Origin of the sequence: Methanosarcina horonobensis HB-1 = JCM 15518 (assembly GCF_000970285.1) — an archaeon.
GTDB classification, from domain to species: domain Archaea; phylum Halobacteriota; class Methanosarcinia; order Methanosarcinales; family Methanosarcinaceae; genus Methanosarcina; species Methanosarcina horonobensis.
On the sequence record NZ_CP009516.1, the window covers coordinates 4,898,027 to 4,955,697 of the forward strand.

44 protein-coding genes and 1 pseudogene (2 of these 45 running past the window's edge) are annotated in these 57,671 nt (G+C 42.2%); 22 read left to right on the forward strand and 23 right to left on the reverse strand.

What is annotated here, in order from left to right:
• A protein-coding gene (locus tag MSHOH_RS21335) for an acetylornithine transaminase (protein ID WP_048142760.1) crosses the window boundary here: on the forward strand, positions 1 to 807 show its 3' portion. The gene continues 381 nt to the left of window position 1, outside the view; only the last 807 of its 1,188 coding nucleotides appear in the window; the start codon falls outside the window, past its left edge; the stop codon is at positions 805 to 807.
• Complete coding sequence (gene hisC, locus MSHOH_RS21340; protein WP_048142762.1) at positions 788 to 1,888, forward strand: histidinol-phosphate transaminase; 1,101 nt, start codon at positions 788 to 790, stop codon at positions 1,886 to 1,888. Before MSHOH_RS21335 ends, hisC begins: the two co-directional genes overlap by 20 nt.
• 131 nt (positions 1,889 to 2,019) lie before the next feature.
• On the opposite strand, the gene MSHOH_RS21345 is transcribed toward hisC, so the two are convergent.
• The 4 genes from MSHOH_RS21345 to artA all read right to left on the reverse strand — a co-directional run bounded on the left by MSHOH_RS21345 (position 2,020) and on the right by artA (position 4,693).
• The gene (locus tag MSHOH_RS21345; RefSeq protein ID WP_048142764.1) at positions 2,020 to 2,376 is read right to left on the reverse strand and encodes a dihydroneopterin aldolase family protein; all 357 of its coding nucleotides are present in this window, start codon (positions 2,374 to 2,376) and stop codon (positions 2,020 to 2,022) included.
• A gap of 69 nt (positions 2,377 to 2,445) precedes the next feature.
• Positions 2,446 to 3,189 (reverse strand): archaetidylserine synthase, encoded by a 744-nt coding sequence (locus MSHOH_RS21350; protein ID WP_048142766.1) that lies wholly within the window; start codon positions 3,187 to 3,189, stop codon positions 2,446 to 2,448.
• A 2-nt stretch (positions 3,190 to 3,191) separates the two neighbouring features.
• On the reverse strand, positions 3,192 to 3,818 hold the full coding sequence (locus MSHOH_RS21355) for a phosphatidylserine decarboxylase (RefSeq protein WP_048142768.1): 627 nt from the start codon (positions 3,816 to 3,818) through the stop codon (positions 3,192 to 3,194).
• A 5-nt stretch (positions 3,819 to 3,823) separates the two neighbouring features.
• Complete coding sequence (gene artA, locus MSHOH_RS21360) at positions 3,824 to 4,693, reverse strand: archaeosortase A (protein WP_048142770.1); 870 nt, start codon at positions 4,691 to 4,693, stop codon at positions 3,824 to 3,826.
• An 847-nt stretch (positions 4,694 to 5,540) separates the two neighbouring features.
• Between artA and MSHOH_RS21365 the strand changes: the two genes are divergently transcribed.
• The 4 genes from MSHOH_RS21365 (at position 5,541) to priL (ending at position 8,447) form a co-directional block, all read left to right on the forward strand.
• Complete coding sequence (locus MSHOH_RS21365) at positions 5,541 to 5,975, forward strand: NUDIX domain-containing protein (protein ID WP_048142771.1); 435 nt, start codon at positions 5,541 to 5,543, stop codon at positions 5,973 to 5,975.
• Entirely contained in the window at positions 5,935 to 6,249 is a 315-nt protein-coding gene (locus tag MSHOH_RS21370; protein ID WP_048142773.1) for a transcription factor S, read from the forward strand. The genes MSHOH_RS21365 and MSHOH_RS21370 overlap by 41 nt, the downstream gene beginning before the upstream one ends.
• Positions 6,250 to 6,575: 326 nt before the next feature.
• A complete protein-coding gene (locus MSHOH_RS21375) occupies positions 6,576 to 7,313 on the forward strand; it encodes a DNA polymerase sliding clamp (RefSeq protein ID WP_048142775.1) in 738 nt (245 codons plus the stop codon).
• Between the two features lie 6 nt (positions 7,314 to 7,319).
• Positions 7,320 to 8,447 carry a DNA primase regulatory subunit PriL gene (gene priL / locus MSHOH_RS21380; RefSeq protein WP_048142777.1) on the forward strand — a complete coding sequence of 376 codons (1,128 nt, stop codon included), beginning with the start codon at positions 7,320 to 7,322 and terminating at the stop codon, positions 8,445 to 8,447.
• 81 nt (positions 8,448 to 8,528) lie between these two features.
• Here priL and MSHOH_RS21385 read toward each other — a convergent pair whose 3' ends face one another.
• Positions 8,529 to 8,993 (reverse strand): glyoxalase/bleomycin resistance/dioxygenase family protein, encoded by a 465-nt coding sequence (locus MSHOH_RS21385; RefSeq protein ID WP_048142779.1) that lies wholly within the window; start codon positions 8,991 to 8,993, stop codon positions 8,529 to 8,531.
• 288 nt (positions 8,994 to 9,281) lie between these two features.
• Between MSHOH_RS21385 and MSHOH_RS21390 the strand changes: the two are divergent.
• Positions 9,282 to 10,049: pseudogene (locus tag MSHOH_RS21390) on the forward strand (SDR family oxidoreductase).
• Between the two features lie 300 nt (positions 10,050 to 10,349).
• Here the strand turns inward: MSHOH_RS21390 and MSHOH_RS21395 are convergent.
• On the reverse strand, positions 10,350 to 11,669 hold the full coding sequence (locus MSHOH_RS21395; RefSeq protein ID WP_048142781.1) for a cobyrinate a,c-diamide synthase: 1,320 nt from the start codon (positions 11,667 to 11,669) through the stop codon (positions 10,350 to 10,352).
• Positions 11,670 to 12,116: 447 nt separating this feature from the next.
• On the opposite strand from MSHOH_RS21395, the gene moaA reads away from it, so the two are divergent.
• Together moaA and MSHOH_RS24895 are read left to right on the forward strand one after the other, a co-directional pair.
• Complete coding sequence (gene moaA, locus MSHOH_RS21400) at positions 12,117 to 13,166, forward strand: GTP 3',8-cyclase MoaA (RefSeq protein ID WP_048142783.1); 1,050 nt, start codon at positions 12,117 to 12,119, stop codon at positions 13,164 to 13,166.
• A gap of 68 nt (positions 13,167 to 13,234) precedes the next feature.
• Positions 13,235 to 13,396 (forward strand): hypothetical protein, encoded by a 162-nt coding sequence (locus MSHOH_RS24895; RefSeq protein WP_204245366.1) that lies wholly within the window; start codon positions 13,235 to 13,237, stop codon positions 13,394 to 13,396.
• A 116-nt stretch (positions 13,397 to 13,512) separates the two neighbouring features.
• Here MSHOH_RS24895 and surE read toward each other — a convergent pair whose 3' ends face one another.
• Positions 13,513 to 14,316, reverse strand: coding sequence for a 5'/3'-nucleotidase SurE (gene surE / locus MSHOH_RS21405; protein ID WP_048142785.1), 804 nt, complete (start codon positions 14,314 to 14,316; stop codon positions 13,513 to 13,515).
• Positions 14,317 to 14,705: 389 nt separating this feature from the next.
• On the opposite strand from surE, the gene MSHOH_RS21410 reads away from it, so the two are divergent.
• Positions 14,706 to 15,296 (forward strand): acetate uptake transporter, encoded by a 591-nt coding sequence (locus MSHOH_RS21410; RefSeq protein WP_048142787.1) that lies wholly within the window; start codon positions 14,706 to 14,708, stop codon positions 15,294 to 15,296.
• A 1,486-nt stretch (positions 15,297 to 16,782) separates the two neighbouring features.
• Here the strand turns inward: MSHOH_RS21410 and MSHOH_RS25465 are convergent.
• Entirely contained in the window at positions 16,783 to 16,920 is a 138-nt protein-coding gene (locus MSHOH_RS25465; RefSeq protein WP_239451101.1) for a nucleotidyltransferase family protein, read from the reverse strand.
• 234 nt (positions 16,921 to 17,154) lie between these two features.
• On the opposite strand from MSHOH_RS25465, the gene MSHOH_RS21425 reads away from it, so the two are divergent.
• Positions 17,155 to 17,955, forward strand: a complete 801-nt coding sequence (locus MSHOH_RS21425; protein WP_048142791.1) for a CPBP family intramembrane glutamic endopeptidase — start codon at positions 17,155 to 17,157, stop codon at positions 17,953 to 17,955.
• A 130-nt stretch (positions 17,956 to 18,085) separates the two neighbouring features.
• Here the strand turns inward: MSHOH_RS21425 and MSHOH_RS21430 are convergent, their stop codons facing one another.
• Positions 18,086 to 18,406: an HI0074 family nucleotidyltransferase substrate-binding subunit gene (locus tag MSHOH_RS21430; RefSeq protein WP_048142793.1), complete on the reverse strand. Its 321-nt coding sequence runs from the start codon at positions 18,404 to 18,406 to the stop codon at positions 18,086 to 18,088.
• A 420-nt stretch (positions 18,407 to 18,826) separates the two neighbouring features.
• Here MSHOH_RS21430 and glyS point away from each other — a divergent pair, with 420 nt between their 5' ends.
• Positions 18,827 to 20,668, forward strand: a complete 1,842-nt coding sequence (glyS, locus tag MSHOH_RS21435) for a glycine--tRNA ligase (protein ID WP_048142795.1) — start codon at positions 18,827 to 18,829, stop codon at positions 20,666 to 20,668.
• 233 nt (positions 20,669 to 20,901) lie between these two features.
• Complete coding sequence (locus tag MSHOH_RS21440) at positions 20,902 to 23,451, forward strand: DEAD/DEAH box helicase (RefSeq protein ID WP_048142797.1); 2,550 nt, start codon at positions 20,902 to 20,904, stop codon at positions 23,449 to 23,451.
• A gap of 275 nt (positions 23,452 to 23,726) precedes the next feature.
• On the opposite strand, the gene MSHOH_RS24150 is transcribed toward MSHOH_RS21440, so the two are convergent.
• Positions 23,727 to 23,909 carry a hypothetical protein gene (locus MSHOH_RS24150; protein WP_158024252.1) on the reverse strand — a complete coding sequence of 61 codons (183 nt, stop codon included), beginning with the start codon at positions 23,907 to 23,909 and terminating at the stop codon, positions 23,727 to 23,729.
• An 880-nt stretch (positions 23,910 to 24,789) separates the two neighbouring features.
• Positions 24,790 to 25,416, reverse strand: coding sequence for an Sjogren's syndrome/scleroderma autoantigen 1 family protein (locus MSHOH_RS21450; protein ID WP_048143768.1), 627 nt, complete (start codon positions 25,414 to 25,416; stop codon positions 24,790 to 24,792).
• A 246-nt stretch (positions 25,417 to 25,662) separates the two neighbouring features.
• Here MSHOH_RS21450 and MSHOH_RS21455 point away from each other — a divergent pair, with 246 nt between their 5' ends.
• From MSHOH_RS21455 to MSHOH_RS21470, 4 genes are all read left to right on the forward strand, one after another.
• A complete protein-coding gene (locus MSHOH_RS21455) occupies positions 25,663 to 25,935 on the forward strand; it encodes a UPF0147 family protein (protein ID WP_048064806.1) in 273 nt (90 codons plus the stop codon).
• A gap of 755 nt (positions 25,936 to 26,690) precedes the next feature.
• Entirely contained in the window at positions 26,691 to 27,323 is a 633-nt protein-coding gene (locus MSHOH_RS21460) for a translin family protein (protein WP_048142801.1), read from the forward strand.
• A 318-nt stretch (positions 27,324 to 27,641) separates the two neighbouring features.
• The gene (gene sepS / locus MSHOH_RS21465) at positions 27,642 to 29,261 is read left to right on the forward strand and encodes an O-phosphoserine--tRNA ligase (RefSeq protein ID WP_048142803.1); all 1,620 of its coding nucleotides are present in this window, start codon (positions 27,642 to 27,644) and stop codon (positions 29,259 to 29,261) included.
• Between the two features lie 124 nt (positions 29,262 to 29,385).
• Positions 29,386 to 30,117: a DUF169 domain-containing protein gene (locus tag MSHOH_RS21470; protein ID WP_239451103.1), complete on the forward strand. Its 732-nt coding sequence runs from the start codon at positions 29,386 to 29,388 to the stop codon at positions 30,115 to 30,117.
• A 92-nt stretch (positions 30,118 to 30,209) separates the two neighbouring features.
• Here MSHOH_RS21470 and MSHOH_RS21475 read toward each other — a convergent pair whose 3' ends face one another.
• Together MSHOH_RS21475 and dnaK are read right to left on the reverse strand one after the other, a co-directional pair.
• Positions 30,210 to 30,917, reverse strand: coding sequence for a DnaJ domain-containing protein (locus MSHOH_RS21475; protein WP_048142809.1), 708 nt, complete (start codon positions 30,915 to 30,917; stop codon positions 30,210 to 30,212).
• Positions 30,918 to 31,061: 144 nt separating this feature from the next.
• A complete protein-coding gene (gene dnaK / locus MSHOH_RS21480) occupies positions 31,062 to 32,540 on the reverse strand; it encodes a molecular chaperone DnaK (RefSeq protein WP_048143770.1) in 1,479 nt (492 codons plus the stop codon).
• A gap of 909 nt (positions 32,541 to 33,449) precedes the next feature.
• Here dnaK and thsA point away from each other — a divergent pair.
• A complete protein-coding gene (thsA, locus tag MSHOH_RS21485; protein ID WP_048142811.1) occupies positions 33,450 to 35,105 on the forward strand; it encodes a thermosome subunit alpha in 1,656 nt (551 codons plus the stop codon).
• A 341-nt stretch (positions 35,106 to 35,446) separates the two neighbouring features.
• On the opposite strand, the gene MSHOH_RS21490 is transcribed toward thsA, so the two are convergent.
• Complete coding sequence (locus MSHOH_RS21490) at positions 35,447 to 36,568, reverse strand: ORC1-type DNA replication protein (protein WP_048142813.1); 1,122 nt, start codon at positions 36,566 to 36,568, stop codon at positions 35,447 to 35,449.
• A 797-nt stretch (positions 36,569 to 37,365) separates the two neighbouring features.
• Here MSHOH_RS21490 and MSHOH_RS21495 point away from each other — a divergent pair.
• Positions 37,366 to 40,008, forward strand: a complete 2,643-nt coding sequence (locus tag MSHOH_RS21495; protein WP_048142815.1) for a CYTH and CHAD domain-containing protein — start codon at positions 37,366 to 37,368, stop codon at positions 40,006 to 40,008.
• Positions 40,009 to 40,132: 124 nt separating this feature from the next.
• Here MSHOH_RS21495 and MSHOH_RS21500 read toward each other — a convergent pair whose 3' ends face one another.
• The 8 genes from MSHOH_RS21500 to MSHOH_RS21535 form a co-directional block, all read right to left on the reverse strand.
• Positions 40,133 to 41,764, reverse strand: coding sequence for a Ppx/GppA phosphatase family protein (locus tag MSHOH_RS21500; RefSeq protein WP_048142817.1), 1,632 nt, complete (start codon positions 41,762 to 41,764; stop codon positions 40,133 to 40,135).
• Positions 41,765 to 42,111: 347 nt separating this feature from the next.
• Positions 42,112 to 44,301 (reverse strand): polyphosphate kinase 1, encoded by a 2,190-nt coding sequence (ppk1, locus tag MSHOH_RS21505; protein ID WP_052730990.1) that lies wholly within the window; start codon positions 44,299 to 44,301, stop codon positions 42,112 to 42,114.
• Between the two features lie 802 nt (positions 44,302 to 45,103).
• Positions 45,104 to 47,227, reverse strand: a complete 2,124-nt coding sequence (locus tag MSHOH_RS21510; protein WP_048142820.1) for a MutS-related protein — start codon at positions 47,225 to 47,227, stop codon at positions 45,104 to 45,106.
• A 152-nt stretch (positions 47,228 to 47,379) separates the two neighbouring features.
• Positions 47,380 to 48,348: a MarR family winged helix-turn-helix transcriptional regulator gene (locus MSHOH_RS21515; protein WP_048142822.1), complete on the reverse strand. Its 969-nt coding sequence runs from the start codon at positions 48,346 to 48,348 to the stop codon at positions 47,380 to 47,382.
• Positions 48,345 to 48,578, reverse strand: coding sequence for a hypothetical protein (locus MSHOH_RS21520; protein ID WP_158024253.1), 234 nt, complete (start codon positions 48,576 to 48,578; stop codon positions 48,345 to 48,347). Before MSHOH_RS21520 ends, MSHOH_RS21515 begins: the two co-directional genes overlap by 4 nt.
• Positions 48,579 to 48,693: 115 nt before the next feature.
• Positions 48,694 to 49,635 (reverse strand): alpha/beta hydrolase, encoded by a 942-nt coding sequence (locus tag MSHOH_RS21525; RefSeq protein ID WP_048142826.1) that lies wholly within the window; start codon positions 49,633 to 49,635, stop codon positions 48,694 to 48,696.
• A gap of 61 nt (positions 49,636 to 49,696) precedes the next feature.
• Positions 49,697 to 49,864 (reverse strand): preprotein translocase subunit Sec61beta, encoded by a 168-nt coding sequence (locus tag MSHOH_RS21530; protein ID WP_048142827.1) that lies wholly within the window; start codon positions 49,862 to 49,864, stop codon positions 49,697 to 49,699.
• Between the two features lie 410 nt (positions 49,865 to 50,274).
• Positions 50,275 to 51,294, reverse strand: a complete 1,020-nt coding sequence (locus tag MSHOH_RS21535; RefSeq protein ID WP_048143774.1) for an S-methyl-5-thioribose-1-phosphate isomerase — start codon at positions 51,292 to 51,294, stop codon at positions 50,275 to 50,277.
• Between the two features lie 645 nt (positions 51,295 to 51,939).
• On the opposite strand from MSHOH_RS21535, the gene MSHOH_RS21540 reads away from it, so the two are divergent.
• Positions 51,940 to 53,040: an inositol-3-phosphate synthase gene (locus tag MSHOH_RS21540; protein ID WP_048142829.1), complete on the forward strand. Its 1,101-nt coding sequence runs from the start codon at positions 51,940 to 51,942 to the stop codon at positions 53,038 to 53,040.
• Positions 53,041 to 53,291: 251 nt separating this feature from the next.
• On the opposite strand, the gene radB is transcribed toward MSHOH_RS21540, so the two are convergent.
• Positions 53,292 to 54,002, reverse strand: coding sequence for a DNA repair and recombination protein RadB (radB, locus tag MSHOH_RS21545; protein WP_158024299.1), 711 nt, complete (start codon positions 54,000 to 54,002; stop codon positions 53,292 to 53,294).
• 954 nt (positions 54,003 to 54,956) lie between these two features.
• Here radB and MSHOH_RS21550 point away from each other — a divergent pair.
• Together MSHOH_RS21550 and nrdD are read left to right on the forward strand one after the other, a co-directional pair.
• Positions 54,957 to 55,208, forward strand: coding sequence for a glutaredoxin family protein (locus MSHOH_RS21550; protein WP_048142833.1), 252 nt, complete (start codon positions 54,957 to 54,959; stop codon positions 55,206 to 55,208).
• A 90-nt stretch (positions 55,209 to 55,298) separates the two neighbouring features.
• Positions 55,299 to 57,671: the 5' portion of an anaerobic ribonucleoside-triphosphate reductase gene (nrdD, locus tag MSHOH_RS21555; RefSeq protein WP_048142836.1), read on the forward strand. The gene runs 12 nt beyond the window's last position; the window shows 2,373 of its 2,385 coding nt (coding positions 1-2,373); its start codon is at positions 55,299 to 55,301; its stop codon lies off the right edge, out of view.

Sequence of the window (57,671 nt, forward strand, 5' to 3'; positions counted from 1 at the left end):
GCCCGCGTGACTACCGGAAAAAGTGCATTTGTAGCAACTGAGCATTGCTTCCACGGTAGGACCATAGGGGCACTCAGCGTGACTCACAAAAGCATGTACAGGGACCCTTTTATGCCGCCTGTAAGTTCGGGAACCACCTTTGTCCCGTATTCCGATGCCGATGCTATAAGGGAGGCAATCTCCAAAGACACCGCAGCAGTAATCCTTGAACCGATTCAGGGAGAAGGTGGAGTCAATATCCCAGGTCCCGGATATTTAAAAGAAGTAAGGGAAATCTGCGACGAGACCGGAACCCTCCTTATCTTTGACGAAGTGCAGACAGGCTTCGGAAGGACAGGTACCTGGTTCTGTAAAGAGCAGTTCGGAGTTGAACCTGATATTATGAGCATGGCAAAAGCTATAGGAGGAGGATTCCCCATGGGTGCCATTGCAGCGCGCAGCGGGTTAAGCTTCGGGCGCGGGCAGCATGCCTCTACTTTCGGAGGCGGACCTCTTGCATGCGCGGCAGCTCTTGCTTCGATTCAGGCGATAAAAGAGGAAAAGCTTCTGGAGCGCTCAAAGGAAATGGGAGCTTATTTCATGAAAAAACTCTCAGGCATGACAAGGGACGACGTTGTTGAGGTCCGCGGGAAAGGGCTTATGATAGGAGTTGAAATCAAATACCCCTGCGGAAAGTTTGTAGATTTTGCAAGGGAACGCAGCGTACTTGTAAACTGCACCTCGGATTCGGTACTCCGCCTTGTCCCTCCGCTTGTAATTACGAAAGAACAGATAGATGCGGTAGTTGATGTTCTTGAGCAGGCGTGAACTGATAAAAAAGGAAATCTTTGATATTGCAGAGTACGTTCCCGGAAAGTCCATTGAAGAGATAGCCTCCACTTACGGGCTCGACCCGACATCGATTATCAAACTCGGTTCAAACGAAAACCCTCTGGGACCTTCCCCAAAAGCTGTCAGGGCTCTTGTAGAGGCAGCTCCCGGAGCAAATATCTACCCTTCAGCAGATGCACGCGAATTAAGAGAAGCTCTCTCGAAATACACAGGTTTTCCGATGTCGAACATTGTCGCCTCGGGACCCGGAATGGACGGGCTTCTTGACGGGCTTTGCAGGATAATTATTGAAAAAGGAGACGAGGTTATCGTCCCTACCCCTACCTTTTCCTATTATGAACTGCCTGCCAGAGCCTGCGGCGGAAAACCCGTATTTATCAGACGGAACCCGGACTTCTCAGTAAATCCTGAAAAAATCCTTGAAGCCGTATCTTCCAGGACAAAAATTATCTTCCTGTGCTCCCCCAATAACCCGTCAGGCAACATCCTTCCCGAAGCTGATCTGAGAAAAATCGTTGAAAATACCCATGCCCTTGTGTTTGTGGACGAAGCATATGTTGAGTTTGCGGACAGAAACCTTGCAGCACTTGTAAGGGAATATGACAACCTTGTAATTGGAAGGACTTTTTCGAAGGTATTCGGGCTTGCAGGATTGCGTCTGGGCTACGGGATAATGCCTGAATGGCTTGTAAAAGAGTACTCAAGAGCGGCCACCCCGTTCTCTGTAAGTCTTCCGGCTTTACGAGCAGGACTGGCTGCGCTTTCGGACACAGACCATCTGAATAAAAGTATAAATCTTGCAAGGGAAGGCAGAAAATACCTGAAAGACAAAATCCCATTTATGGTTTATCCTTCACAGGCAAACTTCGTACTTGTGGATGTCGCCCCTTTAAAAGCAAAAAAGATCACTGAGAGCCTTCTGAAGAAAGGAATAATCGTGCGCTCCTGTGATTCTTTCAGGGAAGCCGGAGATTCTTTTATCAGGGTAACGGTCGGTACTCCTGAGCAGAATGAGAAGGTTGTCAGGGCTTTTGAAATTTCGAAAAGCGAAGTTTAAAGCCCTGCTACCAAAACCTTGATCCTTTCCTTAAATTTAATTTTTTAAACATTCAAATTTTTTGAAAACCAGACTTTTTTAACTTATCCGATCCTAAATTTTCTCTTTTTTTCTCTTTTTTTCTCTCACTTTTATTCTATATTTTGAATTTTCATCAACGGATAATTCAATTCAGAATCGTATTCAATTGCGACCTTTACACGTGAAGAGCCGTATTTTACAGTGATTTTAACCTCAAGCATGGGTCCTTGAAGTTCTGTGTATCCGAACTCGCTGTTTAATTTACTTTTTAAAAGATCCCGGTCGATTTTCACTGAGATGTTTTCTACGAAGGGCTGAACCGAAATGCTTTCCTGAATAGCCTGCTCAAGGCTTGAAGCTGTTTTCAGGTTTATAGGGGAACCTGTAAATTGATGATATAGAGCTCCCAGTTTTATTCCTGCTTCGAAAAGTGCGTTATCCCTATCTGTTATTTTATTTTCGGTCAAATTAATCCTCTCCTTGCCAGTTCGATGTGACTGTATGCTGGGGTAATTTTTGAAGTAAATTTACTTTTTTTACTGTTTATCTTTCCTTCCTTCAGCTTTCAGCCCTTTCTTGCTGCCGTAATCTTTGCTGTTAGCAATGCTGATCAGAGGAATCTTCAAGAAAGGTGAAAAGAGGTAGCTCAGCATGAGGATAAAGGGCAGGAAAGAAAAGAACCGCATATACTGCACATCGATAAAGTAAAGAAGCATAGTTATCCCGAACACAGAAGCCACAAAAGCCAGAATTCTGATGTTCCTGATCTTGGGATAATTTACAGTGCTCACCATAAGTATAGAGAGGGCAAGAGTCAGAGCAAGCAGAACATCTACTATCACAAAGTTTTCCCCGAGCAAAAGGTATGTAACAAGCATTATGCAGCCTGCGGTAATAGGAAGCCCTTCAAATCCTGCCTTCGGGACAGATATAGTAGAATTGAAACGGGCGAGCCTGAGTACGCCACAGACAGCATAAAAGCCTGAAAATATTCCAACAATAGGCTCTTTTGCTCCGAATTCGAGGAATATGAGAAGAGCAGGAGCAACCCCAAAAGAGACTGCATCTGCCAGGGAGTCAAGTTGCTCCCCAAGTTCTCCCCCTTTAAATCGACGGGCAATGTATCCATCTGCCCCATCTGCAATTGCCGCAAGCAGAAGTAAGATTAGAGCAAAGCCAAAAGAGTCACTCTGGGCAGCTACTGCAATGGAGCCAATCCCGCAAATCAGGTTCAAAAGAGAGACCAGGTCCGGGAGTCTTAACATCTGAAATACGTTCATATTCAAAAGTTCCTGTCATTATTTATTGTTGCTATAATTGTCTTGCCTGCAAGCACTCTCTCCCCTTTTTGAACCTTAATGTCAAAATTATGAGGAATCGTTACATCAACTCTTGATCCAAAGCGGATCATACCAATACGCTGTCCCTGCTCTACAATATCATTCACACTTGAGTATGTGACAATCCTGCGGGCAATGGTGCCTGCAATCTGTGTGACCCTTACATCCCCGTACTTGCTGTGGATAATAAACTCATTTCTTTCATTCCTTTCCGAGTCCTTACAAAAAGCAGGAAGATAACCACCTTTTTTGTAGACTATCTCCCTGATTTTTCCGGAAATCGGAGCTCTGTTAACATGTACATTCTGGAGAAACATAAAAATACAAATTTTCCTGCCCCTGATATCGATAATCGTGCCATCGGCAGGAGAGATCATGTAATCATCAGAAACTTCTACTTTTCTTTCGGGGTCTCTGAAAAAAATAACCATAGCAAAAGTTAATGCCATCCCCATATGAGCCATATGATTAAGGAAGGTTAAACTATCCGTCGCCCAGGAAAGAATTGCAAACAGGGCGGTTACAGACGCAGCTGTAAAAAGCCAGGGTTCAGATCCTTTTGCAATCATTAATCTCAGTCCCCAGCAAATCTATGCAGAAGATATTTCAATTCTTCGGAGAGTATGACCCAGAGACCATCAATCATCGTCAGTAGCTCAGGCAGAATCTTGAGTACAGCATATGAAATTAAGAAGAGGGCTATTCCTGACCCTGCCTTTGCAATATAATTATGGGCAATAATGAAACTGTCCGCTCCAAACCACTGTTCCCCATAAGCTACAACCACAAAAATATCCCTTATAAGGTTGAGCACATAAATCACGGGCACGGATACAATGAAAGCCGGAACCAGACGGTTAAGAGGAGCTCTGACCGCACCTATCAGCCCCACAAAAAGAGCAATGCTTTCAATTGCGGTACAGCCCAGGATGATCTCGACCGTATATCCGTTAAGAGTTATCGTATTCCAGGATTTCATGTATGCAGGGACCCCGAAATACTGGAGAACCCAGGTAACCTGGGAGGTAACGTTCCCTATAATCCAGGTGTTCAGAGGAGAGAAATTTGCAAATGGGAAGTAAACAAGAGCTCCAAGCGCACTTGCACTTGTAAGCATTGAAGTTATGTCAAGGGAGTTTTCCTCAGTCTGAGCTGAGAATGTCGAGTGCATTATTTCTCTATTGTTTTTTAGAACTAGGAGACCCTCTTTATACTCGCGGAGCATGATATATGCCACAAGTAAGCAGAAAAAGGCAAATACAAGCGTAAGGACCACATTGGCATAATCCTGAGTCTCGATGTAGTGGAGAGGCTGGTATCCCCAGTGAATGGAAAACAGACCCCATCCTATTCCCCCTATAAGTTTACGAACTCTCGAAGTTCTGGGGATGACGGATGACGCAATCATTAACCCGACTGCGAGCCAGAGTACACTTTCTATCATTTTTCACGCACCTTTTTGCCCGGGATAAAGTTATTCAATATTCTATGTTTTCCAATGATATCGGAAAATCTCGAGCAAGTTCTGAAGTTTCCAGGAAGTAGAATATGAAGTTCCCTAAAATAATTTATAGATTTCCATAAAGTTCTACAAAGAACTTAAAGTTTTCACATCAATAAATATTAAGGAACTCAAAGGTTATGGATTTTACTTTTCTGATATATCGAATTTACAGTCATCTAATGAGTTGTTCCCAAATGATACATTGGGACACTGGTAGACATGTACCTGAAAGATAACACCAGAGAACGCATCTCCGGTAATATAGCGTGATGATATCGATAGATGATACCGAGTATGGGCTACGGCATGTGACCTAACTCTAGATATATAAATACCTGCCCGGACTTCTGCAGTCAGGCGTTTGGTAATGTTAAGAGCCCGCATGTTAAGGGCCTGTAGATAAATAACAGATTTCTATTATAGAAAAATAGCGGAATATAAAACATTTTTATTTACAGGAAAAACTATCTGGACTCAAAGTTCAAAAAATACGTGAAGAGCTTTTTGGTTATCTATAAAAGAGAAATCTTTAATAAAGGCTATTGTGTAAGTGACTCTTTTACTTGATGAGACTCGACTCATAGAACAGAAAACCTAGGAATAACTCAAAATAGAATTAAAAAGATTAAAAAAATTGAGAAGAATAATTGAAATATGATGACGAGTTTCTACAATATGTACAATACTAATATATTATTCTCCCTGGCACTTTGCCAGAAAAAGCTAATCAGGAACGAGGTTAGTAGAGGAAAAAATATCTCACGAAAAGTGAACTGCGAAGGCTTTTATGAAACATACTACCCCCAGCCTAACTGTTGACACTGTAATTCTCTTTAAAAACAAGCTTGTTCTGGTGAGGAGAAAAAACCCTCCCTTTGAAGGAAAATTTGCCCTTCCTGGCGGCTTCGTCGAAATCGGAGAAAGTACAGAAGAAGCAGCTTCCAGGGAAGCTTTTGAAGAAACAGGCCTTTCTGTAGAGATTATCAAACTTATCGGTGTCTATTCCGACCCTGAACGTGACCCCAGGAGGCACACAGTCTCCGTGTGCTACCTTGCTAAAGGAGAAGGATATTTAAAATCAGGTTCTGACGCTGATGCTGTTGAACTTTTTGAGTTTGATTCGATTCCTGATCTGGCTTTTGATCATAATAAAATGATAAACGATGCAAAAAGTGATATTAATGCAATTCTGTACCAAATGCAAAAGTATGATGTTTCCTAAAGACGGTAATTACCAGTGCAGAAAGTGTGGGAACATAATACCGATTGAAAATAATGCAAAGAATTTCGTCTCCAAAGCCAAAATTGACGATCACGAAGTAGTGGTACTCGAAGGTGAACAGACCTCAGGCCTGCCAACAACGAGTGTAAAGTGCCCTGAGTGTGGGAACAACACAGCAGCTTGGTGGCTCAGACAGCTCAGGTCTGCAGATGAGTCCGAAACGCGTTTCCTCAAGTGTACGAAATGCGGGTTCACCTGGAGAGAATACGACTAAATTCCACACTTTTTCCTTCCGGGCCCTTCTTAAAAACGTACTTCTGGAAATATAACTCAGAAGAATGTATTTCTGAATAACGGATTCTCAGGTCAGAATTTCTTTAGTATCTCAGGCAGAGCCTGAAGCTTCCTGATTTTCTGACCAAGATTTATATAGTTGCCCGGACTTTGAATCTAATAGTTTAGCTCGATTTCAGATGTGGTTACCTATTCCGATTCAAAAACTTTCCTCAAAAGGATAAATTGTTCCAAATTGTAAGGAAATTTATATATCCAGGGATAGATAAGGAGTTTAAGGCTTAATTTATTTGATGGAGAAGAATCATGTTCAAGGCAGCAATTAATGCAGAGCTTCTGAAAGACGCGATTGCCGCACTGGCTGTAATTGTAGATGAGGTCAGATTCAAAATTAAACCCGAAGGTATTTCAGTAAAGGCGGTTGATCCTGCCAACGTTGCTATGGGAATTTTTGAACTTGGATCATCGGCTTTTGACGAGTACAGCGCTGATGAGTGCGAAATAGGAATCGACCTGAATAAGATTACCGACCTTCTGGGAATTGCGGACAGGAGCGATACAGTCCGGATGCAGCTTGAAGAAGGAAGCAATAAACTCCTGATTGATGTAGGAGGGCTGTCCTATACACTTTCTCTTCTTGATCCTTCAACAATCCGTGCAGAACCCAGAGTTCCCCAGCTTGAACTGCCTGCCAAAGTTGTCATGAACGGTGCAGACCTCAGACGTGCCGTAAAAGCTGCAGAAAAAATAAGCGATCACATGCTTATGGGAGTTTCCGGCGATACTTTCTATATGGAAGCAAAGGGCGATACCGATCAGGTCCGGCTGGAAATGGGCAGAGACCAGTTAATAGACCTTAAAGCAGGTGAAGCTTGTTCCCTCTTCTCCCTGGACTACCTGACAGATATTGTCAAGCCAACAAACAAGGTAAGTGAGGTTACTCTCTCACTTGGAAGAGACTTCCCCATCCTGATTGACTTTGAAATTGCGAACGGCGCAGGAAGAATCTCTTACCTTCTGGCCCCGAGAATTGAGTCGGACTAAGGTGGCATGCAGGCAGAAAAACTTGCATATTACCCATTTACTTCAGAAGCATCTGCCCACGTTGGAAACCTGGGAATTTCCTTAGAAAGCCTGCTCAATTCGAGGGCTTACAGGGCTGCAAGAGCCAGGGGGATAGAAAGGGTAAAAGAGGCTCTGGAAGGAGAAATTAAAAAATCCCCTGTATCAGGGGAAGCCCAGGTGTTATCAGAACTCCTTTCCTATCCTTTTGCAAGAATGCTGGTTGCCTGCGTTGACGATCAGCTCTTCACCAGGCGCTATGCTCTGGCAGAAGCCAAGGCTGCTCATACTTTTTTAAGAAATGAAACCCCGAATTTTTTGCTCGAATTCGGAGAAGGTTTTGAAATTCTTGCAGATTTTCAGGACTCCTATTTCAGCATGCATTTCACGGACTATATCCGGTTTTCAAATTCCCTGAAAGACCCCTCCTGGAAACTGACAAACCGCCAGCTCAGGGCAGGCAAAATAAAAATCACAAAAGAAGAGTTTGCAAGGCTTCTTGAAGAAGCGGTCAGGGAAAGGATTGAACAGTCCTTCCCTATCCCGGAAATCCCTCCCGAAGTCTCCAGTTTCTGTTCTCCCTACGTTGCCGAGATAAAGGAGCAGTTCGAGGTCCAGAAAAAGAAATTCGGGTCTACGGACTTTGGAGCTGTTGAGCCCGAACTCTTCCCTCCCTGTATTGCCCATGCGCTTGCAAACGTACAGGGAGGGATGAACCTTGCCCATTCTATGCGTTTTGCGATGACTTCTTTCCTGCTCAATGTGGGCATGTCAGTGGATGAAATCCTGAACCTTTTCAATATTTCTCCTGATTTTGATGCAGAAAAAACTCTCTATCAGATAGAGCATATTGCAGGCGCTACAGGCAATACGTACAAACCCCCAGCCTGCGACACTATGAGGACTTACGGCAACTGCATAGGAAAAGACAGGCTCTGCGAGAAAATCAGCCACCCTCTTGGGTACTATGAGAAAAAAGTATTCATAAAAAATAAGGAGAGAGAACAGGCAGAGGGAAAAGAAAAGGAAAATGAAAAGAATGATGGAAAGGGAAAAGGAGATGAAAAGAATGATGGAAAGGAAAAGGGAGATGAAAGGGAAATAAAAGAGAAGTGAAAGAGAAGTAAAGAGAAATAACAAAAAAAATGATAGTAAAATTGTAGGGATGCCAGCCATTGGCTGTTCACAATTGGCCGCTCATGAAAACTGCCTGACAAATTCCTCTGGCATTAAAGTACGTTTTGAGGTTTCTTCAACCGATAGTCCTTCATTTAAGAGCCTTTTTACTACACTTTCCATGGGTTCTCCAACTTCAACGATATGCATATCAGGGTCGTAAAATCTGATAACCCGCTGTCCCCAGGGCTGTTCTTTTAATTTATGTACATATTCAATGGAATCCATACCTTTCAGCTTTTGAAGGAAGCTATCTAAATCTTCCTCTTCAAAATACAATTCAGAATTATTTGATTTTTGAATAATGTTATTCTTATTTACGCTTATTAGATCTGAAAAATGCGATTTTAGATGTATTGCAAAGCCGCCTTCAAATGATATGTTTTCGCCAAAATCATACTGTATTTTTTGATTAAGAACTTTTTCGTAAAAGTTCCTGGAAATTTCCATATTGTTGACAACAATAAGCGGACATATAAACTTCATTCTATTCCCTCCTTTTGTGGTGAGCACGATACTGGATATAATTCATTGTCCCAAATTATTGTTTATATAGCGATAATAAACCTTCCCGATTAATCCTTTGAGTGTTCGTTTCGGTATTATTATTTCTGTTCTTTACTTCTGTTCCTAAAAATTACTTTGGTATTTATTAATCTCAGCCTAGCAAGCTGAAAGTGTCAAATTCGATGAGTTATCATACAGTCCAACATACAAACATTTAAAATCACTGGATTACTACAAAATTTATGAAAAAATAAGGAGAAACAGGAAATGAAAAATCTGTTTGATTTAACGGAAAGAGTTGCTATTGTAACAGGTGCTTCTTCAGGTCTTGGAGTAGATTTTGCCAGAGCTCTGGCAAATCAGGGTGCAAATATTGCTTTAGTTGCACGTTGTGAGGAAAAATAAAAGGAAGTACAGAAGAGAATTGAAGAACTTGGAGTAACCTGCCGATATTACGTATGTGATGTGATGAAAACAGAACAGATTAAAAATGCTGTGGAGCAAACAGAAAAAGACTTCGGCAGAATTGATATCCTTGTAAACAATGCCGGTCTTGGACTTGTTGATGCTGCAGACAAAACAACTGATGAAATGTGGCGCACAATGATTGATACCAATCTGAACGGTGTCTATTTCTTTGCCCGCGAAGTCGGAAAAGTAATGTTAAAGCAAAAATACGGAAGAATCATTAACATCGGATCTATCCACTCAACAGTGTCAATGAAAAGACTGCCGGTTACAGCTTATTGCTCAACAAAGGGCGGAGTTTTAATGCTCACCAAGTCTCTGGCAACTGAGTGGGCAAAAGAAGGCATTACTGTCAACGCAATCGGACCCGGTTATTTTGCTCTCGGAATGGCAGAAGGAGTTGTCGCTGACCCGAAATTTGCAAAAATTATCGAATTTATGTGCCCCATGGGACGTGCAGGACAGTCTGGAGATCTGGATACAACAGTTGTTTACCTTGCATCCGATGCATCAAGATATATTACAGGCCAGATAATTACAGTTGACGGCGGCTGGACCGCACTTTAACGCAAATGTTGTTGTCTTTAAAGATCTGAATTTCAAGTATTTCAACCAATTAGAAGATTATGATGACACATCAGTAAAAGAGAGATTCGAAAACGGAACTTTATCTTTCTTATATCTGCTTCAACTGTTCTCCTGTTTTCAAAAAAGAAAGTTCGGCAGAGGTATGTTTCAATACAAAAACTAAAACTATGAAAACTAAAAAATTGCCTGTCTCACAGGCAATTGCCTAAGCTCTTAAATTTTTACCAAAATCCGAACCTTTACCTACCTGAGTTCTGAAACTTTATCGAAGCTTGAACTTTACCTTCTTTTGTATTCCCTGCATTTTCCCACGAACTTATCTACAGGGAAACTTGCAGGATGGGAGTGCATATACCCTGCAAGGGTGTTGTGCTCGATAAGACCGTCAAAACCATCCTGTATACCTTTTCCGCGAATCATTTCGTATGCAAACCTGGCATCACGGTCGCATTCAGTAAGGGAATAATGGAACTCATGACCCCTGATATTGCGGGAAGAGAAGTTTTTGTCAAGGGGACGGGCTTCGGTATACCCGAGAGCTTTCAACCGGTTAGTCATGCGCGTATTTGCAGGCACAACATCAGCCAGTTTATAGGTCCTGTCATCGACCTCGTAAGTTCCGCAGAGATAGAGAAGACCGCCGCATTCTGCGTAAATAGGCAGGCCGTCAGCCGCAAGCCCTTTCAATTTCCGGGTGGTCTCCGAGTTTTCAAGAACTTCTGCATAAAGCTCAGGGTAGCCGCCTCCAAGGTAAATTCCGTCCACATCAGGAACTTCTCCTTCCATTGGGCTGAAAAATACCACTTCTGCTCCGTTGTCTCCGAATGAATCAAACATATCCCGGTAGTAGAAACAGAAAGCAGGATCCCAGGCAACTCCTATCTTTAGATCCGTTCCCAGACTCTGGATTACTTCAGTTTCTGGAACCGAACAGGGCTCGGCAAGTTCAAGCACTGCATCAAGGTCAACGTTTTCTTCGATAAAGGCTGCCATTTCCGCAGTGTTGTAGTCCTTTTCATGCGCCATGTAGAGCCCCAGGTGCCTTGAAGGGACCTCAATTTCTTTCCTTCGGGGAATCGTGCCGACAACAGGAATATTGCCAGGGAGCGAATTCACTACAAGTTCTACATGGCGTGGGCTGCCTACCTGGTTCAGGATCACGCCTGCAACCCTGATTTCCGGATCGAACTCGGAATAGCCTTTCAGGAGGGCTGCGGCACTTCTGGACATGCCGTGGACATTGATTACCAGAATCACCGGAATGTCCAGAGTTTTTGCTACGTGTGCCGAACTTGCAATTTCCGTAGAATCAATTCCGTCAAAGAGACCCATTACCCCTTCAACAACAGCAATGTCAGCATCTGCAGAAGTACGGGCAACTGTCTGCCTGACACCTTCCGTACCCATCATATAGGTATCCAGATTTCTGGACGAACGCCCGCAGATGGCTGTATGGTGGGAAGGGTCAATGTAATCCGGTCCTACCTTGTAAGGCTGAACTTTAAGCTGCCTGTGCTTTAAGGCAGCCATGATACCCATGGAGACTGTGGTTTTTCCAACTCCACTGTGGGTTCCTGCGATAAGTATTCCTTTTGTCATTTGGTAACTATTGTATAGATTAATATATATCAATTCGGCTGTTAAGGAGAACAGCAACCGTTTACCGGAAAAACCAGTTGTTCACGTACACAGCGTATTTGCGCACATTTGTTCAGTGCTTATTCGCGTAAATTAGATGTGCAGTTTAAAATTAGATGTGATTTTAAAACAAGCCTAATTTTAAAAATCAGGATTGAATAAGTAAGCTTAAAGTAATTTAAAGGCAGAGAGAACAAAAAATCAAACTTTAAAACTTTTCTTTCTCGACTCTCCGAAATAATATGCGCTACCGATATATATTAGCTGCAATTAGGTATTATAGTAGATGAAACATATCGCTAGCAGATATTCTTTTTAGTCCTGACGCTTTTGATTATTCCAGATAACCGGGTCAGGACTCTACCAAAAAATATTATTACCTCCATAATATAAATACGCAGGGGAAATATGAAGGACAACAATTCAGGGAAAAGTTCCCTGCTTAGGGAAGAAAAAGAAGAAAAAATCCTGGTTGACCCTTACGGGCGAAAGGTAACCGGGCTTCGGATATCCATTACTGACAGGTGTAACCTTTCCTGCATGTACTGTCACAACGAGGGGGCAGACTGCTGTTCCTGTGGCCCAGTCGGGCACGAGATGAGCCCGGAACTGATCTGTGGAATTGTTCGGGAAGCAGCGAAATTCGGAGTGAGTAAGATAAAATTTTCCGGAGGAGAACCGCTTTTCAGGAAAGACTTTGAAGATATCCTTGCCTGTCTCCCACCTCTAAAAGAAGTTTCTGCAACTACAAACGGTATTATGCTCGAAAAGCGTGCAAAGACCCTTAAAGCTGCGGGGCTGGACAGGGTAAACGTGAGCCTGGATACTCTTAATTCCGAGAAGTACGGCAAGATTACAGGAGCTCCGCCGGGCACGCTTGAGAAAGTTATCAAAGGAATCGACAGTGCAGTTGAAGCCGGATTGACTCCCGTAAAGCTCAATATGGTGCTCCTGAAAGGCATAAACGACAACGAAATCGATGACATGATGGATTTCACCCGTCCTTATAAAGGAAAAGTCATCCTGCAGCTTATAGAGCTCATGAACATTGCTCCTGAGCTTTCAAAATATACCATTGACTCAAAAGCCCTTGAAAAAAGCCTTGAAGAAAGAGCTAGCGAGGTCAGAGTCAGGCACCTGCATCACAGAAAAAAGTACATTATCAATGGCGTGGAAGTGGAGTTTGTGCGGCCAATGGACAATTCTGAGTTCTGTGCTAACTGCAGCAGGCTCAGAATCACAGCCGATGGAAAGCTTAAGCCCTGCCTGCTTGTACACGATAACCTTGTTGATGCAAGAGAAGCAAAGACCCCCGAAGAGATCGAAAAACTTCTCAGGCTCGCAGTAAGTCGGAGGAGACCTTACTATACTCCAATTATAGGAATTGAAGAATTAGAAAAGAAAAGGAGGCAGGAAAAGTATATAAAAAGAAGTAAAAATAAAGCAACTGAGAAATAGAGTAGAAAAAGGTAAAAAAGGGAAATAATTGAAGTAAAAGAACCAAAAAATGCAACGAGGAGAAAAAAATGAAAATTGAACTTCTGGTAGACGGCAGGAAAATCCCGATGAATGAGTTTGTCCAGACAATAGTAGGAAACGTTATTAAGGCAATGGTTGAGACTCTTCACACAATTGATAGCGACTGGAAAGAAATTTCTATTCGTATAGAACAGGATGAAGCAAAGTAAGGAAAGAAAAAAGAAATTTAAGAGTTTTTTCTGAAATAAAAAAGAAAAACAGGTTTACCTGGTACAGATTCTATTCTCTTTTTTTAGTTAAAACACATAGATTAACTTTACTGTTTTCAAAGGTATTTTTCGATATCAGAAAACTCGATTCTTGCAGTTGAATCAAGGGAGATCGGAGTTATTGATACATGCCCCTTCTGCATAATAGCGTGCACGTCGGTCCCTTCTTCTTCTTCGCGGATAAGATCACCTGCAATCCAGTAATAAGGCCTGCCCCTGGGATCGCGACGTTCTTCAACGTCGGTTTTAAAGACCTTCCGGGCAAGGCGGGTTATTTCTACCGGGGTGTCCTCTTCGGCATGGTAAGGAATGTTGATATTCAGGAGATCCACATTTTCCGGCATGCCATGCCTCAGCACGTTTCGGGCAATTCTGTTAACTACTTTTATCCCTGCTTCGAAGCGCTCTCTATGATAATCCCTGGGGTCATCGAATTTCTGTCCCTCATCAAGCACCTGCATGGAAGCGGCAATTGCCGGAACTCCATAGCTTGCAGCTTCAAGGGCTCCTCCGATGGTCCCTGAGGTAGTGATCGTATCCGTGCTTATGTTTTCTCCAATATTAAATCCCGAGAGCACCAGGTCAGGCATTTCCTTGAGAATTGTGAAAATGCCAAGAATTACGGAGTCCGTGGGAGTGCCACCCACCGAATAAGCAGGTATGCCCCCTACATCAGTCTTTGTGATCCGGAGGGGCTCAAAGATAGAAATCGAACGCCCTACTCCACTCTGCTGGACAGCAGGAGCCGAAATTGTAACTTCCCCAAGATCCGAAACGCTGTCAAAGGCGGCTTTCAGGCCTGTAGAGTAAACACCGTCATCATTTGTAACAAGAATTTTTGGGACCATCAGCTTTCCCATAAGTTGCCGAATAATTTAAAATTTATGGAAAGGCTGCACTGATTTTAACCTTTGTATTGCAGGTAAATGTTTTCCAGATCCGATTTTCATTCAAAGATAATTATAGAAACAAAAATAATATATTATGGGCAATATATATTAATAAAAAAAATGTTTAACGGGGGTGAGAATAAATCCTGAAATCTCAAAATGAAAATGGGAAAAGGGTATTATCCCGTGTAATTTTGTTTTTCTTAATCATAGATTAAAGAATCTTTACCAGAATTTCCAATGTTACTGGTAATTGAAAATTTTATAACTGTAATAGTTATTATAAATCAACAAATCGGAAAGAGTGAAAGATTTCAGTTAAATGGCTAAAATCCGGAGAAATTCGGGGAGTGGTATTGATGGTAGAAGCACAGGAAGTAATAACACATGTACACGTAAGAGACAGGACTGCAAACCCTTCACCATTGGGATTTACCGGCCTCGGCCTTTCGGCAGTCCTCCTTAGCCTCAGCTATATAGGACTTTACCCTGTGGACTCAATGATTGTATCCATGGCAATTTTTCTTGGAGGTTTTGCTCAGGTCTTTGCAGGCATTATGGCATGGAAGAAGGGAAGTGTTTTCGGAGGCACGGCATTCTGTGCGTTCGGGCTTTTCTGGTTCTCCCTTGCAGGATTGATACTTATGCCTTCACTTGGGTGGATTGAAGGTCCTGAGCCTTTATCACTTGCAGCCTACCTCTTCCTCTGGGGAGTTTACACCTTCGTTATGCTGATAGCAACTCTGAAGCTGGGCAGTAAAGCTATAATGTTTGTATTTGTGACCCTTTTCCTGCTGTTTATGCTGCTGGCTGTTGTAAACGCCACAGGAAACACAGGCCTGCTCGTCATAGCTGGTTATGTAGGGCTTATCTTGGGTCTTTCAGCCCTATATACCGGCCTTGCTGAAGTGCTTAATGATGCATACGGAAGGACAGTCGTTCCTATCTGAGCCATAAAAGGAAAGGCAAAAAATAAAAGGAGAAATTAAGAAATAAAAGCATGAGTAGAAAAAAACCTGGAAATTAAACAAGAGATAACAGGAACATAAGATTAAATTTAGAAAAAAATACAACGGCAGAAATGCCGAAGCAAAGGATAAAACACAGGGCTGTTTGTTCAGCATATGCTGGGCCCTGGTTTTTTTGATCTGATAGTGCCTCCTTTTCTAGCTATTGACCGGTCATTTTGATTCCTATTCACTTTTTAACCTGAGGATTTTTGAAATAGGCGGGGTATTAAAGAAAGATGTTTGAGCCACCCTACGTGGATTATTCCAGCTTCAGGTGTTTTGAGTCCAGGATTGAAACAAAACCTCTTTTCCATGGGTAAAACTTACACAATTGTGAACGGAATCTGACAAGCCTGAGCACTGAAAAAGCATTTTGTTTTAACTTTTGGGGCCTCAGACTTGCAGTTTCCAATTACACACAGGTATAGTTAAGCTGTGTAAGTCCTGCGATACCAGAATCAGTAAGAGCCTGTCCGTTTAACTGACCATTGGTATTTCATCGGGCTTTCCTCAGCTCAGTCCGGAATAGTCTTTTTTCTGTAGAGGTTGTTTTCAATTCAAATTCGAAAGGAGGCAAACCTGCAGAATTTTATTATCTGCAGTTTTAAAGTGTGTTTTTAATTTTAAAGCATATGTTTAACTGTGTATTCATACAGGTGATAAACACTTAAAGAAAACATTATCACCTTCATTGTTAGAAACTCCAGACTATGAAGCCATTCCCCGATCTCCATAATCGTTTCCGGTTGTAAACTTTTCTTTTCTAATACGGTTTTTATAATTTCATGTAAACTCTTTGCTAACATTTTATCGTAACCCCACTGATAATGTATTCTATCAGACGTTAACTCAAAGCATTCCCTGTTTGAAAATGCCCTGTGCGAGATATTTTTTTATCCAACGTAGTCTCAAAGGAGCCTTCTGTTTGAAGACGTCCTGCATAGCATACACTATCCGACGTAGTCTTGAAGAGGCATCTCCATATTGAAAATGCCATATTTTACCCCACCGACTCTAGCTTTAGAAGCTTGTCATATTAAAACTTGTTGAGCCTGTATAAGAGAATTTTATATGAGTACATGAATAATTTACAGGCCCTTCAATTAACTTTTTGACCATGAAGCAAAAAAAGGAAGCTGAATTTTGATGGCAAAGGAACGAAGCATACTAAAATAGAACAGAGCTTAAAAACCCAGGATCGAGAAAAGAAGCCAGTATCGGATGTTTATTTCTAACCTGAATTTGTCATGCAAATAAGACCTGAGCGCAGATCTCTCAGGCATACACAACTTCCTTCATAATAATGTCCTTCAGTTGTGGCTTGAGAGCTTTTTCAGTAACGAGGTCAATTTCCTGACCGAATAAGTCTTCCAGATAGAATTTAAATCCATGTAATTGTCAAAGGTTTTCTGTCCTTCCTCAAACACTACGAGTACGTCGAGGTCACTACACTATCTTCTTTTTCTTCTCCTCTCGCAAAAGATCCGAAAAGGCCGATTTTTTTGACCCCAAATTTTTGGCGGATAAGTTTCTCGTTCTCCTTCAAAGTCGAGATAGCATCCATAATCAGTACTCTGCTTCAATCTTTAAAATATTTGTCTCGAAAAGGCCGCAGGGTATAACAACAAGAAGAATTGAAAAACAGGGCAATATCAGTAGCTGTCCCAAACCTGTCTTTTCCCCGCGCCTCAGCATGACGCGAGCGCAAAGATTCGGAAATGCACACCCATATTGGCTATCAACTGGTGTAGAGATAAGTTTTAAAAAAGTATATATCACAATTTAAATTATTATTTTTATGAAAAACGAAATTTCTGGTCGCCCTTTTTCGCTAAAAGTCTATTTGCTAATTATCATTGCACTTTCATGGCCTTTTCAGATTGCCTACCCATTTTTAGGAGAAGCTTTTAAGCCCCTCCTTTTAGTATCAATGATCATGGTTGGTGTCGGCACTTATATTGCCGGCAAGTTTGTGTTCAGGGATGGGTTTGAAAATGCCGGCTGGCAATGGGGCAAACCCAGGCATTATTTATACGCTTTTGGACTTGCGTTATTTTTATGGGCTTTCCCGAGAGTTATTGAACAGCTACTGGGAATTTATGAAGCTCCTCAAGACGTAAGCACCACAACCATTCTGGCTGAGTTTTTATTTAGTTTTACAATCACACTCATTCCGGCTTTTGGGGAAGAATTCGGTTGGCGTGGATATTTATTGCCTCGTTTATTCGCCCGATACACGACCCGCTATGCACTGCTTCTGCACGGCTTTATCACCTGGGTCTGGCACCTGCCAGTTATAGTTGTAATGGGAACGCAGATAGCCGGCAATCCTCTTGTTTCAGTATCGCTTGTTATGCTTGTCAGTTTGATACCGACAGTTATGCATGCAGTTGTATTTGCCTACATCTGGTCAAGCACGCAAAGTTTAGCCGTATCGACCGTTTACCATGCCGCATTTGATGAAGTTCGTGATTCCATTGAAGGGACGGCTGGTTTAGGTCCGCTTTCACAAAACTGGCAAATGCTAATTCTTACTATTTTAGGAATTGCGCTATTATGGAAAGCAAAATGGAAAAAAACAGCTAACACTTCGTTATAAACTTGGTAAAATGAAGTTCAAATAAATTATACAGTTATTATTCATAACTTCATTTTTGGATTTCACTTGCGGACGCCAGGATCAAAACGGTATTAGATTAAAGGTAAGTCCAAAAAAGGAATTATTAACCCTATGTCTCCGCTCTTTCGACAATCCGCCGACAGACTTTATCCATCAGATACCAGTAATCCTTTATCTGTTGATAGATCTCCTCCACAGCCTCTTCGTCGTAGGTGTGAGTACTGAGATTTCTATCATCGGTCATTTCAAGAGTTTTCACTGTCTCTTCTTCCGAAAGGATACCTGCTTTGAATGCTTCTCTGAAACATGACTTTGGAGAAGTACACTCGATACCCTCCCTAACTCGAAGGTAATCCTTGATAAACTTCCAGAAAATGTCAAATAAATATTCAAATCTCTTAACTATAATCTCCCCTTGCCCTGGAACCAAAAAGTATCACAATAACATCTTCTTCTTTAAAAGTTTCAATAATAAGGGATTTCAAATCCTGAAGGCTTTTTTGATAGATAGGAGAAGAACTATTCATCTAATATTCATTTAAGGATTTTCAATACTTTAATTTAATGTTAGTCCTAGAGAATTTCGATTTCTGAGTTCAAGTTTAAGGTTCAGGTTTTGCATTAACTTACTTAAGCTAGGTAATTCTTAAAAGTCCCCACCTAAAGCATGCTTGATTAGTATAAAGTGACCAACCTCACTGCCAACTATCAATTTCTATCTTTTAACCCCCTCACCTCAGAGCAGTGCAAATTTAATATAATGATACCCTTTATCCATCTATTATTTCTAACAAATCAAAAATTCACGATTACCCGATATCCCCCAATCAATGTCACGAGGATTTATAAAATGGATAAATACGAAAAAGTATTCGAGCTGGCAAAGCGCCGCGGCTTTTTGTGGAACTCATTTGAGCTGTATGGCGGAAGCCGCGGATTTTATGATTACGGACCTCTCGGGAGCACGCTGAAGAGGCGCATAGAGCAGATCTGGAGAGAATTTTATGTTATCCAGGAAGGGCATATGGAGATCGAGTGCCCGACCATAGGGATTGAAGAAGTCTTTATCGCATCCGGGCACGTTGGAGGCTTTTCTGACCCACTTTGTGAGTGTATGAACTGTAAAGAAGCTTTCCGAGCTGACCACCTTGTAGAAGATGTAACTGAAGCTGCAGGGACACTGAGCGCAGAAGACCTTACCAGGGTCATAAGGGAAAACGAAATCAGATGCCCAGAGTGCGGTGGAGAATTCGGGGAAGCCTACGAGTTTAACCTGATGTTCAAGACCACAATCGGGCCAGGGACCGGAAGGCAGGGGTACCTCAGGCCTGAAACGGCTCAGGGGATGTTTGTGGACTTCCAGAGGCTGTCCAGGTTCTACAGGGATAAGCTGCCTTTCGGGGCTGTGCAGATAGGCAAGTCTTACAGAAACGAGATTGCACCAAGGCAGGGTGTAATCAGGCTCAGGGAGTTCACGCAGGCCGAATGTGAGATCTTTGTTGACCCGAGGAACAAGAAACACCCCAATTTCGAGCGCTTTGCAGATAAGGAACTTGTTCTCTATTCACAGGAGGCACAGAAAAAAGGCGAATCTATCAGGATGACTGTACGGGAAGCTGTGAAGAGCGGAATCATTGCCCATGAGGTCCTGGGCTACAATATTGCACTTACCAATGAGTTCCTGACAAAAGTAGGGATGGATCCTGCAAAACTCAGGTTCAGGCAGCACCTGACAGATGAAATGGCACATTATGCAATTGACTGCTGGGACGCAGAGATCGAAACAGAGCGCTTCGGCTGGGTTGAAATCGTGGGAATTGCCGACAGGACGGACTACGACCTCAAAGCCCATGCAAGAGTCAGTAAAACTGACCTTTACGTTTACGTTGAGTATGACGAGCCTAAAATGGTGACCCGCTTTGTTGTAAAGCCGAACATGGCCAAACTTGGTCCCCTCTTCAAGGGCAAAGCAAAAGCCGTTGCAGATGCCTTGAAACAGCTTTCGGAAGAAGAGCTCTCAAAGGACCAGATCAAAGTCACCGTGGATGGAGAAGAACTGACTGTCAGCTCGGATGTAGTGGACTTTGCCGAAGAGACCGTAAAGGTCAGCGGGGAAAATGTTATCCCTCACGTTATTGAGCCTTCCTACGGAATAGACAGGATCTTCTACGGAGTCATGGAGCATGCCTTTGATGAAGAGAATGTTGCTCAGAAGGCAGCAGAGTCCGGACTTAAAGGTGCGGAAGCAGCAGAAGGCGTAGAAAAGGCAGAAAAAAGACCTGAAGCAGTAAAGGATGAAAGTGAAGTGGAAGGCGAAGAAGAAGCACGCCTTGTGATGCACTTCTCAAGTGCAGTCGCCCCTGTTCAGGTGGCAGTTCTCCCGCTCCTCACCAGGAAAGAGCTTGCAGACCCGGCAAAAGAGATAGTTGCAAAACTCAGGGAGAAGAACCTGCTTGTCAATTATGACGATTCAGGGACTATCGGGCGCCGCTACAGGAGAAATGACGAAATAGGGACTCCCTACTCAGTTACCGTTGACTATGACACTCTTCAGGACGGAACTGTTACAATCAGGGACAGGGACTCCATGCGCCAGATAAGAGCCCCAATCGACGGAATAGAAAACGTGCTCTATGAGTTGATCTACAGGGGCAGAAACTTCGAATCCGCAGGCAAGCCCTTTAATTTCTGAATTGAAGAAATTAAGGATACTACCGGGTTTCTGAGCTGCGGGCTGAAGAACCTGCAGCAAAACCTTTTAATTTTTTTATTGCTTTTATAATAACTTAGTAATAACTTAGTAATAACAACTTAGTAATAACAACTTAGTAAAGTAAAAATAATCATGTAATATAACAACTCCATAATCCCGTAAAGTAAATTAACCATTAAAAATAAAATTGCCCTACAACCCCCTGAATCAAAATGAGCGAAAGTCTTTTTCCCGAGAAGCCGGTGTTCATGAGGCATCCGCTGATAAAGCCCGATACCGTTGAGCAGAGACTCTACCAGCTGAATCTGGCAGGAAAAGCCCTTGAAGGTCCAAGCCTTGTTGTTCTTCCTACTGGGCTCGGTAAGACTATTATAGCCCTTTTTGTGATTGCTTCCAGGCTCCAGCGCTTCGGGGGAAAAGCCCTTATTCTCTCCCCTACAAAACCCCTTGTTGAGCAGCATGCAGCTTTTTTTAAAAAGGTAATGGCTCTTCCTGAAGAAGAGGTTCTGGCTTTTACTGGCAGCATTTCTCCTGCAGAAAGGGAAAGGCTCTGGGCTCAGGGAAAATTGATAATATCTACTCCGCAGGTAATTGAAAACGATATTCTTACCAGGAGAATCAGCCTTGAGGACGTAAGCCATATCACTTTTGACGAAGCCCACAGGGCAGTCGGAAATTATGCATATACCTTTATTGCGGAAAAGTATTTTGAGAGCGCAAAAAATCCGCACATTCTCGGAATTACTGCAAGCCCGGGAAGTTCGGATGAGAAAATCTCAGAGGTCTGCGAAGCCCTGCATGTCCAGAATGTAGCCGTAAAAACCGAAAAAGACAGGGATGTTCGCCCTTATGTGCAGGAAAAAGAAATCGAATGGGTTCAGGTCAATCTTCCTGCGGAAATGGCAGAGATCCGGGGCTATCTGGAGAAGATTTTTGATGACAGGCTTGCGATTGTAAGAAATCTGGGTTTTTCCGCAGGCAGTGGAAAATATGTCTCCAAAAAAGACCTCCTGCTCCTCCAGAAGAAGCTTCAGGGAGAAATAAGAATAGGAGGGGATCCTGCAATCTTTTCTGCCATGTCCGTGGTCGCAGAAATGATGAAGGTGAACCATGCAGTGGAAATGGTGGAAACACAGGGGCTTGAGGCCCTGAGGAAGTACCTGGAGAAACTGGACGCTGAAGCCTCTTCCAGTAGTGCGAGCAAGGCTGCAAAAAGATTGATGGACGATCTCTATATGCGAAAAACCCTCTACAGGGTAAAAGAATGCGATGTCGAACACCCCAAACTTGCGCTTGCACGAAGAATAGTATGCGAGCAGCTTGAAGGAAACCCGGACTCGCGAGTAATTGTTTTTACGAATTACAGGGACAGCGCTGAAATGGTAGTTAATGCCCTTTCCGAAGTTTCCGGGATTGTTCCTGTCCGTTTTGTCGGGCAGGGTTCGCGCCATAAGGATAAAGGGCTTACACAAAAGCAGCAGGTTGAAATCCTGGACAGGTTCAGGGCCGGGGAATATAATGTCCTGGTAGCCACATCAGTTGCTGAGGAAGGACTTGATATCCCTGCCACAGACCTCGTCCTGTTTTATGAACCTGTTCCCTCGGAGATCCGGAGCATCCAGCGCAAAGGCAGGACAGGCAGGCAGCATAAGGGCAGGGTGACTGTTCTTGTGACAAAAGGCACCAGAGATGAGGCTTATTACTGGAGCAGCAAAAGCAAGGAAAAAAGGATGCTGAACAGTATGCACGGGCTTGAAGCTGTACTGGGTCCAAAAACTGCAAAGAAAAGTGCAGAACTTTCGGATTTTGAAGGCTTATCCTTTATTTCGGATTCAAAACCGGATTCAAAGCCAGGATTGCAGGAAACCGAAAGCGAAAGTAGAGATGAAATAGAAAGTGAGAATTGGAACGAACCTGGGGATAACGGCAGCAACAATTTTGCGGCTACGAGGGAAAACGGAGAAGAAAGAGGAGAAAATAAAGAGATAAACCTGGAAAAAAGTTCAGATAGAAATGGAAAGAAGGAAGAAAAAGAAAAAACTGATGCAAACATAAAAGAAAGGCAAAAAACCCTTGTGGATTTCGGAACCGCATCAGGAGAAAGATCAGCCGAATTCCTCAGAATAGTTATCGATCACAGGGAAACAAAAAGCGGAGTTGCAAAAGTTCTTAACAGACTCGGCATGGAACTCAACTTTGCAGCTCTCGAAATAGGGGACTATGTCGTAAGTGACCGTCTTGCAGTGGAAAGAAAGCGTACGGATGATTTTGCAAGTTCCCTGATAGACGGGAAACGAAACCTTTTTGCCCAGCTTTCTGATCTTTCCAGAGTCTATGAAAAACCTGTCCTGATAATTGAAGGGGAAGATCTTTTCACCTCCAGGCAGATTAACCCAAACGCTATTTATGGCTCTTTAGTTTCCATTGCTATTGACTTTGGAGTATCCATTCTGTACTCCCGGGATGAAGAAGAGACTGCTTCTATTTTAAAAATACTTGCAAAGCGGGAGCAGACAGAAGAGAAACGAGAAATCAATCCTCACGGGAAAAAATCTGCCAGCACCCTTGCAGAACAGCAGGAATATCTCATTTCTTCTATCTCTAATATCGGACCAAAAGCCGCTAAAAACCTCCTTTCGCATTTTGGCTCGGTAGATGCCGTTATGCGGGCTGATACAGAAGAGCTGAAGAAAGTAAAGCAAATAGGTCCAAAAACAGCAGCCAGGATTAAAGAAGTGTTCGAAAGCCCGTATAAAGGTTAAATTATAAAAAGAAGCTGTTTTAAGGCAGGATCTTATAAAATCTTATAAAAAGCGAAAATTTAAGTACAGACCTGATAACTGCTGAATTCAAAAACAAAACATACCCGGAGACTAAGGTTGAAAATCCAGATAATATGAGGAGGATAGCAGGCAAAACGTTAGAGGAAAACCGTGTACATAAAGCTTGCAGTAACAGATTCAACCTGTGCGCTCCGGGAAAAAACGTTTTTTACGGAATTCCCTTAGGGAATTCCCGCGAGAAGAAACCTGTCCTATCAATACCTTTTGACGTTGCAGAATATTTTTTCGAGACGCCGCCTGTGAACCGTGCATTTTGGCTCAGGCAGCACACCGAGGAGAATGAAAATCCACCCGAACGGGAAGAGAAGGATCATTGCTCCAAGCACCCTCAAAAAGGTAATCAGACATGAAAGCAGGTCTTTGTATATCTCTCGCATGCTTTCATCACCTCTCAATATACATTTATCTGGTCATAAAATATAAAGACTCCTAAAAAAAATTTATGAAAAATCATGATAAATCTGTTCGGCTTCAAAGTGCTGATTTTCAAAATAAAGGGCAAAAACATAACGATAAATAATTATAGAAAAAATTTCCTCAAAAATCATCTTATTGAAGTTAACGGAGTTAAGGAGAAAAACAAAAGCTAGTGGTAAAGAGATCAACTCCTCTAGATATTGACTTCTGTAAAATCAATCACAGGAAAAAGGATTCCTGTAACCAAAAAATGTGATATTATAATGAAAAATCAGGAAGAATAGGAAATAATAATAGATTTTGAATATATAACAAATAGATATAAAGAATATAATTAAAAAGCCTGCATAAAATACAAAAAGAATCGTCAAATATGCCTCATGTCGCAAAATCACTATCGTGAGAGATATGCCGCAGGTATGAGGGGAGAAAGGTCACATATTGAGATCAAAGTCTCCCGGAAAGAAGTTCAGGTTTTACAGGTAAATTCCGCCAGTCAGGGCATATTGAACTTCCTGAAGAGAAAAAAAGAACAGACAAATCCTATTTTCTCAAACAAACCTTCATATATGACTTTAATAGCTCATTTTATCCTGAAAATCTTCCCTTTAGCTCTTTATTTTGCATTTAAGCTTTTTTTTCTGGAGTTTTGTCTTCTTATAGACTTTATTTCCTATTACCTGATCACAGGCAGATTTTTTGTGTCATATTTTCCCATAGTCAGGCTATTTGTCAGATTTTGTATTTATTGGGCTTTCTTATTTATCGAGCTTTCTTATTTATCAGGCTTTATGCTTTATATTTCATACCTATCAGGTTTTCATATCTGCCCATCAGTTTTTACATTTGATTTAGCCGCTCTATCAGACCAATCCCTTTTTCGATCAACTCTAGATGCTCAGTGATACTACGCGGGTTCTTTTCATCCTGCATGGAAGCTGCAATATTGATCATCTTTTTAAAGAGAAGGTTTTCCAGCACTTCACAGTCCTTCTGATTGGTAGAAGCCCTGGATGCTTCCGTATGTCCTGAACGAACTGCAGCAGGTACGGTCTGAGCTTCAGGAACTGGCCTTCCTGCCTCTTCTGTTTCATAAGAGGCATAAGAGGTCTCCGGAGATTCTTCTTTCGTAAATGGAAGAGCTTTCCTTTCTTCCTCTTCAGCTTCCGATGTTCTTTGCCCGAACCGGGATTTCTGCCTGCGTGTCTGTACTTTCTTTCTGGGTTCAAAAGAAGGTCTGTCTCTTTCAGTAGAAGGTCCGGTTTCTGGAGCCTGGACTTCTGCCGCAGGTTCGGGAACCGGAGCTTCTTCCTCTTCTTCCCTGACATCACAGATTGGGCAGATTACCGTGCCCTGGTAACGAAACTTCGGGGCTCCGCAGACTTTGCAGTGCTCGGCGAGCATTGTGCCCCCAAGCTCCAAGAAACGGGCTATTCGCTTTACTTTTTTGTCTTTCTCAGAATCCATATGCCTAATCTTCCTTTTTGCACAGATTCTCACTTATTTTATAAGATTTTTCCTGTAGCTCCCTCTATATGAAACTACCTTTATAATATCCACAATGAAAAAAACTCTATACGCAGAATCGAGAAGAGAAGGCATTGAAATAATCAGGAACAAAGATTACCGATAATATTTTATATAACAAGCCTGTCTTACACTAATTTATTAGCTCTAATTTTTACATCATAATTGACTGCGAAGGTGATTCAAATGTCATCAAATGATTCAGCAGAAGTTATCCGACAATGTCTTCAAGTTCTAGACAGCATAACAAGTGACTCTTCAGTTCCAAGAAATATCAGGCGTTCTGTGAATGAAATTATGGACATCCTGAACAACGAATCCGAACCTCTCTTCCTGAGAGCAGCATCAAGCATCTCCATTCTCGAAGATATAAGCAATGACCCAAACCTTCCTCTGCACACAAGGACTCTGATCTGGAATCTTTCAAGCCAGCTCGAAACAATTCCAGTAGATGAGTAAAACCACAGATTGTAAAAAATTTTCTAGTCCCTCAAAAAAATTTTCCGAGAGCACTCAAAAGATCGAACCAGCTCCCGGAAAGGAAAAAGCTCAGATGCGTTTCTTGAGACGATTCTGTAAAAAAATCCCAGACTTAACCTGATTCTAAAAAAAGAGCTATAAGGGAAGTGACCCGGTAATTTTTATAGTCACCTCCATCGGATTTTGGAATTAACTGGAAGTAAAGGATACCGACAAGATAAAAACCAAGGTAAAAACCTTTTTCATCTTTTTTCTATTTTTTTCTATCTTTTCTTGACATTTTCTTTATCTTTTCTTAACATTTTTTCCTATTTTTCCTTGATATCTTCTCTTTTTCCGGGTCTGATTTTAAATTCGTATCAAATTTTTACTTGATTTTTACGTTTAACAGGAGAATTAATATAGATTAGTTGATACACGAAAAAATAGATAAAAAGAAAGATAAGGATATAAAATGCCTCAAGCTCGAGTTATACAGGACAAGAAACCTGAGTTGCATGTGAAGGCAATAAATAAGGCGAAGATAAGAAATAATACACTGCAACACTGAATCGAACTTAATATTAACTGCAGTCAAAGAAATGCAGTGAAAGCGAGATTTTGAGATAAATCTATGAAAACCTAAAAAAGCATAAAAATCAAAAATGCATGTAAACGTATAAAAATAGAGTGACCTGCTAGGTATAGAAAGCCAGTAAAACATAAACGTAAAGGTCTACGGGGGGAAGAAAGTAATGCTGGAAGAAATTTCTAACCGGATAAGGGAGAATCTTGAGGTCAAAGACAGGATCAGGGAAGAAGGACTGAAGATCTCAAGAGAAATTGTAAGGGAATGCAGGACAGCAAGTTTTGCCCTGCATGGGGAAGACTTTGAGAAAGCAGGTAACAGTATAGAAGCTGCTGGAAAAGCTTTAAAAAAGCTTAAGGCCCGATTTGAGGGGCATGCTGACATTTACCATGCAGGATTTGTAGAACATGCGCAACAAGAATACTCGGAAGTTACAGTCCTCTATAGCCTGCTGAAAGACGAAGGAAAAACTCAGAATCTCCCTTCTCCTGATGAGCTGGGAGTTGAGTATGCTGCTTACCTTAACGGGCTTGGCGATGTGGTAGGCGAGCTCAGAAGGCACATTCTTGACCTTATAAGGGGAGAGTCCTTTGAGAAAGCCGAAGTGTTTTTAGGGATCATGGAAAATATCCATGCAGTCCTGATGGACTTTGACTATCCCGATGCAATTACAGGCGGGCTCAGAAGAAAGACTGATGTGTCCCGCTCCTTGATAGAAAAAACGAGAGGCGATGTGGTAAACTCAATTCAGCAGAAAAAACTTGAGCTTGCGATGAAAAGTCTGGAATCCAGATTGTAAAAGAAAATCCAGATGTAGATAATTAGAGAAGCTCGGATGTAAGATAATCATATAGAAATCAAATTTAAAACAATTAACAATTCTCTCCTTCAGTGCCCTGACAGAATTAGGCTAAGAAGGAGCTAAATAATTTCCACAATAACCACTAAAATCGTTTACTATTCAGTGAAGTTACATTACAGTTCAGCACTCAGCTACCTGAAACCCGTTATCCAGTGCATTTTGCTGGGCATCCAGACATCAACATATACATATAAACGATAAAACCCTAAGGGTCTGATAGATCCGAATTCCAGTAATCAGTACAAGAGGATATCCATGAGATTTGATCCAGAGAAAGTAAAAAAAGATGCAAAAGAAAACTTTGACCTTGCCTGGAACGAAGGCAAAAAGATGGTCAAAATACCTACCCTTAACGAGCGCTACCCGAGAACAAATCTGAGATATGGGAAGGCTCATCCTGTTTATGATACAATCCAGAGACTGAGAGAAGCCTATCTGCGTATGGGTTTTGAAGAAATGATGAACCCCCTTATAGTTGATGAAAAAGAGGTCCATAAGCAGTTCGGAAGCGAAGCCCTCGCAGTCCTTGACCGCTGTTTCTACCTTGCAGGCCTTCCCAGGCCCAATGTGGGCATTTCTGACGAACGCATTGCACAGATAACAGAAATCCTGGGCGACATAGGAGAAGAAGGCATAGACAAAATCAGGAAAGTCCTTCACGCTTACAAAAAAGGAAAAGTTGAAGGAGATGACCTGGTTCCTGAAATTTCGTCATCCCTTGGAGTTTCGGATGCTCTTGTAGCTGACATGATTGATAGGGTTTTTCCTGAGTTCAAAGAGCTTGTCCCTCAGGCAAGCACAAAAACTCTACGCAGTCACATGACTAGCGGCTGGTTCATTTCCCTTGGAGCCCTCCTTGAGAGAGAAGAGCCTCCTTTCAATTTCTTCTCAATAGACCGCTGTTTCAGGCGCGAGCAGCAAGAAGACGCTTCAAGACTTATGACCTATTATTCAGCTTCCTGCGTGATTATGGACGAGGATGTAACTGTTGACCATGGAAAAGCAGTTGCTGAGGGACTTCTTTCTCAGTTCGGGTTCGAAAAGTTCCTTTTCAGACCAGACGAGAAGCGCAGCAAATACTATGTGCCTGACACCCAGACCGAGGTCTTTGCTTTCCATCCGAAGCTGGTAGGATCCAATTCAAAGTACTCGGACGGCTGGATAGAAGTTGCAACTTTTGGCATCTACTCCCCAACCGCCCTTTCAGAATATGACATTTCTTATCCTGTAATGAACCTCGGGCTTGGGGTCGAGAGGCTTGCAATGATCCTGCACGATGCCCCCGACGTCCGCTCCCTGACTTACCCGCAGATCCCGCAGTATAGTGGATGGGAAATGCCGGACAGTGAACTTGCAAAGCAGGTTTTCGTAGACAGAATGCCTGAGACTCCAGAAGGACAGGAGATTGCATCTGCTGTGGTTGCCCAGTGCGAACTCTACGGAGAGGAGCCAAGCCCCTGCGAGTTCCCCGCATGGGAAGGAGAGGTTTGCGGGAAAAATGTCAAGGTTTCCGTAATCGAGCCAGAAGAGAATACAAAGCTCTGCGGACCCGCTGCTTTCAATGAAGTGGTTGCCTATCAAGGAGACATACTGGGAATACCGAACAATAAGAAATGGCAGAAAGCTTTTGAAAACCACTCTGCAAGGGCGGGCATCCGCTTCATAGAGGCTTTTGCAGCCCAGGCTGCCAGGGAAATTGAAGAAGCTGCAATGTCAGGAGCAGATGAGCATATTGTCAGAGTCAGGATTGTCAAAGTCCCCTCTGAGGTCAACCTTAAGATAGGTCCTACTGCCCAGAGGTACATCACAGGCAAAAATAAAAAGATAGATATCAGGGGCCCAATCTTCACCTCGGTAAAAGCTAAGTTTGAGTGAGTAAACAGTAAAATTTGAGTGAATAAACAGTAAAATTTGAGTGAATAAACAGTAAAAACAGAACCAAGAGGCAAAAATAGAAGTAAGCCGTAAAAACAGGAATGAGCTGTATGCAAAAAAAGGAGTGCCGCTTTTGAGGTATCCGAAACTTAAGAGATTGATGGAAACCGGAGAGCCTGTGTGTATAACCTTTGAGATAGAAGGGAGCACAGAAGAAGAACTCAGGGAAGCAGTGGCATTCCAGAAAGCAGTATCATTCAACGGAACAGCTCCCGAAGGGGAAGTAGTCCTGAAAGGAAGGAAAGAATTTCCCGAGAAATCAGGCTTCCTTTTTTGCGAACTTGTGCAAAAAGCCCGTATGGGAGAGAGGTTCCGGATTTCAGGGCAGAGCTGCTCTCCCGGAGACTATATCCTGAGGCTTTCTGAAAAGAGCCCTGCCGAATATTATCTCAGGTCCGGCAGGTACAGGAATACACAGGCTGCAGAAAAAGCAGCCCTATCCCTTCCAAGATTAAAGAGAAAATTTTACTCGATAGTTATTGAGCCTCTCTCCCTTAATAAGAATAGTTTTGATGTACTGATCCTTTTCCTTAAACCCGCAAGAGCCATGAGAATTGTCCAGGCAAACGCCTATTCAGTAGGAAAAAGGACGTTAATTGATACGATGGGTGCAGCTTCAATCTGTGGAGACTGTACCGTACTGGCTCTTGAAAACGGAATGGGTTTATCCTTCGGGTGTAAAGGGTCAAGAAAACACAGCGGATATAAAGATTTTGAGGTTCCTCTTGGGATTGCTTTTGAAAAAATAGACGAAATAGAGGAAGGGCTTTCAAAGCTCCCCGAAACAGAAAAATAAGATACAATGTACGGATATGCGCCTCTTAGCTTTTTTTTATGTTAGTTTGTTCTTATTTTATTTTTTATTGTGTTGACCTTTTCTTCTGTCACTTAGTTGAGGACATTTACTATACTTTCCAGCCCGATAGCCTCCAGTTGTTCAGGAGAAACTACTGCAACGGTTGCCAGAAGTAAGATCAAGACAAGAGCGTAGATAATGCTCTTCAGTAAAAAGGAACTCATTGAAGAGCTTTTTTTGCGTTTACTGTCATCAACTTCTTCTGCCAGCCCTTCATACCTGACTTTTACACTTGACCAGTCGGCATTTTTCCTGCCTGACTCACCTGAAGAGTCATCAGTCTCAGAATCTTTGCTTTTTCCGGAGAAAACGTATTTTGACCAGTCAACAGCTGGAGACTCTGAAGATGAAGTTGATTGACAGGTACTTAGAGGATCATTGCTGGATTTGAACGAAACATAAGATATCGTGGTCGTTCTGAAAGGAGATTTGGAACCCGACGGCATATCAGGCATTTCCGGAGCCTGAGAGTCCTGGGAAGGCCCCTGAATACTTGAATTATCAGAAGCGACAGATATTTCCGTTACCTTTTCCTCTGGAGGCAGAGACATATCATATGCCTTTCTTTTTTGAGGATCTTTGAGGGTTTCGTAAGCCTCTTTGATTTTTATGAATTTTTCGTGGGCATCAGGGGACTTGGCTCTGTCCGGATGATATTTTTTTGCAAAATAATGATACCTATCTTCGATTTCCTCAGAACTCGCACTTCTGGGAATGTCGAATAACTGATAATAGTCCACTGCTTTTCACCCTTTGAAACTATGTATTATTACTGAGCCTAATGTTGAGACATTCTATTGAACTGTTAATCTATTGAACTGTTAATCTATTGAACTGTTAATCTATTGAGCCGTTAATCTATTGAAAGTCTACTTATCAAAGTATTAGTCATTGAGGCCCTCGGGCCTTTCTATAGTAACGCTTCTCATAATTCCGGTTCCGAGGTCTTTAGCTGTAGCATGTATTATTCCGTTAGCATCAATATCGAAAGTAACCTCTATCCGTGGAATTCCTTTTGGAGCAGGTGGAATATTATCGAGAACAAGCGTTCCTAAAGTAACATTTTTAGATGCAACCCTTTCCTCCCCCTGAAGGATTTTGCCTCTTACGACCTTCTGGTTATCGTAATGTGTGGTAAAGGTTTTACTGTTTCTTGTGGGAATTGTCGTGTTCCTTGGAATTATCGGTGCCATGAGATCCCCTATGGTTTCAAACCCGAGAGTAAGGGAAGTTACATCAAGAAGTACAACGTTACCTGCGTCAAGTTCTTCCTTTGGAGATTTAAGGTAATCGTTTCCGAGAATGCCAGCCTGAACAGCAGCTCCCATTGCAACCACTTCATCAGGATTAATGTTCTGAAGAGCTTTTTTTCCCATAAACTCTTCTACAGCTCTCACGACAGCAGGTATCCTGGTAGATCCACCCACGAAAATGACTTCATCAATTTCTGCAGGGGGAAGCTTCCCGTCCTGCAGGGTTTTCTCCATAATTGAGATAGTTTTTTTAACAAGGTCTTCAGTCATTGCGTCGAACTGTTCTCTTGTTATATCGATGTCCAGGTTTTTGTTTTCAAAAACATAGGGCAGATTAACATTTGCGGTTGTGAGAGTCGACAGGTCAATCTTGCAGCGCTCTGCAGCCTCTCTAATGCGCTGCATTGCCTGAGGTATACCCGAGAGGTCTTTACCCTCAGCTTCCTGGAACCTGGCAAGTAAGTGTTCAACGATCCGTCTGTCGAAATCGTCACCACCAAGTTCGGTATCCCCGCTTGTAGCGAGCACTTCGAAGATCCCGCCTTTAATTTTAAGAATGGAGACATCAAAAGTCCCGCCTCCAAGGTCATAAACCAGAATTTTCCGGTTATCAATCCCATCCCTCAGACCATAAGCAAGCGCGGCTGCAGTAGGTTCGTTTATAACTCTGAGAACTTCGAGCCCTGCAAGTTCACCTGCTTTTTTTGTTGCAAAGCGTTGAGAATCGTTAAAGTAAGCAGGAACGGTTATTACCGCTTTTTCAACGGCATCCCCTAAATATTTCTCCGCATCGTGTTTTAGTTTTTGAAGGATCTTTGCGGAAACTCCGTGAGGAGTAAATTTCTCATTGTTCAGTGGTACCCTGTAATCGGGTTTCCCCATGTGTCTCTTGATGGAATGAACGGTATTCTCGGGGTTAGAAACCATCTGCCTTTTGGCAAGATCTCCTACGAGTAACTCATTCTTTTTTGAAAAACCCACAACTGAAGGCGTAGTCCTTTTTCCTTCGGAATTGGTAATGACCTTGGGCTCACCAAGTTCAATTATCGCCATACAAGAATTAGTGGTTCCCAGGTCGATTCCCAGTACTTTTCCTCTGATATTTGCCATTGGCGCACCCCCAAGATTTTTATAATGTTTCGAAGAGATATTAATTTTTCTATTGGAGTTGTGATATACACATGTCGAATTAAATAATTTAAATAAATTACAAAGATTGGACAAATAAATAGTATAATATTTACTCAGATATAAAACGTTCTTTTTAAATTTTATTCATAATGGAATAATTAGCATGACAAAGAATAGGTTAAAAATTTTCAGCTTGAGAAAATAACCATATCAAAATCTGGACTTATTTCAATGAAGATGAAACATAAAGATAAGCTGTAGAAATCACAAAAAGTAGAATAAGAGAAAGAAAAAAAATAGAGAAAGAAAAAAATCTTTTGCAGATATTTTGATTTCTTTATAACTGCAGAAAAAATGAACTAAACAGATTAAGTGTTTACGTTTAATACCATAACTTACCTCCAATATTGCAAATGGAAAACAAGGAAAAAATAAAACTTTAGATAAAATATTTTATAAATAAACGAAATAGTTTGTATAAAATCTTATAATTTAGATTATAATTTTTTCTATTAAGAGAATTTATTTCTCTTTTATCCTCTATTGTTATTTTGCCATTTTTACTCCCTGACTATTCCTGATAATTTCCAGATTATTTACTCAAGTTGTTCTGGAAACTTAAGTGCAGAAATATATACCAATTACCTAATTTTTATTACCTGATTACCTAATTTTTATCGGATCTCCTACCTGTTTAACTGTTCTTTTCCGTTAAAGAAATCCGATATAAAACGGGTTCATCCAGGCTGTTCTTTGATGGAATATAAACTCAAAAATCCACTTATTCCGGAGAAAGCTTCGGGATGAGTTTATATAGAAGTACAAACATGTAAAATGCGATTTTAATTCCAGAGCTATTCCAAACTCACATTAATGGAGGATTAAATCGTGGCAGGACAGCCAATATTCATTTTAAAAGAAGGAAGTAAGCGAACCAGAGGCAGGGATGCCCAGAGCAACAACATTATGGCTGCAAAGGCAGTAGCAGAAGCAGTCAGAACCACCCTTGGTCCCAAAGGTATGGACAAGATGCTCGTGGACTCAATGGGCGATGTGGTCATTACAAACGACGGGGCAACCATTCTCAAAGAGATGGACATTGAGCACCCTGCAGCAAAGATGGTGGTAGAAGTTTCCAAGACCCAGGATGATGAAGTGGGAGATGGAACTACCAGTGCAGCCGTAGTCGCAGGTGAGCTCTTAAAGAAGGCCGAGGACTTAATCGAACAGGAAGTTCATCCGACAATTATTGCATCCGGATACAGGCTGGCAGCTGAAAAAGCTGTTGAGGTCCTTAACTCCCTGGCAATGAATGTGGATATGTCCAACAGGAACCTGCTGGTCAGCATTGCCGAAACCGCCATGACCGGAAAAGGTGCAGAAGCCTCCAAGAGACTCCTTTCCGAGATTTCCGTGGACGCTGTTACAAGTGTTGTAGACACAAACGGCAAGATGACAGTCGACAAGGAAAATATTAGCGTTGTCAAGAAAGTAGGCGGCAGGACTGAGGATTCCGAGCTTATTCCGGGCATGATCATTGACAAGGAAAGAGTTCATACAAACATGCCTGAAAAGGTCAAAGATGCAAAGATCGCACTCCTGAATACCGCAATAGAGCTCAAAGACACCGAAGTGGACGCAGAAATTTCAATAACTTCTCCTGACCAGCTCCAGTCCTTCCTTGACCAGGAAGAACAGATGCTCAAGAAGATCGTCCAGAAGGTAATCAACAGCGGTGCAAACGTAGTTTTCTGCCAGAAGGGAGTTGAAGACCTTGCCCAGCACTACCTTGCAAAAGCAGGCATTTTCGCTGTCCGCAGAGTCAAGAAGAGTGACATGGAAAAACTCGCAAGAGCAACAGGCGGCAAGCTCATCACCAACCTCGACGAGATTACCCCCGAAGACCTCGGCTTTGCCAGGCTCGTTGAAGAGAAGAAGGTTGGCGGCGACAGCATGACATTTGTCACAGGCTGCGACAACCCGAAAGCTGTTACTATTTTGCTGCGCGGTGGCACAGAACATGTGGTTGACAGCATCGACAGCGCTCTTGAAGACGCCCTCCGTGTAGTAGGAGTTGCAATCGAAGACGAAAAGCTCGTTGCAGGTGGCGGCTCTCCAGAAGTTGAAGTTGCTCTCAGGCTCCAGGAATACGCAGCAACTCTTGAAGGCAGGGAACAGCTTGCAGTCAAAGCTTACGCTGAAGCTCTCGAAGTTATTCCAAGAACTCTTGCGGAAAACGCAGGTCTCGACCCGATCGACATGCTCATGGAGCTCCGCTCCCAGCACGAAAAAGGAATGAAGACCGCAGGACTTAATGTTTACGAAGGCAAGGTCGTTGACATGTGGGAGAACTTTGTAGTCGAACCCCTCAGAGTCAAGACACAGGTAATCAACGCAGCTACAGAGTCTGCAGTCATGATCCTCAGGATCGACGACATCATCGCTTCTACCCGTGCAGCTCCGAGCCCCGAAGAAATGGGTGGAATGCCACCAGGAATGGGTGGAATGCCGGGAATGGGTGGAATGCCACCAGGAATGATGTAATTCTCCAAAAGTAAAACCGAATACTGATTGAATCCAAAAAGGTGCAGTTTCCATACTGCTCCTTTTTAAAGTTCAATCAGAAAACATTCAAGCCTGAAAGCCTGTTTTCCGGACTCTCACCGGAAAATCCATGTGAATCTACTTTCTCTTTTTCTCTCAGGCTTCTTTTCAGGTTTTTCGAATAAATCAGAATTCTTTCAGGTTTTTGAATTACAGGCTATTTTTGCAGTCAGAACCTTATAAATGAATTTATAAACGGACTTATAAACAAATTTATAAAAAATCCGCAAGAGAATTCATAAAAGAATTAGTAAATGTGTTTTTGCAAATTAACTCGCTTTTCAACTTTTTTTAAGACAGTTGAGGATGTCTTCAGCTTCATACTTTGTTTTTATTATCCGCGTCCTGCCTCGCTTGCCCTTGCCTGTAAAGTCGGCGTCCACATAGTTAAGTGTCTGAAGCCTGTTGACCATGCCGTAAAAGCGAGTGTATCCGAGCTGTGTCAGTTCGTGGAATGATTTGTAGAGTTCTCCGGCCTTGACGTCATCTGCCCTTGCTATCAGTTCAAGCAGTTGTTTTTCAGAGTCCGAAAGGAGGCTTATGCCCCTGCACAGATGCAGAAGTTTGGAAGCTTCGTAGGCTTTTTCCGCATCCTCGGATAAAATCATGCGGCTTCCCCTACGCTCGGCGTTGAAACCCGAACGTCTCAGAAGGTCGATCCCAACCCTGAGATCTCCTGTCTTTTCCACGTAAGAGACGACAAGTCCCAGCACTTCGTCAGAGATTACTTTCGGGTAAAAACCGTACCTAACTCTGTCCTTAAGGATATCCAAGATCTCTGCCTCCCCATACCTTGGGAAGGATATTTCTTCAGGCAGAAAAACCGAGTTAACCCTTGAATCCAGGCAGTAAAGATCAGATGCATCATTTACGATCCCTATTACCCCGATTTTTGCTCCCGGGTATTGTTCATGAGCCCTCAGAAGAGAATACATCACTTCATTGGCGTGACCTTCACAGCACAGATAATTAAGATCGTCCAGTGCCACAATCAGAACTTTCTCCGAAGAAACCAGGAAATTTACAACAGTTTCAAAAAGTTTCCTGAAAGCAATCCCGGAATTAGGAGGGGAGATTCCAAAAAGCTGTCTGTAAATCCTGGACATTACCGCAAAACGTGTTGAATCGATCTGGCAGTTAACCTTCACAGTTACAATACCTGGAGCATGGGCTTCGATTTCTCTAAAGGTTTTCATAACTGCACTTGTTTTTCCTGTTCCCGGAGGCCCAACCAGCAAACAGTTTAAAGGACGCATACCGCGCAGAGCTGGTTTAAGTGCAAACCTGAGCGCATTTAACTGCGAGTCCCTGTGAGGAAAGTATTCCGGGAGATAATCCGGCTCAAGTACCGAAAGGTCCTTAAATAAGGTTTCGTCCCAGAGTAGTATATCGTTACCTGTCAAGGAAATATGCTCCTTTGTGATTGCTGTACTTTAATTTAGCATTTTTACTGCTGGATTCTCACCACTGAATTTCCTGTGATTGCCAGATACTGATTTTGAGTGCCGGTCTGTAAAGACATATCCGACTGATCTTGTCTAACTGATTATAAAGCAATCTAATTAGATATTGAATTCAGTGTAATTAAACATTTTAAGTTCCGCATTTTGAACACAGCTTTTAAAAGGTCAAATCTCAGATTTTAATATAAATAAGTTAAATTTTCGTAAATATATCTATTGCTCTGTTTAAATTTTTCATAAATATGTTTTATTACATCTTAGCTTTTTTGAATTTTTACGAATAATGAATTACTTCTAAACATGCATCCTGTAATTTTGGGAGACTGCCCATGAGACCGATAATTCAATAATATTGACAACCAACCCCGGATAAAGAAAGAAACTTATGATTTGTTCTGTTAACTTTATTTAAGTTTAATTTATAAAAAGGGTATTTATTGACTGAAGGCAAAACAAACAAAAGAAGAATTAAAATAGAAGCAACTAAAAAGTTAACAGAAAACACTAAAGAGTAAATAAATGCCATTAAAAATGGCCAAAAATATTTGAAGGACAGATTAAAGTATTACGAAATTGCTTGAAGAGCATTATAAGATTAATCGAAGAATAATTAGAGTAATTAAAACAGAGAGAAATTTCTGAGCACATATTTGAAGGTTAACTGCATATTTGAAGGTAACTGTATACTTGAAAAACAGACGCAATATGTTCGGTATTTATAGCGGATAGGGGGAAACATGGAAATCGAATCTAAATTTCTTGTACCTGAAGAGACAGATTTTAAAGCACTTGAAAATCTCTCCAAGATTGCTTCTTATACGATTTCTGAAGCCCATATCCAGCTAAATGAAGACACTTTTCTTGATACTGAAAATAAAGACATAATGGCTGCAGGATACTACCTGAGAGTGAGAAAATCTTCAGGGGAAAAAGGGAAATGGATCACCATCAAAAGTCTGGGAGGTTTTAAAGCAGGAACCCACAGGAGAGAAGAATACGTCAGTTTCCTGCCTGAAGGGCTTTCCGTACTCGAATGCCCCGACCTCCGGATTAGGAATATGATTTTTGAATTTACTTCAGGGCTTAACCTATCTCCGTTTATTACTCTCAAACAGAAAAGAATAATTCGCCAGTTAAAGCTTGAAGAAAAACCTATAGCTGACCTCTATCTGGACAGAGTAAACCTCAAAAGCGAGAGCAGGAAAAAAATATACAATGAATTTGAGGTTGAACTTAAAAGCGGAGGGACTGTTGATGACCTTGAGGCCATCCGAGCTTTCTTGTACAGTCATTATAGACTTGTAGAGAGTCCTTTTTCCAAATTTGAGAGAGCCTGTATTTTCAGGGAAAATCTCCCTGAAAAAACTCTTCTGGATCTGAGAGAAAGAGCTGTCTGTACACAGCTGGCGAACCACAAAAATATCTACGGGAAACAGGCTAAAATTCTGCTTTTACTTGACAGGGGCAGTAGTCCCGAAGAACTAAGCCTTCTACTCAAAACTCCAGCACCTGAGATCGAAGCCCTGCTTTCGCGGTTTGAAAAACAAAGGCTTTCTATTTTTCCTTTTACAAGATCTAAAGAAAAAACTCCTGAAAAAAATCTCATATTTTACTTCCAATCCGGAAGAGGGAATCCAGAAAAGAGCTGGACAGAAATTGGTTACGAAGAATGGTCTGCCGACACCCTCTTAAAATATTACGGGATTAGCAGAGAAAAGGCAGAAAATATAATGGCAGGATCTCTTGCTCTTTTTGACGGGCTTTCTGCTTATCACGGACTCGGAAAAAAAGAAAGAGAACTACTTGGACTTGCAGCTCTTCTGCAGAATATCGGGAGTACCGTATCCAGCAGAGAAGAAAAAACACTGATCAGCAGGGAGATTATCCTCACACATCCCCTTAAAGGCCTGAAACTTAATGAATTGAAGATGCTGGCTCTGATAACGGAACTTCAGGACTCTTCAAAAAGTGAGAAAAACTTTTGCCTTGCGCTTGAAGAGACGAATAATAATCTTTCTCCTGCTTTTCAGAACAAAGCTCTTACTCTTGTTGCTTTTCTCCGGATCGCAAGCATATTAGAAACCGGCAATCAAAGCTCTTTGCCCTGCAGGTTCAGGCAGCTTGACGGAGCCGTCGAAATAGAACTTACAGAACTTGATGCAGAAAAAATTGCAAAAAAAGCAGAAAAGAGAAGCGAACTTTGGGAATATCTCTTCAACACTGAGTTGCGATTCATTCAGGCCAGGGAATCTCTTGAATCCGGAGTCACAGATAAAACAAAGAGAGAAAAAGTAGAAGAAGATGAAGAAAAAGGAGAGGAAAAACTTCGGGAGAAAGTTGAGGACAGAATTGAAAAAAGGATAGAGAAGAAGAAAAGAAGAGAAACCCAGAAATTCACGGTCAGTCCGGAAGATTCCATGGCTTTTGTTGCGCACAGAATCTTTGCATATCAGTTCTCCCAGATGCTCGCCCATGAAAAAGGGACTCGAAAAGGAGAAGATATCGAAGAGTTGCACGATATGCGCGTCGCGGTCCGCAGAATGAGGGCAGCAGCAATAGTGTTTGGGGAATACCTTGAATCCGAAAAAGTGGAGCCTCACCTTAAAGGGCTCAGAAGAACTCTTGGTGCACTGGGCGGAGTCCGGGACCTGGATGTTTTCCGGGAGAAAGCAGAAGCTTACCTGAAAAACCTGCCACCAGGGCATGAGCATGACCTTGACCCTCTTTTTCTTACACTTGAAGAGGAAAGAGAAAAAGCCAGGGAAGACATGCTTGATTACCTGGACAGTGAAAAGTACAGCCGTTTTAAAAAAGATTTTTCGGAATTTCTGGACTTTCCGGAAACCTGGACTCTACCCACAAGTACGGAAAAACATGATTCTCTACCGCACAGGGTAAAGGATGTCCTTCCTTCTATCCTCTACGCCCGTTTAGCCGATATAAGCGCCTATTCCGAATGGTTAGAAGGACCCTATGTTTCTATTGAGAGGCTGCACAGGCTCAGGATTGCAGCCAAAGGGCTACGTTATACTCTGGAATTCTTTGAGAGTGTCCTTGGAAAAGAAGTTGAGGGTCTGATCAAGGATTTCAAAGTTTTGCAGGACCACCTTGGAGACCTTCATGACGCAGCAGTTGCAACTGAAATGCTGGGTGCTTATCTAAAGACAGGAGCCTGGGAACTTCCAGGAAGTGAAAAGGTATCAAATGAAAAAAAACAAGTAACCGAAAATCCTGAAGGAATTGAAGCTTACCTCGCCTATAGAGAAGCAGAGCTTTTAACATTACTTGACACTTTTCCGGAAGCCTGGGAAAAAGTCCAGACAGGCGAGTTTAGAAAGGAAATTGAAAGTGAGATCAGAAGCCTGTATGAGGTCCACTGACAGATTCTCAGTTATTTTTGAGAAGCAGTTTAAATTGAAAAAAATCCAGGTAACCCAATTTTTGAAAAGGCTTCACTTTGGAAGGAATTTTATTTCTGAAGAAACCTCAAGTTTTTAAGGAGTTTTAGTCCCGTGGGACTTCCTCAACTTCAATGTTTCCTTCAAAAACTAAAGGAGCTCCCACAGCCTGTTCTATAAGAACTTTGGACTGGAGAGAGTAACCGAAAATCTTCTTAAAGTATTTTTTTTGTTTCTCAACTTCCCAGATTTCGAGCTGACACTCCTTCTGAGCGTGCATTTCAAGCACAAGACTTTCAGTAGAGGCGATATAGAAACGAACATGAGATATAATACCGGTATGGGTACGGTCAAGCCCTTCAGCAATGCGGAGCAGGGCACTGAGCACCCGGATACTTTTTACAGCTTCTTTACTTAGTCCCTCAAGGTTGGGGTGTTTCTTTTTAGGGGTAATCTTCCTGTGGAAATAAGCAAGGTTCGCAATAATCTCTATTTCTTCAGGCTGAAAACCAGGGAGGCTGCTTTCTCTTATAAGATGGTAAGCATGTGCTTGATGGGTATCATATGAGAGGAATGTCCCTATGTCGTGCAGGGTTGCGCCGTACTCAAGAAGCTCTCTCTCGTTCTCCCTGAATTCATAGATGCCAAGAGCCTGAATGCTGTCAAAGAGCTCAAGGGCAAGCCTTGTAACGATATGGGCATGTTCCTCGTCAAAGTTACAGGCAAGGCCAAGCTGCATAATGCTGCGCTTTCTTACCGACATCTGCGTGACCATGTAGGAGAACTCGCTCTTTGAAATATAATCCACAAGCAGCCCTTCCCTGAGCCCCCGTTTGCTGACAGTAATCTCTGAAAGTCCGAGCTCCTCCATAAGAGTCTCTATGATCGCAGCCCCTGCAAGGATTATATCTGCCCTCTGGGAATTTATCCCTGGGAATTTGCGCCTTTCTTCAAGCGGAATGGCACACATTGCCCTGACTATCTCCTTCAGATCTTCGTACTCAAGTTTCTCAAAACTTTCATGGGCTGTCTTATGAAGGTAAACAAAAGCGATTTTTGCAAGATTTTCGATAGTCCCCGAACTTCCAATTGCGCAGCCTACCGTGTACCTGGAAAGCTCTTTAATTATATCCGCACTCTTGCGCCTGATGTATGCTTTGATCTGCTCATAACGTTCGTCGGAAACCGGACCTGCTTCATCCGGAAGGAACATGTTTGTCAGGCGAATTGACCCGAGGTTAAGGGAGTGAAGGAAATAGCACTGGTTCTGGTCACCTACTGACACTTCAGTACTTCCTCCACCTATGTCGATAAAAAGGGCTTTTGAGTATCCGAGCCTGAGCCCGCTTGAGACTCCGAGATAGATCAGGCGAGCTTCTTCTGAACCTGAAATCGTGCAAACCTCAAGGTTTGCTTCCTTTTTAATCATTTCAAGAAGCTGGACTTTATTGCTTGCATCCCGTGTTGCAGAAGTTGCCACAGCTATGATGTCTTCTGCCCTGTAAGCCCTTGCAAGCTCCATAAACTTTTTACAGACAACAGTTGCCCGCTCCATAGCTTTTGGCTGCAGAATTCTGTCTATAAACTCCTTTTCTCCAAGCCGCACCGTTTCCTTCTGCTTGGTCAGGGGCTGGTAAGACCCGTTAGGATTGATCCTGACCAGAAGAAGCCGGACCGAGTTGGTCCCTATATCAATAAACGCAACAACCCTGCCTTCGGAAATTTTCTCGGGTTCCATTCATGACCACCTGAAAGCCCTGCCTTTCGTTTTTCTCGAAGGATTCGAGAGCTTCATAAGCTTCACAATATCCGTTCACATTTTTATTCTATTTGAGATTTGTTTTTCGGTCTCTTATTTTAATGATTTGTATCTTTCTATATATGTAAAATTGTAAGTTCAAAAACCCTGCCCATATGAAACTCTGAAAAGTTGTATAAAAACTTCCGGTGGAAAAAGAAATAAGAAAAATAGGTAAAAAAGAGGAAAAATGAAAGAGAAAATAAAGAAAATAAGAGAATAAGTATTTGATAAAAGGAAGGAAAAAGGAAAGAAAAAAGAAAAAAGAAAAGTTTAGATTTTTCCCTTCAGCTTTCTTCTGTCTTAATATCCCAGTTACCTCTGTTCTCAAGCATCCAGAACTGAGAATCCAGTTCTTCTTCTTCGGGTTGCGGGTAAATCCTTTCAGTCCTGCCGTTGGGAAGCAGGAGACGGGCTTTTATGTTATCCTTCAGGTGGGTGCCGAGAATGACATCGCGTACAACAGGAATATAATCCGAAGACACGGGAAAGAGGACTTCGACCCTGTTGTCAAGGTTGCGGGGCATAAGGTCGGCGCTTCCCATAAAGATTTCTTCTTTTCCGCCGTTCCTGAAGTAATATACTCTTGAGTGCTCAAGAAAACGCCCGACTATCGAAATTGCTCTGATGTTTTCGCTCAACCCGTAAATACCGGGCCTCAGGCAGCAGATACCTCTTACAATAAGATCTATCTTTACCCCGACTCGTGAAGCCCGGTAGAGCTCACGGATGCACTGATAGTCAACAAGGGAATTCATCTTGAAGATCAGGTGTCCATTTCCGAATTTTTCATGTACGTCAATCTCGCGCCTGATGCGTTCAAGAATTTGATGTCTCATAGTCTGGGGAGCTGCAAGGAGTTTTATGTAATGATCTTTCCTTGAGTAGCCTGTAAGGGCATTGAAAAGGTCAGAGATATCCTTGCCTATGAAAGGGTCGCTTGTCAGATAGCCGAAGTCGGTATAGATTTTGCCTGTAACAGCATTATAGTTTCCAGTACTCATATGCACATAATACCTGATGCCGCCTTCTTTTTCAGCTCTAACGATCAGGCACATCTTGGCATGGGTTTTGCGCCCTGGAAAGCCATAGGCTACATGAACCCCTTTGCGCTCAAGTTCTTTTGCCCAGCCAATGTTGTTCTCCTCGTCAAAACGGGCTTTAAGCTCAACAAGGACTGCAACCTGCTTGTTCCGATCCGCGGCTTTCATGAGAGCCTGGATAATCCTGGAGTTGTCATCCACCCTGTACAGCGTCATTTTGATCGCCAGAACATCAGGGTCATCAGCGGATTCTTCCACCAGATCGGTTACCGATTCAAAACTGTCATAAGGATGATAAAGAAGGATATCTTTCTTTTTTAAGGCTGAAAAAATGTTTTCTTTATCAGCCATACGAGAATGCTTTTTCTGCTCGAAGGGTTCGTATTTAAGTTCAGGGCGGTTAATTTGAGCAAGCTTCATAAGGCTTGAGAGGCCCAGAGGCGCAGCTGACCTGAACATCAGAGGAGGAGTCAATTCCAGGTTCTTAAGGAGTATCTCAGAAACCCTCTCGGGCATGGTATGATCGGTTTCAAGCCTGACAGCAGGTCCGAAGTAATTTCTCCCTACTCTCTGCTTTACAGCAGTCAGGAGGTCTTTGTCCCCATCTTCATCAAACCCGAGGTCTGCGTCTCGCGTGATCCTGAAAGGATAAGCTCCCAGAATGCGCTGCCCCGGGAAGAGTAGATCGAGGTTTGCAGCAATCAACTGTTCAAGCCATACAAAGCGTCCTGTTTTTAGTTCGTCAAAACTGGAAGTTATTTTTTCCTGACCTTCCTCAGGCACAACAATCAGCCTTGAGAACATAGGAGGGATTTTAACCCTGGCAAAACGTTCGCCATAGTCCAGATCATCAATAAGTACTGCAAGGTTGAGACTGAGATTTGAGATATGCGGGAAAGGATGACCGGAGTCGAAACCAAGAGGAGTAAGTAGCGGAAAAATATTTCTTTCGAAATAGTCTCTGAGTTTTTCTCTATCCTCTCCGGAAAGTTCGAAGTAGTTGAGAACTTTAATTCCATTTTCCCTGAGAGCAGGTTCAAGTACTTCGTTCCAGCAGTTATCATTAATAGGAAGCTGTCTTAGAAGTTCTTCCCGGATGACTTGCAGCTGTTCCTGAGCCAGTTCATCAACACGATCTTCCTTTGTCCCTTCTGTAATACGTTTCTGAACTCCAGAGACCCTGACCATGAAAAACTCGTCAAGATTGCTCCCGAAAATAGAAAGAAATTTTACTCTCTCAAGCAAAGGATTTCGTGCATCCAGAGCTTCTTCGAGTACTCTGTCATTGAACTGGAGCCAGCTGTATTCCCTGTCTGCATAAAAGCACGGGTCACTCAGGTCAGGCATGCCTGATACTTCAACCCGGACTCCCTCAACACTATCCGTAACTAGCCTATCAAAATCTGCACACTGAATTGGGAAGTTCCGCTCCATTCCTATCACGCGTGACCTGGATTCTTTATCTCTTCAGATCCATTCTTAAAAATATCAGAAGATCTGAGTATAAGATCTTTGCCTGTTTTATTTTTTGACATAATTACCGTATGTTCATCGAGTATAATTATCAGGGTTGAAAAGAAGATAGCCCGCGATCAGACGACAGCCAGAACAGCCAGCTTTCGGAAAAAATATTTCCTGAACTGAATATCAACCCTTCCAATACCGTTTAGCTAGCTGAGGTTTTCGGTTTCCTGTCCAAGGTAAAGCACATCTTCTTATAAAGTGATCGGAGAAGCATTGACACTAAGCCATATATAGACTTTTGGATTAACAGAAATGTAAAGACTGTCCGAAATCCTAGCAAACTCACTACTATTTATTAATATATAGTACTAAAGATTTATAATATTATCTCTTAGAAAGCAGAAAAAAATAAACAAAAAAAAGAATAAAGTGTATTTACAAAAAAGAAAATAACAAGATATTATCAGAAAGAAACCACCAAAAATAGACAGAAAATACCATACATGCAGAAAGTGTCTATGTGTAAGAGATTAGGAAGTTTTAAAAGAAATTTTGAAATTTTCCTGATAGTAAGCTTTTTTATATAATTTAAAAAGCTTAAATTTCCTGTAAGTTTTGATCCATAACTTACTAATTCGTCTGTTCCTTTAATCAATATTTGATCACTCAATCAATGTTTCAGCACTCAATCAATGTTTCAGCACTCAATCAATGTTTCAGCACTCAATCAGTGTTTCAGCACTCAAACTTATACTTTAGCGCCGGTTTTCCTTTAGTTTTTAAATTTATCCTTTAAATGAGCATAAAATTCCTGCTCTTTTCCCGTGGTCTTCCTCAATAATCTTTCCACAATCAGTTCAGGAGTGCTTCTTGCCACGCGATTGTATACCGGATTTCGGTTTACTATCAGTTCAAGGCTGGAGTCCAGTCCCTCGGCTTCAATTCCATCCACTCTGATCTCTGTCCAGGTGTTCTCGAGGATCAGCTCCGAAAGATGGGAGACGAAAACTCCGAGGCTCTCTTCGCTCCGGGCGAGATATTCAAGAATTCCTGCTATAATCCGGGCTGATGCTCCGGGTTCGGTAATCGATTCAAGCTCATCGGCAAGCACAAGTTTTCCGGAAGTTTCGGAAAGCACGGAAAACTGTTTGAGAGTGGTCTCAAAGGCTCCTGCATCAAGAGTTCCTTTTGATTTTCCGAAGTAATAGAATTCTTCTACAGGCCCGAGTTCAAGTTTTCTTGCAGGAACCGGAAAGCCCATATGTCCGAGAACCACACACTGGGCAAGCAGTTCGAGCAGGGAAGTTTTCCCACCGGAGTTTACCCCGCTCAAAAGTACAACCCTGTTTTCCAGACCTTCAGGAGATAAGCTCGTTTTTCCGACGGAATAACTTACAGGGTCAATTTCTCCATACCTGGCTTTCAAAAAAAGATTTTCTCCGGCTTCAAAGCCAATTCCGGCTTCAGAAATAATTGCCGGCATGTTCAGCTGGAACTGTGCGGCAAAGCAGGCTATGGAAAAACCCAGGTCAAAGTCAAGGACCTCCCTGACAAGCCTTTCTACACGCTGGTGGAAGGTTGAGAGAATTTTTGCAAGTTCCCTTTTGCGGGAAAGCCTTGATTTCTCAAGGGACATATTCAGTTTTTGTCTGAGAAGCTGCAGCTGAGCCTGTTCTGTTTTGAGGGGATAGGAAATTTCATCGGAAAAGAGGGAATCAAGCATCAGCTTTTCCTGTTTCTGGAAGTTGAGCTTCTCTGAGAGTTCCTCTTTTACGGCTTCGATCTCACCCGTATAGACTCTCTGAAGTTCTTTTGCGAGCAGATCTTTGATTTCCATTCCCCCGCTTACAAGCTTGATGAGTTCCTGCCCGCTCAGGGTAAGAGAACTGGCTTCGAGTGTCCGGTTCATGCGCTGGTTTGCTTCATTTAAGGTAGAGGTCAGTACAGGGTCAAGGTTTTTCAAAGCAGTTTCAAGCCTGTCAAGTTCGGAGTCAAGTCCTTCAATGGGTTTTCCGTCCTCTCCCACCTTTAGAAGGGCTGTTTTAAGATTTTCAAGCTCAACGCCTGAAAGTTCTTCAAAGAAACCGAAACCTCCGGCCCGCAGAGCTGATGCTATGTTCAGGCAGGCAAGGATGCAGTCCAGATTTTTTGCAAAAAAAGCCAGCTCTACTTCAGGCAGGATCTGCCAGAACTCAGCTTTTAAGGGATCCTGGAAAAGTTCAGGCTCAATCCCTTCAGGAAGGTCAAAACTGAGATAGGTATCATCAAAAACAATAACATTTGAGTATCCTCTTGCAAGATCTACGAACTCGGAAAAGTCCTCCACTGCCTGAACAGATAGAAACTCCTGGAACCTTTCCCTGGCCGCATCCAGAGTTTTCCGATCCCCCGAAATAATTATCCTGTCTCTTACTCTCAGGTTTCCAGGTACAGGCCTGAGTTTTTTAACCCTTGAAAGAAGATTGAGAAACTCTGTATCCGCAGAGAAAGTGTCTGCTAGTTCCAGATACTCTGCCACAAAAGCCCGCCTCTCTTCAATAAGGTCCATGCGGGACGCTGGGAATGGATAAAAAAGGTCCAGCTTGTCCCTGGCATGTGAAGTGTGAGCAAAGGTTTTTATCAGCTCAAGCAGGCGGGAGTACAGATCAAGGGCTTCTTTTGTCTTCAGGAAGTCGGAAATCGCACATCCTTCAGCCCGAGCCCTGACGTCTCTGGCAAGGGAAAGGGCAAATGTGTGGCTGACCCCGTTGACCTCAGAAAGCGAAGCTATATCCCCTTCAAGGATTGCCTGGAGAGCTGCGTCCTCGCTCCCGAAGTGCTCGACAAGCCTGCCGGCTACTCGCTCACCTATTCCATGAAGTTCCCGTAAACCTGAAATATTTCGCCCTGACATCATTCGAATAACAATTTGAAATTATTTAAATAATATAGCTAAGAGAATTAAAATAAAGGTTTAAATATAAAAGCTTTGGCAAACAAATTAAAGTTAGTGCAGCTTACTACTTCACTGTATGTTGACCAAGAATACCATTATAGTTTTTTATATTCTCATAGCAACAGGTCTCCAGATTTAGAAATTTTTTGAACAATATCAGCCACAATCTCTCGCTCTTCAACCTGTAACTTATAATATTTCTGAACATCCTTTGTTTCTATGATTTCAACCGCTTTTACCAGAGATTTTAGAAGTTCTGGACAGATACCACCCTTAATTTCCATAATTTCATCAATAACTATTTTGAGGACTTCGAATTCTCCAGAATCAATCGCTGTTTTGAAAAAGTTCATCATCGAAGCTTCAAATGTTTCTTTTTTAAGTCTAGACTTCAAGTCAAAAACGATGTTTATATGTTTTTTCCCACTCCCAAGGTTCTTAATTATTAATTCTTTGAAAATAATTTTCCAACAAAGGTTAATAAATTCCTCAATTAAGTAAGGTTCTTGATCAACTATTTTGCTCTTTACTAATTCAATTTCAGTGATGGCCTCGACAACTTTATCAAGAGACAAATAAGCTTCAACCAATTTGAGGGTATTTACAATTTCAAGTGATTCATTACTTGTTATTTTTTTGATTTCTTTTTGTTCTTCCGAAGTATACCAGAGTTTCAAGAAATCTAGAAATACGGAAATTCTATTTCTTCCAAGAGGCTGCCGCATATCCCTCCAGAGACGGAAAAGTCTCTCACGCACTTCATAGAAAGTTTCTCTTCCCGCAGGTCTTGAAAGAACATAGCCGTCCTTTTCCAGTCTTCGAAGTTGTGTTATGACAGTTGAAGCATCAATTCTTGACTTTTCAGCGATTTGCTTTGGAGTCATAGGAGATTCAGAAGATATAATCGTATCAAATATTAGCCTCTTCTGACCTGTTAGAAGCTGAAATATTTCTCGATAATAAGGAGTGTGTTCGTCCAGTATTTTGAAAAACACTTTTTCTAGATCTTCAAAATTATCTCTAGCAATCAGTTCATAGAAAAAGATTACAAGTCTTGGACTGCCGCCGGTGAGGTGTGTCATCCCTTCTGTTCTGGATTCATATTTCTCGAAGTTCTCCAGAAATTCTTTGTTACCTTCGGCTCGAGTTGCCGGAATACTTCATGCAAATTCTCAACAAAAATTAGGTATATCTTGTTTTCTTTTTTGACAATTTCCTTAAGCCTGTCAAGAGAAGCATCAAGAATCTCATCTTCATTGCTGAGAGACAAAATACCTGAAGTGTCTTCGTTTCGCTCTTGTAGAATTCTCAAGAAGAAATCAGAAGCTCTGTAAATTGAATATTCTTCTGCAAACTTAATCGGGATATAAAAAAGAGAATTTGAAGAAATTGAATCAACTAAATCTAGTAAAAAATACTGAGTAAAATCAAGAAAGAATTAGCGCAAGTTCTTTTTCAAGATAAGGACGCATGGAAGCCGTATATCCGTGCGTTTCTTCAGTAGTATTGTACATTGCCTTTGGCTCTTCTGCAATGGCAAAGGTCCTGAGTGCAAGTTCATGAGAGATAATCGTATCGTTAAAAGAATGGATCATAACAAATTTTGAAGGCGGCAGGGCATTAAGATAAGTGTCCGGGTCAATTGAAAGGTAGAACCGATAAGCTTCGGAATCTGTCACGCTCGCAGGGTCGATCTCTTCAGTGCCATACCCCGAGGTACTTATCCCTATTACCCCTTTAAGGGAAGGATCAAGGGCACAGGCGATAATCGCGAACTTGCCTCCGTTGCTTTCCCCCAGAACTGCAAGCCTTTCCGGGTCGATTTCCGGCTGGGAAGCAAGCACATCTGCGGCTTTAAGGACGTCATACACCATAAGGTATTCAACGGGTTCAAGGTCCGCTCTGAAGAGTTCAAGATCCCTTTCAACGTTTATTGAGCCCTGATTGCGCTGGTCAAGGGTAAGGGTTGCATACCCCATTTTAGAGAGCTCTACAGCCAGTCCCTGTTCTCCTTCTTTACTAACACCTGCTCCAGGAAGTAAAATTACTCCGGGAGAGGAAGAGGAAGCGTTTGCAGGAACTCTCAGCAGAGCCTGGACTTTATCGCCTCTGCTCTCAAAAGATATTAGTTTCAGAGTATCCGGGTTTTCAGGAGAATAAAGATCTTCAATTTTTTGAATTGTAAATACAGATCCTTCTCTCTCTGAAAAGGATAAAATTCCTGCTTCCGAAACTTTCCAGGTAAGAGTTTCCGTTAGGGAATTGGAAGGATTATACAGGATCCCGAAGATACCTACCAGTATAAAAAGAAAACCCAGGACAAAAACTGCAGGTTTTGGAGTTCTGGTTCCTGAAGAAGATCTCTTCATATTACTAACTCTTTTTTCCAGAACTATGCCTGCTCAAGGGAACCCTGCCAGAAAAATGCAATTACGGCCAGAAGCCGTTTACAGCACTTAAGAATAATACTGCTATGCCTACAAGGGCGCCTACTATCAGCACTATTTTGGGCTGAATATGAATTGCGTTTTTGTCAGCTTCGTAATAGCGCATGAGCCCTGCTGAGGACTGAAGTCCGGAACCTGATTTTTTAGCCATGAGTGAAACACCTTTAAGAATGTATATGATATTGATTAATTGATTAAATTATGTTTTTGCTTGAAAGTTGCGATAATTAAAGATTTGTTATAGATATCTGTGAGAGTTCTATCAAGGATTATTTTTAAAGTGATTATTAATTGTTTATGGAAATATTATCTTGAGAGAATATTGCCTTGAGATTAGAAAAATGTAACTCCGATATAAATTTACTGTAATAAAATTACTATAATTTGAACTATTCATTTAGACAGTTATAATATAATTTATAGTTTTCATATAATTTACAGTTCTCATATATAAATCCTGCAGAGCAATTTTGAATCATTTCTGTAATGAAAACAAGCCTCTGACTTTAAGGATCTCAAAAGTCAGAGCCAAAGTCAGAGATACATCAGAGGCCGAAGATCTCAAACGAGAACCTCATCCAGCAGGATAGGCGGGTAAAATACGCCTCTTTCCGTAATCATCGCAGTCACATTCTCCATGGGAGTTGCGTCAAAGGCAGGGTTATAAACCTCAACATCTTTCGGGGCAAGCTGTTCACAGCCTGTGAACCGCAGTTCATCAGGATTTCGCATTTCAATCTTTGTGCTCCCTTCCCAGCCTTTAAAGTCGAAAGTAGAGATCGGAGCTGCTACATAAAAGGGGATTTCATGCTCTTTTGCAAGGATAGAGTGCGTATAAGTCCCTATCTTGTTAAAAACAACATCCTGGGTAATCCGGTCAGCCCCTACAAGCACGCTGTTTACAAGCCCCTGGCGCATTGCCCAGCCAGCCATGGAATCTGCAATAAGGGTCACAGGGATTTTGTCCTGCATGAGTTCCCAGGTAGTGATCCTACTTCCCTGGTTTAAAGGCCTTGTCTCACAGGCAAGAACTTTGATCTCTTTGCCTTCTGCAATAGCCGAACGCACAACTCCGAGGGCTGTACCCCAGTCAACACAGGCTAACCTGCCTGCATTGCAGTGTGTAAGTACGGTATCTCCATCTTTCAGGAGCTTTGCCCCAAATTTGCCTATCAGCTTATTTGTTTCGATATCTTCTTCTGCAATATCTCTGGCTTCCTGAAGGGCAATATCCCGGATACCCTGAACATCGAAGGCATCAGAAATTGCTTTTAAGACCCTGTCCACACCCCAGCTCAGGTTCACAGCTGTAGGGCGTGTTGATTTGAGAGCTTTAGCCGCAACCCTGAGATCTCTGGTTATGGATTCAATGTCTTTCGCCCCGCTAAGGGAAGCTGCCAGGGCAATTCCGAAACCTCCTGCAGCCCCGAGTGCAGGTGCGCCCCTTATCCTGAGAGACTGTATAGCCTCACAGAGGGAGCTCAGGGTCTTACATTCTATTACTTTGTATTCTTGCGGGAGTAAGGTCTGGTCTACCAGTACCACAGAATTGGACTCTTCGTTCCAGTCAATTGTCCTCATTAAATCACTTTCCGATGTAAACATCAGGTTCTGCCGGAAAATTCTCCGACTTCTTTTTCAAGCCGTCCATCCGATAAAAACCTATTCGACTCCTCCTTTTGAAGGATGAGCTTTTTCTTCAGATTATACTCGGCAGGTTAAGTTTATTATAAACAGATTAGATTTATGATCAACAGTTTATAATCAAGCAACCTGATTAAGCAACCCGAAAAACTTGAATAAGAAGTTTAGATTAATAAAGGTCTCTGTCTTGCCTAAAAATAACTTATAAGTGAGCTGTTCAGAAGCCTGACGTCTGATTAATAATTTTATTTTACTACAAGCCAGCAAATTTTAGAATGCGTTTTAGATATATATAAATAAACGCAATATTTCTTTCAAGAGGGGCAAAGTTAGATATAATAGATTTATAAAGTAACAGTACAAATAACAGAAGATTTTAAATCCATAGCTGAGATAGAGGAAAATTTGTAATAGAGGAAAATTTGTAATTTCAGGAATAATTTCAGGAATTATACTTTCATAATTTCAGGGACCTTGAATCCGTAAATCTCCGGATCTATAATTTTGGAAGTCTTGGAAATCTGTTGCTTCATCAAGTTGTGGTTTATGAGAGTCAGGGTATTCGTCGGAGAGTAAGCGCTTATGACAAAAATAAAAATAGCAATTGCAGGAATCGGGAACTGTGCAAGCTCTTTGATACAGGGCATTGAGTACTATAAAACCGAAGATAAAGATCCCATAGGGCTTATGCACATGGACATCGGGGGATACAGGCCCGGCGATATCAAAGTTGTTGCCGCCTTTGACATTGATGCCAGGAAGGTAGGTAAAGACGTTTCAGAGGCGATATTTGCTCCCCCGAACTGCACGGCGGTTTTTTGTCCTGATGTTCCCCTTACAGGTGTGAAAGTAAACATGGGCAGGGTGCTTGACGGAGTCTCTGACCATATGAAGAACTATGGGGAAAATTATACTTTTGTTGTCAGCAAAGAGCCCGAAGCCGCAAAAGCAGATATTGTGAAGGAACTGAAGGATTCGGGCGCAGATATGCTTCTCAATTACCTCCCTGTAGGTTCCGAAGAAGCTGTCCGTTTTTATGCCGGATGTGCACTTGAAGCAGGGGTGGCTTTTATCAACAATATGCCTGTTTTTATTGCAAGTAATCCGGAATGGGCAAAACGGTTTGAAGAAAAGAATATTCCTATTATAGGCGATGATATAAAAGCCCAGCTTGGGGCAACGATTACTCATAGAGTCCTTGCTGACCTGTTTGAAAAACGCGGTGTAAGGCTCGACAGAACCTATCAGCTGAATACCGGCGGAAACACCGATTTCCTCAATATGCTCAACAGGAGCAGGCTTGCTTCCAAACGTGAATCAAAGACCGAAGCCGTTCAGTCCGTGCTTTCACAGAAGCTTGAGGATGAAAACATCCACATAGGACCGAGTGACTATGTTGCATGGCAGAAAGATAACAAGGTCTGTTTCCTCAGAATGGAAGGCAGGCTCTTTGGGGATGTACCCATGAATATTGAACTCAGGCTTTCAGTGGAAGACTCCCCTAATTCTGCAGGTGTAGTTATTGACGCTATTCGCTGCTGCAAACTTGCTCTTGACCGAGGGATAGGAGGAGTACTGTACTCCCCGGCTTCTTACTTCATGAAACATCCGGCTGTCCAGTACCCTGATGATGAGGCATACCGCAGGACTGAAGAATTTATAGCCGGCACCAGAGAGCGTTAAAGCAAAAAGGGAGAAAATCCTGAAAGCAAAAATTCCTGTAAAAAGAACTAATCTCAAAAGATTCAATCCATAAGATCCCGGAAAACATCCGGGAGTTTTATATTTTGGGAATTTTATATTTGTTTCTGTTCTGAGATATTCTCTACCAAAGAAGATATTTTTTATGAAAAAGCATTTTTACCAGAAAATGTTTTTCTGCAAATTTAACTTAACTTATTTCAATTTTTTTATCTAATAGCGAATTTATCTATTTACCGAATTCCTTCTGCTGTAATTGTAAATTCTGCACTTGAGCCTTCAGGACGGGAACGATGCTTGTAGAGAATGGCGCGCCTTGTACCCTCACCTGTTTTTTCCAGCTGAATGATTGTCTTTGAGATATGTTCAAGGGAACTCCCTCCCAGAGGGCGCACCCCACCTGCAATAACATCAGAGTATACCTGATTTGTTATAACTGCGGCAAAACTATGTTTCCGGGCAAGGGCGTGTAAGAATCCTATCTGATTGGCAAGCTCTCTGCGGCTTTTTATTCCGGTCTCCTCGTCTTCCAGCTCAAACCTGTAGTATGATGTTGCAGAATCGAGGATCACGAGCCCTATGTTCTCACCTGCTATCCTTTCTACCTCTCTTACGGCTGAGTACTGTTCTTCAAAACTGAGAGGTTCGTAAATAATTATACTCCTGGCTATTTCCTTTGCATTTTCTCCTGCAATCTGCTTGAAACGAACAGGAGAAAGCCCTTCCGTGTCTATGAAAATGACCTTCTGCCCCTGTTTTACACATTCCACTGCAAGCTGGATACAGATGTTTGTTTTTCCGGTTCCTGCGGCTCCGAAGACCTGAGTTACGATTCCTCTTTCGAAACCCCCTCCAAGAAGATCATCAAGGGGTTTACAACCGGAAGATAATAGTTTCTCTATGACTTGACACCTCTTTTTGCACTTGAGAAAGGTATGAAAGATCAATGATATAATGCTTTTTTCGTAATTTTTTGTTTTTTCTCAAAAAAGAGCCATGAAGGCTGAAAAATGTAAAAGAAAGCAGAAACGGAGGAAAGAGAAAAGTAGAAAAGAGTAGAAAAGGAGGAGCAAGAAAAAAGAAACATAGATTGAAGAGTTGAAAAGGGTAGAAAAATGTTGAAAAAAAGATAAAAAAAGGTTGAAAAAATGGAGAATTGAAACTTAGGCCTGAATCATGAAATCCGGAAAATTCAAACGTTTTACAGAATGGAATCATGGAAGATGTATAAGAAGGAACTCACTTTACTTATAATCACAGTCTTTTGCTACAGATTGCATATTTTTACGCAGCAGAGATATAGAGGGATATCCTTTGATAATATGTTATGATGTTTTCAAGGAATAAAGCCATATATATGTTATCCGTACCTATATCCACCAAAGTGCCTTCCACACCAGATAAAGTCTTCCGTACTTGGAAATATTCTCATGAATCAGGCATTTTTTTAAAAACAGATGCCCCTACGTTTGTTATCAGATCTGATAACAAACGGCTATCTTTGTATACAAAGTAAGAGGGTAACTGTATCCAAACATGGGTTGAAAAACCATTATAAGTAAGATCGGGCATTTAGAATAATTACCTGGAAATAAAGATAAACTTCACTCAATGGAGTGAAAAACGATATCTAAAGGGCACTCTTTAGAAACTGCATGCCCTGTTCCGATAATCGCTGACTAGTTTGGAAGAGTTATTATACAATTAGTGGGTTGGCTATGGAATGGTACCCGTGCAGGGTTTTGTTTTGTTGCTTTGACGCATTCTGCGCCGGCACAATCCCTCTCTGCACACCGGAAATAAAAATAGAATGTAGTAAAGATGCATGCCGAAAGCATGCGAAATACGAAGTAAAAATACAGAGAAATATTGTACCATAGATAAGAGGGGCGCAAAGTATGGCAAAAGTAATAGTTTACACAACCGAACGTTGTCCTAAATGCAATAGATTGAAGAAATTCCTGGAAGCAAATTCAGTACCTTTCGAAGTAGCAGATATGTCTACGCCAGAGGCCCTGACCGAGCTGCGTTTTAATGGAGTATTTACAGTGACAGCGCCTGTTTTACAGATTAATAACGAATTCCTGACCTATGCGGAGCTCTTCCATGGGGAAGAAGTAGACTCTGAAAAAATCATGAAAATTGTGTAACATGACATACACAGGCATCTGAAAATTTAAGACCGCTTAAAAAGTTTGTAAATTCCATCCAATCATTAAACGATTACTGAAGATGAGAAAATGACAGGCGAGATTTTCTTAACCGATGATGAATTATCCGATAGCCAGCCAGTGCAAAAAGCACTTACCGGGCTCTCCATCTCTTCCCTCCCCAAAAATGACCAGTTATCTGACAATCAGCCCGTACAGAAGACACTTGACGGGCTGTCCGTCTCCCCCCTCCCCAAAGTCAGGACAACAGAAGGTTTCATTCTTAACTGGGACAGGAATATCATTGTAAGCCAGCTTTTGAAAGAAACAAAATTGAGCGAGATCTTCTACAGCAAGCCTGCAATCACAAAAGAAGAAGCTGTTGATATTGCAAAAGAAGCCGAGAAAATAATCAGAAAAATGAATATTAAATTCCTTTCAGGTCCTCTTATCCGTGAGATAGTAAATAATATTCTGCTTGACAGAGGGCATGTGGAATGGAGAAATATAATGACAAGAGTCGGGGCATCTGTTTATGATGCTTATGAAATCGACTCAGGATATGGCTTCGGGGCAAACGATAATGCAAACCAGCTGAATAATGCCGAAACATCTCACAAGAGAAAAGCCGACAAAATGTCCAAAGAGCAAAATCTCCTCCTGATGCCAAAAGAGCTTGCAGACCTTCACCTGAGCGGTGACTTCCACATCCATGACCTCGAATATATGGGCACAAGACCTTTTTGCCAGGACTGGGACCTTCGATACTTCTTTTATTACGGGCTCATGCCTGATGGGGTTGGAACACAGTCAAGTGTTGCAAAACCTGCAAAGAATGCCGAAGTAGCTTTCCTGCATGCTGTGAAGGCAATGGGATCAGCTCAGACTAATTTTGCAGGAGGACAGGGCTTTTACAATTTCCTGACTTTTATTGCGCCTTATCTGGAGGGAAAGTCCGAAGTAGAGATCAGACAGCTCATGCAGATGTTCGTCTATGAAATGATGCAGATGATGTGTGCAAGAGGCGGACAGACTGTCTTTTCCTCGGTCCAGCTCTCCCCTGGCGTCCCAAAGCTCTGGAGAAATATCCCGGTTATTGCCATGGGCAAGGTCTGGGACGGAAAGCAGGCTCCCCTCAGGACCTATGGAGAATTCGAAAAGGAGGTCAGGCTCGGGTTCAAGGCCCTTATGGATGTCATGCTTGAAGGAGATGCCTGGGGCAAACCTTTCAGCTTCCCCAAACCGGAAATTTCTCTAGAACCCGACTTCACGGAAGAAGACGAGAACTTTAACAAATCTCACCCTGAACTCCCAACCTACAAAGAACTTTACAGATTGACCTTTGAACTGGCTGCCAAATTCGGGACTCCTTACTTTGACAACCAGCTTCCCGAGTACAGAGGTGCGGGAGAAGGGATTTCATGCTACCAGTGCTGCGCTTACCAGTTCTCTGCAAACCCTACCGATGATAAGGAATTCGATGACAAGCTGCACTTCAGGGACGGAAAGCATTTCTCAATGGGCTCGTGGATGGTTCTGTCCTTAAACTGCCCGAGGGCTGCATACAGGGCTGAATATGATGATGAGAAGCTTTTCACCGAACTTAAGAATCTGATGAACAAAGGTGTGGAAGTCTTCAAAATCAAAAGAAAATGGATGAACAGCTTGATCAAGAAGAACAGGATTCCCTTTGCAGCCCAGTGTCCCAAGGACCCTAACAACGGGGAAAAAGGAGCAATGGCTGTTGACTTTGACAGCCTTGTATATACGATTGGAGTTGTAGGGATCAATGAGATGGTCCAGTACCATACAGGTTACCAGATCCACGAGTCTTCTGCTGCGTATAAGCTTGCTATCAGGGCTATGTTCGAAATGAAAATGCATGCCCAGAAACTTTCGAAGGAAAACGGTATGGAAATTGCCCTTGCAAGGACTCCTGCAGAAACAACAGCCCAGCGCTTTGCAGTCTCGGACCTTCTGCACAGAGAATATGCTGACAAAGCACAGCTCACAATCAAGGGAGATCTGAAAACCGCAATGAAAGAGTTCAACGAGACACGGGATCTGCCAATATATTATACCAACGGCACTCACATCCCCCCCGGAGCCGATGTCTCCCTGCCTGAAAGGATAAAGTACGAGCACACTTTCTTCCCGATTGTGGACGGAGGAAATATCATGCATATCTGGCTTGGGGAAGGAAAGCCTGATCCTGACGGTCTGCAGGAGCTTGCCATGCATATAGCAAAGAACACACAGACTGGTTACTTTGCCTTCACAAGGGACATGACAGTATGCACCGACGAAGGATATGTAGCTGCAGGACTACTGGACAACTGCCCGAAATGTGGGTCTGAACACGTACAGCACCTCTCAAGGATTACAGGATATCTCCAGTCCGTAGAAGGCTGGAACAGAGGTAAGCGCCAGGAACTCAAGGACAGGAAAAGATACGGCACAAGG

Excerpts from the sequence above, each read along its gene's own strand:
- MSHOH_RS21550 (WP_048142833.1), top strand. The coding sequence starts at position 54,957 with ATGGCAAAAGTAATAGTTTACACAACCGAACGTTGTCCTAAATGCAAT.
- MSHOH_RS21365 (WP_048142771.1), top strand. The coding sequence starts at position 5,541 with ATGAAACATACTACCCCCAGCCTAACTGTTGACACTGTAATTCTCTTT.
- MSHOH_RS21410 (WP_048142787.1), top strand. The coding sequence starts at position 14,706 with ATGGTAGAAGCACAGGAAGTAATAACACATGTACACGTAAGAGACAGG.
- MSHOH_RS21510 (WP_048142820.1), bottom strand. The coding sequence starts at position 47,227 with ATGATGTCAGGGCGAAATATTTCAGGTTTACGGGAACTTCATGGAATA.
- hisC (WP_048142762.1), top strand. The coding sequence starts at position 788 with ATGTTCTTGAGCAGGCGTGAACTGATAAAAAAGGAAATCTTTGATATT.
- MSHOH_RS24150 (WP_158024252.1), bottom strand. The coding sequence starts at position 23,909 with ATGCGAGAGATATACAAAGACCTGCTTTCATGTCTGATTACCTTTTTG.
- MSHOH_RS21350 (WP_048142766.1), bottom strand. The coding sequence starts at position 3,189 with ATGAACGTATTTCAGATGTTAAGACTCCCGGACCTGGTCTCTCTTTTG.
- MSHOH_RS21375 (WP_048142775.1), top strand. The coding sequence starts at position 6,576 with ATGTTCAAGGCAGCAATTAATGCAGAGCTTCTGAAAGACGCGATTGCC.
- MSHOH_RS21450 (WP_048143768.1), bottom strand. The coding sequence starts at position 25,416 with ATGGATTCTGAGAAAGACAAAAAAGTAAAGCGAATAGCCCGTTTCTTG.
- MSHOH_RS21425 (WP_048142791.1), top strand. The coding sequence starts at position 17,155 with ATGAAAAACGAAATTTCTGGTCGCCCTTTTTCGCTAAAAGTCTATTTG.
- MSHOH_RS21440 (WP_048142797.1), top strand. The coding sequence starts at position 20,902 with ATGAGCGAAAGTCTTTTTCCCGAGAAGCCGGTGTTCATGAGGCATCCG.
- MSHOH_RS24895 (WP_204245366.1), top strand. The coding sequence starts at position 13,235 with ATGAAAATTGAACTTCTGGTAGACGGCAGGAAAATCCCGATGAATGAG.
- MSHOH_RS21535 (WP_048143774.1), bottom strand. The coding sequence starts at position 51,294 with ATGAGGACAATTGACTGGAACGAAGAGTCCAATTCTGTGGTACTGGTA.
- moaA (WP_048142783.1), top strand. The coding sequence starts at position 12,117 with ATGAAGGACAACAATTCAGGGAAAAGTTCCCTGCTTAGGGAAGAAAAA.
- dnaK (WP_048143770.1), bottom strand. The coding sequence starts at position 32,540 with ATGGCAAATATCAGAGGAAAAGTACTGGGAATCGACCTGGGAACCACT.
- artA (WP_048142770.1), bottom strand. The coding sequence starts at position 4,693 with ATGATAGAAAGTGTACTCTGGCTCGCAGTCGGGTTAATGATTGCGTCA.
- surE (WP_048142785.1), bottom strand. The coding sequence starts at position 14,316 with ATGGGAAAGCTGATGGTCCCAAAAATTCTTGTTACAAATGATGACGGT.
- MSHOH_RS21500 (WP_048142817.1), bottom strand. The coding sequence starts at position 41,764 with ATGGAACCCGAGAAAATTTCCGAAGGCAGGGTTGTTGCGTTTATTGAT.
- ppk1 (WP_052730990.1), bottom strand. The coding sequence starts at position 44,301 with ATGGAGCGGAACTTCCCAATTCAGTGTGCAGATTTTGATAGGCTAGTT.
- MSHOH_RS21395 (WP_048142781.1), bottom strand. The coding sequence starts at position 11,669 with ATGACAAAAGGAATACTTATCGCAGGAACCCACAGTGGAGTTGGAAAA.
- MSHOH_RS21370 (WP_048142773.1), top strand. The coding sequence starts at position 5,935 with ATGCAATTCTGTACCAAATGCAAAAGTATGATGTTTCCTAAAGACGGT.
- MSHOH_RS21525 (WP_048142826.1), bottom strand. The coding sequence starts at position 49,635 with ATGAAGAGATCTTCTTCAGGAACCAGAACTCCAAAACCTGCAGTTTTT.
- priL (WP_048142777.1), top strand. The coding sequence starts at position 7,320 with ATGCAGGCAGAAAAACTTGCATATTACCCATTTACTTCAGAAGCATCT.
- MSHOH_RS21460 (WP_048142801.1), top strand. The coding sequence starts at position 26,691 with ATGCTGGAAGAAATTTCTAACCGGATAAGGGAGAATCTTGAGGTCAAA.
- MSHOH_RS21355 (WP_048142768.1), bottom strand. The coding sequence starts at position 3,818 with ATGATTGCAAAAGGATCTGAACCCTGGCTTTTTACAGCTGCGTCTGTA.
- sepS (WP_048142803.1), top strand. The coding sequence starts at position 27,642 with ATGAGATTTGATCCAGAGAAAGTAAAAAAAGATGCAAAAGAAAACTTT.
- MSHOH_RS21385 (WP_048142779.1), bottom strand. The coding sequence starts at position 8,993 with ATGAAGTTTATATGTCCGCTTATTGTTGTCAACAATATGGAAATTTCC.
- MSHOH_RS25465 (WP_239451101.1), bottom strand. The coding sequence starts at position 16,920 with ATGGATGCTATCTCGACTTTGAAGGAGAACGAGAAACTTATCCGCCAA.
- glyS (WP_048142795.1), top strand. The coding sequence starts at position 18,827 with ATGGATAAATACGAAAAAGTATTCGAGCTGGCAAAGCGCCGCGGCTTT.
- MSHOH_RS21495 (WP_048142815.1), top strand. The coding sequence starts at position 37,366 with ATGGAAATCGAATCTAAATTTCTTGTACCTGAAGAGACAGATTTTAAA.
- MSHOH_RS21515 (WP_048142822.1), bottom strand. The coding sequence starts at position 48,348 with ATGACACACCTCACCGGCGGCAGTCCAAGACTTGTAATCTTTTTCTAT.
- MSHOH_RS21540 (WP_048142829.1), top strand. The coding sequence starts at position 51,940 with ATGACAAAAATAAAAATAGCAATTGCAGGAATCGGGAACTGTGCAAGC.
- MSHOH_RS21455 (WP_048064806.1), top strand. The coding sequence starts at position 25,663 with ATGTCATCAAATGATTCAGCAGAAGTTATCCGACAATGTCTTCAAGTT.
- MSHOH_RS21530 (WP_048142827.1), bottom strand. The coding sequence starts at position 49,864 with ATGGCTAAAAAATCAGGTTCCGGACTTCAGTCCTCAGCAGGGCTCATG.